Origin of the sequence: Streptomyces javensis, assembly GCF_039525925.1 — a bacterium.
Taxonomy (GTDB): Bacteria; Actinomycetota; Actinomycetes; order Streptomycetales; family Streptomycetaceae; genus Streptomyces; species Streptomyces asiaticus.
This window is the reverse complement of sequence record NZ_BAAAIF010000036.1, coordinates 56,201-102,235: the sequence shown is the minus strand read 5'-3', so window position 1 is coordinate 102,235 and position 46,035 is coordinate 56,201. Positions and strand designations below refer to the sequence as shown.

Here is a 46,035-nt window from a genome sequence, read left to right as displayed (position 1 = left end):
GCTTCTTCCTACCCTGAGGCCTCGTCCGGTCCTTACGAATCTCGAAGTCCATCGCATCCCCTGAACTGGGGTGTTGCAACGACTCCTAGAACCCAAGAACAATCCCCCGCCGCCCCCGCGCGCACGGCAAAGGGCCGGGTCCCAGGAGGAAGCTCCTGGGACCCGGCCCTTGTGATTGCCGAACGCTCCGCGCTTACGCGCCCCGCGTCAGTTGTCGTCCTCGTCGATGAGGAAGCCCCGCATCGGGCTCGGCGCCTGCTGCATCGGCTGCGGACTCTGCGGCCGCACCGGTGCCATCGGCTGGGTCATCGCGGGAGACATCTGCTGCTGGCCACCGTAGGACGGCGCGCCGCCGTTCTGGTTGTGGCCACCCATGGACTGGTTGCCGCCCATCGTGTGGCCACCCATCGCGCCGGCGCCGGCCGAGGCCATGGAGCCGCTCATCGAGGGGGACGGCGGCAGCGAGGCGGTCGCCGGGGTGCGCGGCGGGGCGAGCGAGTCGTCGGCCTGGTTCTCCAGCTGGCGCAGCTGGCTCTCCAGGTACGACTTCAGCCGCGTGCGGTACTCGCGCTCGAAGCCGCGCAGATCCTCGACCTTGCGCTCGAGCGTGGCACGAGCGGACTCCAGGGAGCCCATCGCGACACGGTGCTTCTCCTGCGCGTCCCGCTCCAGCGCGTCGGCCTTGGCGCGGGCGTCCCGCTCCAGGCCCTCGGCGCGGCTACGGGCCTCGCCGACGATCTTGTTGGCCTCGGAACGGGCCTCCGCGATCGCCTGGTCGGCGGTCTGCTGCGCGAGCGAGAGCACGCGCGCGGCGCTGTCGCCGCCCGGGCCCTGCCCCGGCTGCGGCAGCTGCGGGCCGCCAGGACCGCCGGGGCCACCCGGGCCACCGGGACCGCCCATCGGGCCACCCATGGGACCGCCGGGACCCATGGGACCGTTCTGGCCCATCGGGCCCGGTCCGCCCTGCTGCATCGGACCAGGGCCGCCCTGCTGCATCGGGCCGGGACCGCCCTGCTGCATCGGCCCGGGGCCGTTCTGGCCCATCGGACCGGCCGGCAGCTGCGGGGCTCCGCCCGGGAGTTGGGGCGGGCCACCCATCTGCTGCTGGCCGGGCGGCACCGGCTGCGGCGGTCCAGATATGGCGGCGGGCACAGGTGCGCCCGGCCGCTCCTGCTGTTCGGGTGGCTTGCGCATGCCTTGTTGCTGGCTCTGGGCCGCGGCACGTGTCGCGGCGGCCAGCTTGGCGCGCAGGTCCTCGTTCTCCCGCAACAGCCGAGTCAGTTCGGCTTCGACCTCGTCGAGGAAGGCATCGACCTCGTCCTCGTCATAGCCTTCTCGGAGGCGGACGGTCGTGAACTGCTTGTTCCGCACGTCCTCGGGGGTCAACGGCATCTCTACTTCACCTCAACGTAGTCGTCGGCAATCGGCAAGACCGTATCGTTCACACCCTGCTCGCAAAATTGCTCACGACGGTGATCAGGATCCAGACGATGATCATCAGCACGAAGAAGGACAGGTCGAGCGCCACACCCCCGAGACGCAACGGCGGAATGAACCGCCGCAGCAGCTTGAGTGGCGGATCGGTCACAGTGTAGGTGGCCTCGAGGATGACCACCATCGCCCTACCGGGTTGCCACGAGCGCGCGAACTGGAAGACGTAGTCCATCACGAGCCTGAAGATCAGCACGATCAGGTAGCAGTAGAGCGCGATGTAGATCACCTGTAGTGCGATGCCCATCCCGCGCGTCCCTCTCCCCTGGTTCGTACTCGGCCTTTCGGCCTCGGATGACTCGGTGTTGCCGGTTTGCCGTTTTTGCGTCTCAGCTCTGGTTGAAGAACCCGCCCTCTGCGATACGGGCCTTGTCCTCCGCCGTGACATCGACGTTAGCAGGAGACAACAGGAACACCTTCTGCGTCACCCGCTCAATGCTCCCATGGAGACCGAACACCAGACCGGCCGCAAAGTCGACAAGTCGCTTCGCATCCGTGTCGTCCATCTCCGTCAGATTCATGATCACGGGAGTGCCCTCACGGAAGTGTTCCCCGATAGTACGGGCCTCGTTGTAGGTCCGGGGGTGCAGTGTGGTGATGCGGTACGGCTCCCGCTCGGACACGACCTTGGGCATGATCACTGGCGCGTTCTTCTCCAAGTTCTGACGTTCAGGTGTGATGGACGCCACGGGGGCAATTCGCGCGGGTCGCCCGGTTTCCACCGCAAGTGGAGCCGGTTCGCGTTGTGCGGGAGGGTGGACGACTCGCACGGATTCGCCCCTTTCCGGCCGCGGTTCGGTCTCCACCACCTGATGCCGCCGGCGGTCCCGCTCCCGCTCGGGCTCCGGCTCGGGCTCGAACTCGTCGTCGGGGTCGAATCCCCGGCCGTCGTACCCATCGTCCTCCACGAGGCCGAGGTAGACCGCCATCTTGCGCATCGCGCCGGCCATTTTCTGCGTCCTCCGCTCTGTGGTGGATCGGCTCCGCCACCGGATGCCATGGATCCACGTGGCCCGCCCGCCTTTTGACGGGAATGACCATATTTTCTGCTGTGGTCCGACTTCTTCGCGACGTTACCGGAGCCCGGGTCGGACTCCGAGTACCGCAGTGCCGACGCGCACATGTGTCGCCCCCGCCGCCACCGCTTCCTCGAGGTCCGAGCTCATCCCCGCCGAGACCATGTTCGCAGCCGGATGGGCCACGCGCAGGCGGGATGAGATTTCCATCAGCCGGTCGAACGCCGCCCGCGGCCGCCCCTCGTAGGGGCCCGACAGCGGGGCGACGGTCATCAGACCGTCGAGCCGGAGTCCTTCGGCCTCGGCCACGGACTCGGCGAGCCGTTCCACTCCGTCCGGTCCCACCCCTCCGCGCTCTCCCCGGTCACTGGAGTCCACGTCGAGCGCGACCTGAATCAGGACGCCCAGCTCCCGCCCGGCCCCCACAGCCGCGCGGGAGAGTGCGTCGACCAATCGCTTGCGATCGACAGATTGCACCACATCGGCATAACTCGATACGGAACGCACCTTATTGGTCTGCAACTGCCCGACAAAGTGCCAGATCAATGGCAGATCCGCGCATTCCGCGGCTTTGGGGGCGGCCTCCTGGTCGCGGTTCTCGGCGACGTGCCGTACGCCGAGTTCCGCGAGCAAACGGACATCGCTCGCCGGATAGGTCTTGGTGACCACGATCAGGGTCACCTCTTCGCGCTTGCGACCGGCCCCGGCGCAGGCGGCAGAGATACGTTCCTCCACCCGGGCCAGATTCGCGGCCAGTTCCGCCTTGCGATCCGTCACAGCTCAGCCGCCCAACCAGACATAGCTCGCGAGCCGCCCCGTGGTGCGCTCGCGCCGGTACGAGAAGTGGTCCGCCGACTCCAGGGTGCAGATGTGAGATTGTCCATCCGTCTCGTCCATCCGCACACCCCCGCGCACCAGTTGGGCCCGCACACCGGCCGCCACATCCACGGCGGGGGTACCCCAGCTGGTCTCGGCCCACGCCTCCGGCACCGTCCCGGCGACATCGGCGCGCATGTCCGCGGGTACCTCGTAGCAGCGGCCGCAGACCGCGGGGCCGGTGCGGGCGACGATCCGGGCGGGCTCCGCGCCCTGTTCGGTCATCACCTTCAGCACCGCCGGCACCACTCCGGCGACCAGTCCCGGCCGCCCGGCGTGGGCGGCGCCGACGACCCCGGCCACCGGATCGGCCAGCAGCACCGGGGTGCAGTCGGCGGTGAGGACGGCCAGGGCGAGGCCCCGACGCCGCGTCACCACCGCGTCCACCGCCGGGATCTCGTCGTCCGACCACGGTCCGTCGACCACCGCGACGTCCCGGCCGTGCACCTGGTTCATCCAGACCACCGCCGCCGGGTCCAGGCCCACCGCCTTGGCGGCCAGCTCGCGGTTGGTCCGTACGGCCTGGGGGTCGTCGCCGACCGCCCCGCCGAGGTTCAGCTCCTCATACGGAGCGGCGCTCACCCCGCCCCACCGGTCGGTGAAGGCGAAGTGCGCGCCGCTCGCGTCGTGCTGTTGCGCTATCACGTCTGGTTCACTTCAAAGTCGCCGCCGAGCCATACCGGACGGCTCACTTCAGGAAGTCCGGGACGTCCAGCTCCTCGGCCTGGCTCTCCGGGTAGGGGCGAGCCGGGGGAACCTGGGGGTGCGGGGTGGGCACCGGGGGCGGCGGCACCTCTGCGACCGGGGCGGGGTCCGCCGGGGCGGGCTCCTCATCGCGCGGGGTGACGCTGCCGAGCCCGCCGAAGGACGGGCGGCTGCCGCTCTCCTGGCCGGCCGGGCGGTTCGAGGAGCCGCCGGACCCCTCTTCGCGGTTGCCGCCGCTGTAGGAGCCGAGCACCTTGTCGCGGTTCTTCGCGGGCGGCTGACCGCCGTCGAAGCCCGCCGCGATCACGGTGACCCGGACCTCGTCGCCGAGCGCGTCGTCGATCACCGCGCCGAAGATGATGTTGGCCTCGGGGTGGGCGGCCTCGCTCACCAGCTGGGCGGCCTCGTTGATCTCGAACAGACCGAGGTCCGAGCCGCCGGAGATGGAGAGCAGCACGCCCCGGGCGCCGTCGATGGACGCCTCCAGCAGCGGCGAGGAGATCGCCATCTCGGCCGCGGCCACCGCGCGGTCGTCGCCGCGGGCCGAGCCGATGCCCATCAGCGCCGATCCGGCCTCCGACATCACGGACTTGACGTCCGCGAAGTCGAGGTTGATCAGACCCGGGGTGGTGATCAGGTCGGTGATGCCCTGAACACCCGACAGCAGCACCTGGTCGGCCGACTTGAACGCGTCGAGCACGCTCACCTGACGGTCCGAAATGGACAGCAGCCGGTCGTTCGGGATCACGATGAGGGTGTCGACCTCGTCCCGCAGACCCGCGATGCCGTCCTCCGCCTGATTGGCGCGGCGGCGGCCCTCGAAGGTGAACGGACGGGTGACCACACCGATCGTCAGTGCGCCCAGCGAGCGGGCGATGTTCGCGACCACAGGGGCACCGCCGGTGCCCGTACCGCCGCCCTCACCCGCCGTCACGAAGACCATGTCGGCCCCCTTGAGGACCTCCTCGATCTCCTCGCGGTGGTCCTCGGCGGCCTTACGGCCGACATCGGGGTTGGCGCCGGCTCCCAGGCCCCGGGTGAGCTCACGGCCGACGTCCAGCTTGACGTCCGCGTCACTCATCAGCAGGGCCTGCGCATCGGTGTTGATCGCGATGAACTCGACGCCCTTGAGCCCGACCTCGATCATCCGGTTGATGGCATTCACGCCACCGCCGCCGATGCCGACGACCTTGATGACTGCGAGGTAGTTCTGCGGTGCTGCCACGTCGAAGGCCTCTCGCCTCGAGTTACGTGTCGCCACCCCGCCGTTGTGCGGTGCGCCGACTGATGCCGAATGGGACGGTTCCGATTGCCGACCCCAACCCTAACGCTGAAGTTTAGGGTTACCAGTGCCTCTGTTTCCCGGACTCTTCGGAACAGGACACTAAGTCGACAAGTGGCGCGCGTTCAATGAACACGCCGAACCTCCCGCTTTTCTTTTCACCCTATGTGATCACCCAGTGGGCTAGCCAACCAGGGTGCTGGCCTGCCGCTATCCACGTCAACTGCGAGACACCGCGGGGGCACTCGGCGCTTGGACGTCGAAGTGGCCGGCGTCCGGCCGCGCTTTCATCAGGGCGGTGAGCGCCTTGGCCTTCGCCTCGCCGCGCTCTCCGCTCCCCCACGCGATGGTACGGCCCCCGGTCAGCTCCAGGGTGATCGAATCGTACGAGCGGACCCGGAGGGAACGGGTGTCCTGGCGGACCTTCTCGGGGAGTTGGGTGACCACCCGGACCGCCTCGCGGCGCAGTGCGGTCGGGCCGAAATGGCGCGAACTCGGCGACCGGTCCGGCTCCATTTCCAGCAGCGGAACCCCCTTCGGACGCTTGCTCAGCGTGGAGAACCGCACTCCCGTGGCGTCCACTTCGTGGAACTTCCCGCCCTCTTCGACAATGGCTTCGGGCCTGCGTTCCGTCACTACCAGACTGATGGTGTGCGGCCATGACCGGGATACGTCCACTTTCGCAATCCGCTTCAGCCGCTCGCGCACACGGTGTTCGATCGCTCCGGTGTCCACCGCCACCAGAGGGGTGTTCAGGGATACGTCGGCCGCGTCGCGCACGTCCTCGGCGGTGAGGACGGTGGTGCCGGCGACCCGCACCCGCTCGGCCCGCAGCCAGCTCGAGCCGTAGAGCAGCCAGACGGCCCCGGCGCCGAGCAGGGTCACCGCCGCCGCCGTCACCAGCAGGGTGCGGCGGCGGGGCGGCCGGAGCCGGCGGCGCACCCGGAGGAGGCGTGGGGGCGGGCCGGACGGAGTCGTCCCTCGTGCACCGCGCTCGGCGGTCGACGGTCCGGCCACGCTCCCTGCCTCCTCACGCCTGGCGGCGTGCGCTGATCGCCTCGTACACCATGCCGACCAGCAGCTCGTCGGCGTCCCTGCGGCCGAACTCGGCGGCGCGCCGGGACATCTCGTACAGCCGGTGCGGGTCGCCGAGCACCGGCAGCACATTGCCCTGCACCCACTCGGGGCTCAGCTCGGCGTCGTCGACCAGCAGCCCGCCGCCCGCCTTGACCACCGGCTGGGCGTTGAGCCGCTGCTCGCCGTTGCCGATCGGCAGCGGGACGTAGGCGGCGGGGAGCCCGACGGCGGACAGTTCGGCGACGGTCATCGCGCCCGCGCGGCAGAGCATCATGTCGGCCGCGGCGTACGCGAGGTCCATCCGGTCCACATACGGTACCGGGATGTAGGGCGGCATTCCGGGCATGTTGTCCACATGAGGCAGTTCGTTTTTCGGACCGACCGCGTGGAGCACCTGGATCCCGGCGCGCTGGAGGAACGGCGCCACCGTCTGGACCACCTCGTTCAGCCGCCGCGCGCCCTGCGAGCCGCCGGAGACCAGCAGCGTCGGCAGGTTCTGGTCGAGCCCGAACGCCGCGCGGGCCTCGGGGCGGACCGCGGCCCGGTCGAGGGTGGCGATGGAGCGGCGCAGCGGGATGCCCACATAGCGGGAGTTGCGGAGCTTGCTGTCCGGGGTGGAGACCGCCACGAAGTGGGCGTAGCGGGAGCCGATCTTGTTGGCGAGGCCGGGGCGGGCGTTGGCCTCGTGGACGACGATCGGCACGCCGAGCCGCTTGGCGGCCAGATAGCCGGGCAGGGCCACATAGCCGCCGAAGCCGACGACACAGTCGGCCTTGGTGCGCTCCAGGATCTGCTCGGCGGCCTTGATGGTGCCGCGCAGCCGTCCGGGGACGGTGATCAGCTCGGGGGTGGGCTTGCGCGGCAGCGGTACGGCCGGGATGAGCCCGAGCTCATAGCCGCGCTCCGGTACGAGCCGGGTCTCGAGCCCGCGCTCCGTGCCGAGCGCCGTGATCCCCACGGTCGGGTCCTGCCTGCGCAGGGCGTCCGCGAGGGCGAGCGCGGGCTCGATGTGGCCGGCGGTCCCCCCACCGGCGAGTACGACATGCACCGAAATTCACCGCTCTCCGGACGGCCGCCTCTTGACGGGCCGTCTCATCGTCTTCCGTCTCACCCGAGCCAGCTTCTTCCGCAAAGCAGGCTGCCGCATGGCCAGGGCCGCCCGCGCACCGGGCTCAGCCCGGGCGAAGGCGATCAGCAGGCCGACGGCGAACATGGTCGGCAGCAGGGCGGACCCTCCGTAGGAGAACAGCGGGAGCGGAACACCCGCGATCGGCAGCAGACCGAGCACCGCGCCGATGTTGACCACGGCCTGGGCCGTGATCCAGGTGGTCACACCTCCCGCGGCGTACCTCACGAAGGGGTCCTCCGTGCGTCCGGCCACGCGGATACCCGCATAGCCTAGAGCCGCGAAGAGAACGAGAACCGACAGCGTCCCCGCCAGGCCGAGTTCCTCCCCGGTAATGGCGAAGATGAAGTCAGTATGCGGTTCGGGTAGTTCGCCCCATTTCTCCATACTCGCCCCGAGTCCCGAGCCGAACCATCCGCCGTTGGCGAGCGCGTAGATCCCGTGCACCGCCTGCCAGCACTGATCGTGCGCACCGGGCTCGGTGGCGCCGATACAGGCGAGCCGGGACATCCGGTTGGCGCTGGTCTTGATGAGCACCATGCCGATGATCCCGGCGAAGGCGAGGACGCCCGCGAAGAGCCGGGTGGGGGCGCCGGCCAGCCACAGCAGGCCGAAAAGGATCGCAGTGAGAATGATCGCGGTGCCCATGTCCCCGCCCAGCATGATCAGGCCGAGCAGCATGCCGGTCGCGGGCACCAGCGGGACCAGCAGGTGCTTCCACTGGGCCAGCAGCCGCTTGTCCTGTTTGCGGGCGAGAAGATCGGCACCCCACAGGACCAGCGCCAGCTTGCCGAACTCACTGGGCTGGAGCAGGAAGGGACCGCCGAAGGAGATCCAGTTCTGGTTGCCGTTGACCGCGATGCCCATGCCCGGGACCTGCACCAGACACATCAGGAAGACCGAGACCGCGAGCAGCGGATAGGCGAAGGCCCGGTGCAGTTTGATGGGCATCCGCACGGCGAGCAGCATCAGCGCACCGCCGAGGGCGGCGGCGAAGAGCTGTTTGCGGAAGAAGTACGACGGTGAGAGCCCGGACTGTAGCGCCTTGATCTGGGAGGCGGAGTAGACCATGACCAGCCCGAGCACCAGGATCAGCAGCGAGCCGCCGAGCAGCAGGTAGTACGCGGTCAGCGGCCGGTCCCAGGCCCGCCTGAGACGCTGCTGGAGCCCGCGCAGGGCCTCGAGGACATTCACCCTCGGCGGGCGGCGCGGAGGCCGCGAGGCGCCCGCCGTGGAGCGCGGGCGGGCCGGTGACGCCGCCCGGCCCTTGCCCCGTACGGCCTCGCGCAGCCGCAGGGTGCCGCCCGAGCGCGGCACCGGGCGGCCAGTGCCGGGGCGGGCCGTCCGGGAACGCGGGGCGGCGGGCTGGTCAGGCGTCATGTCGTATCCCCTCCGGTTTCCCCGCGCGGGCGGTCCTCGCGGGGGACCGGCGGGCTACTGATCGTCCGGGACCCGGCCGGAGGCCAGGTCATGAACCGCCGCGGCGAAGGCGTCGCCCCGCTTGTTGTAGTTGGTGAACATGTCCATCGAGGCACAGGCCGGGGCCATCAGGACGGTATCGCCCGGCCGGGCGAGCCGCGCCGATTCGCGCACAGCCGCGGCCATCGCCCCAGTGTCGGTCCGGTCGAGGTCCACGACCGGGACATCTGCTGCGTGTCGCGCGAGCGCTTCCCGGATCAGGGCACGGTCGGCGCCGATCAGCACCACGCCGCGCAGCCGCTCGGCCGCCGTGAGGACGAGCTCGTCGAAGGTGGCCCCCTTGGCGAGGCCGCCCGCGATCCACACGATGTGCTCATAGGCGCCCAACGACGCCTCCGCGGCATGGGTGTTGGTCGCCTTGGAGTCGTCGACGTAGGCCACGCCGTCGACGTCCGCCACATGCTCCACCCGGTGCGGGTCGGGCCGGAAGGCGCGCAGGCCGTCCCGTACGGCCTTCGGCGGGACGCCGTAGGCTCGCGCCAGGGCGGCCGCCGCGAGGGCGTTGGCGATGTTGTGCGGGGCCGGCGGGTTCACGTCGGAGACCTCGGCGAGCTCCTGCGCCTGCTTCTGGCGGTCCGCCACGAAGGCCCGGTCGACGAGGATGTCCTCCACGACGCCGAGCTGGGAGGGGCCGGGGGTGCCGAGGGTGAAGCCGATCGCCCGGCAGCCCTCCTCGACGTCGGCCGCGCGCACCAGGTCCTCGGTGGCGGGGTCGGCCACGTTGTAGACGCAGGCCACCTGGTTGCCCTCGTAGATCCGGCCCTTGTCGGCCGCGTAGGCCGCCATGGAGCCGTGCCAGTCGAGGTGGTCGGGGGCGAGGTTGAGCACCGCCCCGGAGTGGGCGCGCAGCGAGGGCGCCCAGTGCAGCTGGTAGCTGGAGAGCTCGACGGCCAGCACGTCGTACGGCTCGTCGCCCAGCACGATGTCCAGGAGCGAGACGCCGATGTTGCCGACGGCGGCGGTGCGCAGCCCGGCCGCCTCCAGGATGGCCGCCAGCATCCTTACGGTGGTCGTCTTGCCGTTGGTGCCGGTCACCGCGAGCCAGGGCGGGGCGTCCTTCCCGCGCAGCCGCCACGCCAGCTCCACATCGCCCCAGATGGGCACGTTCGCCTCGGCGGCGGCCAGGAAGAGCGGGCTGGTGGGCTTCCAGCCGGGGGTGGTCACGATCAGCTCGGTGCCCTCGGGGAGCCCCGCGGCGGAGCCGCTATTGGACGCGGCCCCGTCGCCGAGGCGGACCGTGATGCCCAGCGGCTCGAGCTCGGCCGCCTGGGCGCGCTGCGGTTCGCCGTCGCTGCCGTTGACCACGGTCACCGAGGCCCCGAGGCCCCGCAGCGCACGCGCCGCGGGGACCCCGGAGACGCCGAGTCCGGCGACGGTGACCTGCCGGCCGGCGAGGTCGGACACGTCGAGGGAGGCGGCGCCGGACGTCACGAGGCCCGCCACCCCGCGTAGAAGAGGCCGAGGCCGACGATCACACACATGCCCTGGATGATCCAGAACCGGACCACCACAAGGACTTCGCTCCACCCCTTGAGTTCGAAGTGGTGCTGGAGCGGTGCCATCCGGAAGACCCGTCGCCCGGTCGTCCGGAAGGAGCCGACCTGGATGACCACGGACATGGTGATCAGGACGAACAGACCGCCGAGGAGGGCCAGCAGCAGCTCCGTACGGGAGCAGATGGCGAGGCCGGCGAGCGCGCCGCCGAGCGCGAGCGAACCGGTGTCACCCATGAAGATCTTGGCGGGTGAGGTGTTCCACCACAGGAAGCCGAAGCACGCGCCCATCAGGGCGGAGGCGACGACGGCCAGATCGAGCGGGTCGCGGACCTCGAAACAGGACGCCGGGTTGGTGAGGGTCTGCGCGTTGGCGCAGGACTCCTGGTACTGCCAGACGCCGATGAAGGTGTAGGCGCCGAAGACCATCACGGAGGCGCCGGTGGCCAGACCGTCGAGACCGTCGGTGAGGTTCACGCCGTTCGACATCGCCAGGATCATGAACAGCGCCCAGATCGCGAAGATCACCGGGCCGAAGGACCAGCCGAAGTCCTGGACGAAGGAGAGCCGGTCGGAGGCGGGGGTCTGCTGGCGCGCGTCGGCGAAGTTCAGCGCGAGGATCGCGAAGGCGATACCGACGATCAGCTGACCGGCCATCTTGGCCTTGGCCCGCAGACCCAGGCTGCGCTGCTTGACGATCTTGATGTAGTCGTCGAGGAAGCCGACCAGGCCCATGCCCGCGAACAGGAAGAGCACCAGCACGCCCGAGAAGGTCGGCTGGCTGCCCGTGATCACCTTCGTCAGGGCGTAGGCGATCAGCGTGGCCAGGATGAAGGAGATACCGCCCATCGTGGGCGTGCCCTTCTTGCTGCCGTGCGTCCGCGGACCGTCGTCCCGGATGTACTGGCCATAGCCCTTGCGGGCCAGCAGCTTGATCAGCAGCGGTGTGCCGATCAGGGTCAGAAAGAGCCCGATGGCTCCCGAGAAGAGGATCTGCCTCATGCCCATCGGCCGGCGACCTCACCCTCACCGTCGAGCAATGCCTGAGCAAGCCGCTCCAGGCCGACCGACCTGGATGCCTTCACCAACACGACGTCCCCCGGTCGCAGCTCGCTGCGCAGCAGATCGACCGCTGCCCGCACGTCGGACACGTGCACCGACTCCTCACCCCACGAACCCTCGTTCTTGGCGCCCATGTCCAGCCAGGCGGCCTCCTGGCCGCCGACCGCCACGAGCTTGCTGACGTTGAGCCGGACGGCCAGCCGCCCGACCGCGTCGTGCTCGGCCAGTGACTCCTCGCCCAGCTCGGCCATCGGGCCGAGCACCGCCCACGTGCGACGCCCCGGTGTGGCAGCGCCCATGGCGACCAGCGCGCGCAGCGCTGCTCGCATGGACTCGGGGTTCGCGTTGTAGGCGTCGTTGACGACCGTCACGCCGTCCGAGCGCTCGGTGACCTCCATCCGCCAGCGGGAGAGCTGCCCCGCCTCGGAGAGCGCCACGGCGATCTCGTCGACGGACATGCCCAACTCATGGGCGACGGCGGCCGCGGCGAGCGCGTTCGACACGTGGTGCTCACCGTACAGGCGCATGGTCACTTCGCTGCACCCGGTAGGGGTGTGAAGCGTGAAGGCGGGACGGCCGCCGTCGGCGAGCCGGACATTCCCGGCACGCACATCGGCGTCCTCGGCCTCGCCGAACAGGACCGTACGGGCCTTGGTGCGCGACGCCATGGCGCGCACGAAGGGGTCGTCGGCGTTGAGCACCGCCACCCCGCCCTCCGCGGCGGGCGGCAGGGACTCCACGAGCTCGCCCTTGGCCTCGGCGATCTGCTCCCGGCCGCCGAACTCCCCGATATGGGCGGTGCCGACGTTGAGCACGAGTCCGATACGGGGCGGGGTGAGCTCCGTCAGATACCGGATGTGGCCCTTACCGCGGGCGCCCATCTCCAGCACCAGGTGCTGGGTGGCCTCGTCGGCGCTCATCGCGGTGAGCGGCAGGCCGATCTCGTTGTTGAGCGAGCCCGGCGTCCATACGGTGGGGCCGCGGCGCTGGAGCAGCTGGGCGATGAGGTCCTTGGTGCTCGTCTTGCCGGCGGAGCCGGTGAGGGCGACCACGGTGGTGCCCAGGCGCTCCACGACGGCGCGCGCGAGCGCTCCCATGGCGGCGATGACGTCGGGGACGACGATCGCCGGTACGGGTGCGTCCGGGGTGCCGATGGGGCGGGCGGCCAGGACCGCCACGGCGCCCGCCTCGACCGCGCCCCTGGCGAAGTCGTGGCCGTCCACGCGCTCCCCGGGGAGCGCGGCGAAGAGGCTGCCGGGCCGCACCTCACGGGAGTCGATCACGACGGGGCCCGTGACCTTCAGGTCCGGGTCCGGTATGTCGTGCGGCTGTCCACCGACTAGGCCGGCGATCTCGGTGAGGGACAGTGCGATCACTGATCACCTCCGGCCGTGCGGGAGAGCTGCCTGGAGGGGGCTGGTGCGCGCATGGCGGTCTGTCATCCCTGGTCGTCTAGGTGTTTGTCCCGGTGCTGTGGGCTCGCCTCGGGGCGCGTGGCATCGCGCCCGTGGGCTCGCTCACTGAGCTCGATGGCTTCGCGGAGTACCTGCCGGTCGTCGAAGGCCCGGATCACGCCCGCGATGTCCTGGCCCTGCTCATGGCCCTTGCCCGCCACGATGACGGTGTCACCCGGCTCGGCGCGGGCGACGGCGGCCGCGATGGCGTTGGCCCGGTCCTCCTCGACCAGCACATCACCGCGCTCGTGGGCGGGCACCTCGGCGGCGCCCGCGAGCATGGCGGCGAGGATCGCGAGCGGGTCCTCGGAGCGGGGGTTGTCGGAGGTGAGGACGGCCGTGTCGGAGTACCGCGCCACCGCGGCGCCCATGGGGCCGCGCTTGAGCCGGTCGCGGTCCCCGCCGCAGCCGAGGACGGCGTGCAGCTTGCCGTCGGTCACCTTGCGGAGGGCACGCAGCACCGACTCGACGGCGTCGGTCTTGTGGGCGTAGTCGACGACCGCGAGGTAGGGCTGGCCCACGTCGACCCGCTCCAGCCGGCCCGGTACGCCGGGGACGGCGGCGACGCCGTCGGCGGCCGTCTGCGGGTCGATCCCGGCGACGGCGAGCGCGACGACGGCGGCGAGCGCGTTGGCCACGTTGAAGGGGCCCGGGAGGGGCGCGGCGGCCCGTACGGACTCGCCGTTCGGGCCGACGGCGGTGAAGGTCGAGCCGAGCGGGCCGACCTCGACGTCCGCGGCGCGCCAGTGGGCGTCGGGGTGGCCCTCGGCGGAGAAGGTGGTGACGGGCACCTCGGACTGCTCGATCAGGCGGCGGCCGTACTCGTCGTCGTAGTTGATCACTCCGAGGCGGCTGCGGGCCTTGGTGAACAGCTGCGCCTTGGCCTGGAAGTAGTCCTCCATGCCGGAGTGGAACTCCATGTGCTCCGGGCTGAGGTTGTTGAAGACCGCGACGTCGAAGACGCAGCCGTCGACGCGGCCGAGGACCAGGGCGTGGCTGGAGACCTCCATGACGACCGAGCGGACGTCGCGCTCCCGCATCACGGCGAACAGCGCCTGGAGGTCGGTGGCCTCGGGGGTGGTGCGCTCGGACTTGATGCGCTCGTCGCCGATCCGCATCTCGACGGTGCCGATGAGACCCGTAAGGCCGCCGTCGTGCTTCGCGGCGGCCTTGAGGCCGCCCTCGATGAGATACGCGGTCGTGGTCTTGCCGGAGGTACCGGTGATGCCGATCTGGAGCAGGTCGTGTCCCGGTTCGCCGTAGATCGTGGCGGCCAGCGCGCCCATCCGGCCGCGCGGGTTGTCCACCGCGAGGACCGGCAGGCCGGTGGCGGCGGCGCGCTCGACACCGGCCGGGTCGGTCAGCACCGCGACCGCGCCGAGGTCGGCGGCCTGGGCGGCGAAGTCCGCGCCGTGGAGGCGGGCACCGGCCAGCGCGGCGTACACATCGCCGGGGCGTACGGCCCGCGAGTCATGGGTGATCCCGGTGACCGCGACCCCTTCCGAGGCTTCGGGGGCTTCGACGCCCAGCTGATCCGCCAGCTCCGCCAGCGGGATCGGGCGGACCTGGAGGGGACGGGGCGCTCCCGGGTATTCCACAGAAACGTCCTTCTGAGGGGTTTGGGACTGATCAGCGTGGGGCACGGCGGTGAGCGTACCCGGGACACCCGCTCCCCCGCGAAATGAGGCGGCGGTGCGGGGCCGTACCGGACCGTGGTTCCCGGGGTCCGGCGTGATCGTCATCACTGCTGGGTCCGCTCACTGGCCCGGGTTGTAGCTCACCGGGAGCCGTTTGGGCTGCTTCCCGGACGGCGGGACCTGGAGGGCCTTGAGGCCGAACTCCATGACCTTCTTGTAGACCGGTCCGCAGACCTGGCCGCCGAAGTAGCTGCCCTTGGTCGGGTTCTGGACGGCGCAGTAGACGGTCAGCCGAGGCTTGTCGGCCGGGGCGAAGCCGGCGAAGGACGCGGTGTAGCCGCGGTAGCGGCCGGTCTTGGGGTCCACCCGGTTGGAGGTGCCGGTCTTGCCCGCGACAAGATAGCCCGGGATCTTCGCCTTGGCACCGGTGCCCTCCTGATCGTCGACGACCGACTCCAGCATCTCGGCGAGCGTCTTCGCGGTCTCCTTACTGACGACACGGGTCTTCTTGGGGGCGGGCGCGGCGGTGAAGTCGCCGCCGGGCCCCCTGGTGCCGCGGACGAGGGTGGGCGCGATGCGCTCGCCCCCGTTGGCGATGGTGGAGTACACCGAGGCCGCCTGGACGGCGTTGAGCGACAGCCCCTGGCCGAAGGGGATGGTGTACTGCTGCGAGGCGCTCCAGTCCTGCGGCTTGGCCAGGATGCCCGGGGTCTCGCCGGGCAGACCGAGCCCGGTGGGCTGGCCGATCCCGAACTTGCGAAGGTAGGAGTAGAGGATCTGGTTCTTCTGCCGCTTGGTCTTGGCCAGCTGCTCGGTGGCGAGGATCGTGCCGATGTTGCTGGACTTGGCGAGCACGCCGTTGAGCGTGAGGTACCAGGTCGGATGGTCGATGTCGTCGGCGAAGGCCCGGTCGGCGCGCGGCAGCCGGTTGGGGACCACCACATGGGTGTCCCAGCGTGCCACGCCCTCCTGGAGGACGGCGGCCATGGACATCAGCTTGCTGACGCTGCCGGGCTCGTACGCGTCGGAGACCGCGGCGTTGCCCAGGGCGTCGGCGTCCGTGGTGGTGATGTCGTTGGGGTCGAAGCCCGGGGCGTTGGCCATGGCCAGGAGCTGGCCGGTGCGGGTGTCCTGGACGATGACGTAGCCGCGGTCGGCCCCGGACTTGCGCACCTGGTCGGCGATGGCGCTCTGGGCGGCCCACTGGATGTCGCGGTCGATGGTCAGCTCGTAGTCGCTGCCGGGGACCGCGGGCTGCTCCCTGACGTCGCCGGTGGGCACCTGGTGGCCGCCGGACTGGGCGTAGACGCGCTTGCCGTCCTTGCCCGCGAGCTTCTTGTTGAGCTGCTGCTCGAGCCCGGCGGAGCCGCGTCCGTCGGCGCCCACGAATCCCAGGAGCCCGGCGGCGAGGTCCCCGTTCGGATAGACCCGCTTGCTGTGCGCCTCGCGGTTGACCCCGGCCAGGACATTGGTGCCCTTGCCCTTGGCCGCCGCGTCGTCCAGGGCGCTCTTCAGGTCCTTGATCTGGTTCCAGACCTGCGGGGACTGCTGCCGGGCCAGCACGACGTACTGCGACCTGGGGTTGTCGGTGAGCTTCTGCTCCAGGTCCGCCTGGTCCTTGCCGAGGATCGGCGCGAGCAGGGCCGCGGCCTGGCGGGGCGCGTCATGGGTCTTGGCCGTCTTGGGCGTGAGGAGGTCGGGGGCGGCGGTGATGTCGTAGGCGTCCACCGTGGTCGCCAGGTCGACGCCGTTGCGGTCGGTGATGGAGCCGCGCTCGGCGGACAGCTTCACCGGGATGTAGCGGTTGAGGTTGGCCTTGGCCGCGTAGGCGCTGGCGTCGACGGCCTGCACCTGGAGCAGCCGTACGACGAAGACCAGCATGACGAGGGTGAGGCCGAGGCTGATCAGCCGGAGCCGGGGACGCGGGCTGCCCAGCCGCAGCTGCTGGGGAGCGCCGGGGCGGGGGCGCGGGGCCGGGCGGCCGGAAGATTTTCCGGCACGGTCACCGGGGCGCCGCGCCGCGTCCTGGCGCGGGCGGCGGTCGCCACGGGGGCCGGCCGGGCCGGGCACCCCACGGCGGCGGGGGTCCTGGGGCGCGCTCACGCGACGGCCGCCTTCGGCTCGACGGCCGCCTTCGGCTCGGTGGCCGTCCTCGGCTCGGCGGCCGTCCACCGCGCGCGGGCGGTCGTCGGCGCGGGCGGGGTGGGCTGGGCGCAGGCTGGGGGTCGCGTCACCGTGTCACCTACTGAGGGGCCGGGGTGGAGTTCGCGGAGGCGGAGGCGGAGGCGGAGGCAGCCGCGGAATGGCTGCTGGGCGGCACCCGCGGGGTCACCAAGGCCGTGGCGGACGGCGGCGCGGGCGGAGCGAGGGCGGACGGAGTGGGCGACACCCGGGCCGGGACGGGCGACACCCCGGACGGGACGGGCGACACCCCGGACGGGACGGGTGACGCCCCGGACGGCGTGGTGCCGAGCGAGGGCGACAGCATCCGGCCGGGGCCGCCGAGCACCGAGGGCTGCCCCGTGGCGGGGGCGGGCACCCCGCTGACCGAGCCGTCCGGGTTGAGGAAGGCGGGGGTGCCGCCGGGCACCATCCCCAGCTCCCGGGCGCGCCGCTCGAGCTCGGCGGGCGCGGAGAGCTTGTCCACGTCCTGCTGGAGGGCCTGGCGCTCGTCGGTGAGCTCCTTGGTCTGCTTCTCCAGCCTGGTGAGCTCGAACGACCCCTGGTTGAGGGAGGAGTTCAGCAGCAGCAGCGCGATCAGGCCGGAGCCGAGCAGGACCACGACGAGCAGCACGAAGGGCGTGCGCCTGGCCGTGGCGGCGCCCGGCGCCGGCCGCCCTTTCGGGCCCGTCCCCCGCGCGCTCACGGGGCGACCTCTTCCCGGATGCGCTCCGCTCCCCGGAACCGCGCCGGGGTGGCCCGGCGGTTCTCGGCGATCTCCTCCTCGGTGGGCAGCTCCGCGCCACGGGTGAGCAGCTTCAGCCGGGGCTGGTACTGCTCGGGGATGACCGGCAGCCCCGGGGGCGCCGTATTGCTGGCACCGGCCGCGAGCACCTGCTTGACCAGGCGGTCCTCCAGCGAGTGATACGACAGCACGGCGATGCGCCCGCCGACCGCGAGCGCCCTTACGGCCGCCGGGATGGCCCGCTCCAGGACCGCGAGCTCGCCGTTGACCTCGATCCGCAGCGCCTGGAAGGTGCGCTTGGCCGGATTGCCGCCGGTGCGCTTGGCGGCCTGTGGCAGCGCCTCGCGGATCAGCTCGACGAGCCGGGCGCTGTTGGTGAACGGCTCCTTGGCGCGCTCGCGCACCACCGCGTCCACGATCTTCTTGGCGAACTTCTCCTCGCCGTACGTCCGCAGGATGCGCACCAGGTCGCCCGGCGGATAGGTGTTGAGCACCTCGGCCGCGCTGACCCCGGTGGTCTGGTCCATCCGCATGTCCAGCGGGGCGTCCTGGGCGTAGGCGAAGCCGCGCCCGGCCTCGTCCAGCTGCATGGACGACACGCCGAGGTCGAAGAGGATCCCCTGGACGCGCGGGACGCCGAGCCGGTCGAGGACCTCGGGCAGCTCGTCGTAGACCGCATGGACCAGCGTCGCCCGATCGCCGTAAGGGGCGAGCCGCTCCCCGGCGAGCCGCAGCGCCGACGGGTCGCGGTCGAGGGCGATCAGCCGGGCCTCGGGGAAGTCGCGCAGCAGCGCCTCGCTGTGGCCGCCGAGGCCCAGGGTGCAGTCGACCACGACCGCGCCGGGCTGGGCGAGAGCGGGGGCCAGCATGTCCAGGCAGCGCTGGAGCATGACGGGAACGTGGAGAGCGTTGCTGCTCATTGCGCTGCTCGTGCGCCCTTCTGAGGATCGGGCGAGGATGATACGCACCGCCGGGTCCCCGCCCGCTCTGAAGGGGAAGTGGCCTACTGGCGCCGGGGAAGTGACGTCAGGCGACCGGAGCGGGAGGAGGCCGAGGGGTACGTACGCACCGCGCTCACGCGAAATTCCGGGATCCGAGGGGAGCGTCACGCCTCCCACTTCGCGCCACTTTAGTCCACTCGTCCCTTCGGTCAACCAACCGGCCTGCGCGTCCCGCCCCAGGGGTGGTATCCCCTCTCCGGGGCACCGGACCACGGGGCGCGAGGGGTTGTGGATTGCCTCACATCACCCCTTCGGACCACCCCGTTGCCCTCGTTTGCCCTACCTAAAGAGAAGACAAAATCCCCTGGTGAGAGGTAGCGTCGTCATCATGTCGATATCAGCGCCGCAGCCGAACCCGTCCACCGACCGCGACGCCCGTACGGGAGACACGGTCACCGACAGCCTCGTGGAGGCCAACCGCAAGTACGCCGAGAAGTTCACCGACCCCGGGATGGACGCGCGGCCGGTGCGGCGCGTCGCCATCGTCGCGTGCATGGACGCCCGTCTGGACCTGCACGAAGCACTCGGCCTGGAGCTGGGTGACTGCCACACCATCCGCAACGCGGGCGGTGTGGTCACCGACGACATCATCCGGTCCCTGACCATCAGCCAGCGGGCCCTCGGGACCCGCAGCGTCGTGCTCATCCACCACACCGGCTGCGGTCTGCTGAACCTCACCGAGGACTTCCGGCATGAGCTGGAGGAGGAGGTGGGACAGCGGCCGTCGTGGGCGGTCGAGGCGTTCAAGGACCTCGACGCCGACGTCCGCCAGTCGATGGAGCGGGTGCGCACCTCGCCGTTCCTGGTGCACACCGACGACGTCCGCGGCTTCGTCTTCGATGTGACGACCGGTCTGCTGCGGGAGGTCACGCCGCGGACGTGAGGGGTGCTGAGGATACGGAAGGGATTCAGCACTCGAACTCGTACAAGCGTGACAAATAACCCCGGGTTATCCACAGCCGAGTGACGCGAAGCCGCGGAGACCGCAAGAATGCATAGGTGACATCGTCCCCCGCAACCATGCGGGGGCCCGATGTCAGCGTTTGCGGTGGGCCGGTCCGTTCCGAGGGCAACGGCCCTGAGAACGGGCCGAGGAGGGCCGGGTGACGACCTATGACGAGCGAGCGAGCCTCAGCGATCTGACCACCACAGCGGAGCGGATCCGCAGGTCGGTGGAGGGTGTGATCGAGGGCAAGCCCGAGGTCGTACGGCTTTCGCTGACCGTGCTGCTCGCCGAGGGGCATCTGCTGATCGAGGACGTCCCGGGCGTGGGCAAGACGATGCTGGCCAAGGCGCTCGCCCGGTCCATCGACTGCTCCGTGCGGCGGATCCAGTTCACCCCGGACCTGCTGCCGTCCGACATCACCGGCGTGAGCATCTTCGATCAGCAGCGCAAGGAGTTCGAGTTCAAGCCGGGCGCCATCTTCGCCCAGATCGTGATCGGCGACGAGATCAACCGCGCCTCGCCCAAGACCCAGTCCGCGCTGCTGGAGTCGATGGAGGAGCGCCAGGTCACCATCGACGGGGAGAGCTATGAGCTGCCCAACCCCTTCATGGTGGTGGCCACGCAGAACCCGGTCGAGATGGAGGGCACCTATCCGCTGCCCGAGGCGCAGCGCGACCGCTTCATGGCCCGTGTCTCCATCGGGTACCCCAGCCCGCAGGCCGAGCTCCAGATGCTGGACGTCCACGGCGGGGTCTCCCCGCTGGACGACCTCCAGCCCGTCGCGCACGCCCATGAGATCGTCAAGCTGATCGAGGCGGTGCGCTCGGTGCATGTCGCCGAGGCCGTCCGGCGTTACGCGGTGGACCTGGTGGCCGCCACCCGCAACCACCCCGATCTGCGGCTGGGCGCCTCGCCGCGCGCCACGCTGCATCTGCTGCGGGCCGCCAAGGCGTCGGCCGCGCTGGCCGGGCGGGACTTCGCGCTGCCGGACGATGTGCAGGCCCTCGCCGTCGCGGTGCTGGCCCACCGGCTGCTGCCCACCGCGCAGGCCCAGCTGAACCGCCGCACCTCCGAGCAGGTCGTCGCGGACATCGTGCAGCGCGTTCCGGTGCCCACCTCCGCCCAGCGCGGCACGGGCGGGGTGCCGCCCGTGCCACCCATGCCCCCGGCCGACTTCGGGCGGCAGCAGCCGGGCGCGCGGAGGCTGTGATGGCCGCAGGGGGGACGGGCATGGGCCCCGAGGGGCCCGGCGCCGGCGAGCAGTCGGGCGGGCTGCGGGCCGCCCTCGCCGGTCTGACCACCCGCGGCCGTTCCTTCCTGGCCGCCGGGGTGGCCGCCGCGGTGTGCAGCTATGTCCTGGGCCAGGCGGATCTGCTGCGGGTCGGGCTGCTGCTGGCCGCGCTGCCGCTGGTCTGCGTGGCCGTGGTCTACCGCACCCGGTACCGGGTGGCGGGCAGCCGGCGGCTCGCGCCCGCGCGGGTGCCGGCCGGCTCCGAGGCCCGGGTTCACCTGCGGATGGACAATGTCTCGCGGCTGCCCACCGGGCTGCTGATGCTCCAGGACCGGGTGCCCTATGTGCTGGGGCCGCGCCCGAGGTTCGTGCTGGACCGGGTGGAGCCGGGCGGCCGCCGCGAGGTGTCCTACCGGGTCCGCTCGGATCTGCGCGGCCGCTATCCGCTGGGCCCGCTCCAGCTGCGGCTGAGCGATCCGTTCGGGATGTGCGAGCTCACCCGCGCCTTCAGCGCCTACGACACGCTCACGGTGGTGCCCCGGGTCGAGCCGCTGCCCCCGGTGCGCCTGACCGGCGAGGCCGCGGGGTACGGGGACGGGCGGCACCGCTCGCTGGCCCTGGCCGGTGAGGACGATGTCATCCCTCGCGGCTACCGCATAGGCGACGATCTGCGCCGGGTGCACTGGCGCTCCACAGCTCGCTACGGGGAGCTCATGGTCCGCCGGGAGGAGCAGCCGCAGCGGGCCCACTGCACGGTGCTGCTGGACACCCGGCGCACCGCCCACTACGGCTCCGGGCCGGACTCGGCCTTCGAATGGGCGGTCGCCGGGGCGGCCTCGGCCGCGGTGCACCTGCTGGAGCGGGGCTACGCGGTCCGGCTACTGACCGACACCGGAAGCTCGGTGCCGGGCCCGGACGGCGGAGGCGGCTTCACCGGTTCCACCCATGACTCGGCGGAGACGGCCGGGCTGATGCTGGACACCCTCGCCGTGGTGGACCACTCGGACGGCGGAGGGCTCTCGCCCGCCCATGAGGTGCTGCGCGGCGGCGGTGAGGGGCTGCTGGTGGCCTTCCTGGGCGAGCTGGACGAGGAGCAGGCGGCGATGGCCGCTCGGATGCGCCACCGCACCACGGCCGCGGTGGCCTTTGTGCTGGACGGCGCCGCCTGGTCGCGAGGGGCGGAGTCCGGGAGCACGCGGGAGCTGGAGGACCGGCTGCGGCGGCTGCGCGAGGCGGGGTGGACGGCGCTGCCGGTCGGCCCCGGCGCCTCGCTGGCGCAGCTGTGGCGGCAGGCCGACACCCAGGGCGCCACCCGGGCGGACGCCGGAAGCCGCGCGGTCGGCGGCATGACAGGGAGCTGGACATGAGTGGAAGCGTTCGGCTCGCGATATGTGCGGCGCTGGCCACGGTGGCGGCGGCCTGTGCGCTGCTGCCGCTGGTGGATCCGGCGAGCTGGCTGTTGCAGGCCGTCCTGTTGCTGACGGCGCAGAGCGCCGCGGGCGCGGCGGCCCGCCGGGTGCCGCTGGCCCGCCCGCTCACGGTGGCCGCGCAGGCCGTGGTGACGCTGCTGCTGCTCACCGTGGCCTTCGCGCACGACCAGGCGCTGGGCGGGCTGCTGCCGAGCCCGCAGGCGCTCCACGAGTTCGCGCTGCTGCTGCGCGACGGCGCCGACGACGTGGGGCAGTACGCGATCCCCGCGCCGCTCACCGATGGCATCCGGCTGATGCTGGTGGGCGGGGTGCTGGCGATCGGCCTGGTGGTCGACGCGCTCGCGGTGACGTACCGCAGCGCGGCCCCCGCCGGGCTTCCGCTGCTCGCGCTCTACTCTGTGGCGGCCGGTCTGTCCGACGACGGCAGCGACTGGCTGTGGTTCCTGCTGGCGGCGGCCGGCTATCTGCTGCTGCTCCTGGCCGAGGGCCGGGACCGGCTGTCCCAGTGGGGCCGGGTCTTCAGCGGCGGCGCCCCGCATCCGTCGGGCATGCCGCCCTCTGGCCTGGCCGGGGCCGGAGGCAGCCCGGCGCTCGCGCCGGTGCGCACCGGCCGCCGGATCGGCGTGCTGGCGCTCGGCATCGCGCTCGCGGTGCCCGCGGTGCTGCCGTCCCTGGACGGCGGGCTGCTGGACCGGCAGGGCGGCAACGGCGGGGCGGGCAGCGGCGGCGGCACGATCTCGGCGGTCAATCCGCTGGTGTCGCTCCAGGACAGCCTGAACCAGCCGGAGAACAAGGAGGTGCTGCGCTATCGCACCTCCTCGCAGACCACCCAGGACCTCTATCTGCGGATCGTGGCGCTGGACCGGTTCGACGGCACCTCGTGGAAGTCGTCCGAGCGGCATGTCACCGATGTGCCCAGCCAGCTTCCCTCGCCCGCCGGGCTCGGCCCCTCGGTCCGGGTCTCCTCGATCGACACCTCGATCTCGGCCGCCGACTGGTACGCGCAGAACTGGCTGCCCCTCCCCTACCCCGCGTCCAGGGTCGAGATCGACGGCCGCTGGCGCTATGAGCCGGAGGGCCGCACGCTGGTCGGCGACCGCGGCCAGACCACCCGGGGCGCCCGCTACCGGGTCACCAGCCTGCTGGTGGAGCCGACGGCCGACCAGCTGGCGGCCGCCCCGGCACCGCCCTCCCGGCTGCGGAACGAGTACACGGAGGTGCCGGACTCGCTGCCGTCCGTGGTGGCCCGTACGGCGCGGGAGGTGACCGCCGGTGCGTCGAACGCGTACGAGAAGGCGGTCAAGCTCCAGGACTGGTTCGCGGTGAACGGAGGATTCCGTTACGACACCCAGGTGCAGTCCGGCAGCGGCTCGGCCGCCATCGTCCGGTTCCTGAAGCAGAAGGAGGGCTTCTGCGTCCACTTCTCCTTCTCGATGGCGGCGATGGCCCGGACGCTGGGCATTCCGGCGCGGGTAGCGGTCGGGTTCACCCCCGGCACCGCCCAGGCGGACGGCTCGGTGTCGGTGGGCCTGAAGGACGCGCACGCCTGGCCGGAGCTGTACTTCGAGGGCGTGGGCTGGACCCGTTTCGAGCCCACCCCGAGCCGTGGCACCCAGCCCGACTACACGATGGAGCAGACGCCCTCGGGCACCCCGACCGACGACCCGACGACCGAGCCCACCGACACCTCGGAGCCGTCTGCCGCACCGACCGCCTCCGACAGCTGCTCCACGGACATGAAGAAGCTGGGCTCCTGTGGCGGCGCCGCGGCCCAGCAGCCGGACAACGGCGCCTCGGGCGGGGGCTGGTCGGCCACCAAGGTCACCAGCTGGAGTTCGCTGGCGGTGCTGCTGGCCATGGTTCCCCTGCTGCCCATGCTGTGGCGGCGGCGGATACGGACCCGCAGACTGAACGGCTCGGGCGGGCGCACCGAGCAGGACGCCACCGACCGGGTGCTCGCCGCATGGCGTGAACTCACCGACTCGGCCTGGGACTTCGGCGTACTGCCGGACGACTCGCTGACCTCGCGCAGAGCGGTGGCCCGCATGGTGCGGCTCGCCGAGCTCGACGACGAACCGGCCAGGGCGGCGCAGCGGGTGGCCGAGACGGTCGAGCAGGTGCTGTACGCACCGCGGCCGCGCCCGGTCACGGGCGTCGCGGACGACGTCCGGCTGGTGCTGGCCGGATTCCGGGCCAAGGCGGGGCGGCGGGAGCGGCTGCGGGCGCTGCTGGCCCCGCGGTCCGCGGCCCAGCTGGCGTGGGCGGCAGGACAGCGCTGGTCCGCGCTGGTCGAGCGGTGGGGAGCGCCCCGCTGGGCCCGCTGGGCCTCCCAGCTGCGGACCCCGCGCGGCCAGCAGGAGAACTGATCCCCGGGCGGCCCTGGCCGCCTGTGGCCGAGCCCCCGCGCATGGCGCGGGGCTCGGCCGTGTGCGGGGGCCTACGGCAGGCTCGTCCGCAGGCGGAAAGGGCCACGTACACGGCCGAGGGGAGCCGCACCGCGGCCGAAGGGCCACGGCACCGCCGAAGGTCCGCACCGCGACCGAAGGGCCACAGCCCGGAAACGCACCGCGGAAACGCACCGCGAACGCGGCACACCGCACGGTTGAGGGGCGGCCGCCAGTCGGCGACCGCCCCTCAACCGCTCATCCGTGAATTCTCAGTGGCCCTGCTCATCACGGCGCCGCTGCCACCGCTCCTCGATGCGTGTCATCATCGAGCGGCGCTGACGGCCCTGACGGCGGGGAGCCGCCCCGCCGCCACGCTGTGCCTCGCCGGGTTTGGGAGCCTTGCGCCACCCGGTCACCGCGAGCACCGCGCATCCCAGCATGATCAGGAAGCCCACCACGCTGATCCAGATCTGGGGAACGATCACCCCGACCATGAGGAGTGCGATGCCCACCAGAAAACCCGCGACCGCCTGGTAGACCCGTCGCCGGGTGTACGTTCGCAGGCCGCTTCCCTCAAGCGCTGTCGCGAACTTGGGATCTTCGGCGTACAGCGCTCGCTCCATTTGCTCGAGCATGCGCTGCTCGTGCTCCGAGAGCGGCACGGAGTCCTCCTACTCGTCGGTCGCGGGGGGCGACCGGGTGCGACCCTTTCAGGATAGGCAGGGAATCGCCCCCGTGAAACCCGCCCCTCAACGCCAATTCGCCCACCCCTTCGGGCGTGGCGAAAGTTGACGCTGAGACGTCCATTCCCCTCCCGCCGATTGGCCATGCCGGACGGTGTACCCCGATCATACGGCGCCGGGCGTTCGATCGGGCCTCCTGTGGCCGACTCCACCTGCGCCGCCCGTCATCGGGTGGGGCGGGAGGAGCGCGCTAGTCCCGCTCGGCGAGAACGTGCAGCTGAGTGGCGACGGAGCGGAAGGCGGGCAGCTCGGCGGCGGCCTCCTCCAGCTGCAACAGGGCGTCCAGCGCCCCGGGCTCGGTGTCCACGAGCACCCCGGGGACAAGATCGGCGAAGACCCGCACCCCGTGCACCGCGGCGATCTCCAGACCGGCCGCGCGCACCAGCCCGGACAGCTGGTCCTCGGTGAAGCGGCGCGGCATCGGGTCCCCGGAGCCCCAGCGGCCCTCCGGGTCGGTAAGCGCTTGCCGGGCCTCGGTGAAATGACCGGCCAGGGCGCGGGCCAGCACGGCGCCACCCAGGCCCGCGGCGAGCACGCTGAGGGTCCCGGCGGGGCGCAGGGCCGCCGCCGCGTTCCGCAGGCCCTCGGCGGGGTCGTCGACGTACTCCAGCACGCCATGGCAGAGCACCACGTCGTAGCCGCCCCGCTCGACCACGTCGAACAGCCCGTGGGCGTCTCCCTGGACCCCGCGCACCCGGTCGGCGACCCCGGCCTCGGCGGCCCGCCGCTCCAGCGCGAACAGCGCGTTCGGACTCGGGTCGACCACGGTGACGCGGTGGCCGAGGCGGGCCACGGGGACGGCGAAATTGCCGCTGCCGCCGCCGGTGTCCAGGACGTCCAGCGCGCCGTGCACGGCCTCGCCCCCGGCGGGCTCCCGGCCCGTGGCCTTGGCCCGCCGTTCCAGGGCGTCTTTCAGGACCTCCCAGACCACGGCGGTACGGAGGGACGCACGGGGGCGCTGCGGGTCTGACACGGCGGGTGGCTCCTCGGCGCGGTGCCGCCACCGCCCGGAGGCGGTGACGACGGCTTGCTGAACGTCGGCGCTCCCAGCCTATTGCCTCCGTGGGGCGGGCCGCGCCGAGGCGGCCGGCGGACCGGCACCACGCGACAGCGGGCCGCCGCTCAGGCCCCCGGCGGGCCCGGCTCGTCCTCCGGCCTCTGGTGGGGCAGGGCCGGCTGCAACATCAGCATGCGCTCCACCAGGCGCAGGAACATCGCGGTGGCGCGCAGCAGATCGTCCGCGTCCCGCGGGCTCGCGGCGCCCTGTATCCCCGCCTCGGCGCGGGCCCGGCGCTCGGCGCCGGAGGCGAACAGGGCGCACCACTCGGCCAGTTCGGGAGCGACCTCGGGCAGCACCTCCCAGGCGCTGCGGATCCGGGCGCGGCGGCGTGCGGTCGGCTCGGGGCGGCCGCGCACGGCGAGCACGGCGGCGGCCGTGCGCAGTGCGGCCAGATGTGCGGTCGCAAAGCGCTCGTTGGGGGTCTCGAGCGCGGCAGCCTCCTCCAGGCCCTCATGGGCCTGGGTGAGCAGGGCCGCGGCGGCGGGCGGGGCGGACGCGCGGCGCAGCACGGGGTGGACATCGCTCGCGGGACCGGTCAACGAGGGGGCAGGGGCGGCGGCACGGTGCCGGCGCGCTGCGGCGGTACTGGCCATGACGAACCTCCTGTCGTCGCGTGGCGGCCGCTCGTGTGGTAAAGCGACCGCCGTATGGGGCCATCGTGGGGCACACCACTGACAATCGGCCCTGACCAGCGCGAACGCCCCCGGTGCCACACCTCGCCCGGCCATGCCCCATACTGGTTTTTGCACTGACCAGTCAGTTCAAAAATCAAGGAAGTGATCTGTGTGGGGGGCACCCCAGAAGCGGGGACCGGGGCGGCGGTGACGGCCGAGGGGCTCGGCGTCAGGGGGTCGCACGGCTGGGCGTTCCGCGGTGCCGGCATCGCCGCCGAGCCGGGTGCGCTGATCGCCATCGAGGGCCCGTCCGGCTCGGGCCGCACCTCCCTGCTGCTCACGCTCACCGGCCGGATGCGCCCCACCGAGGGACACGGCCGCGTCGATGGCTTCCGGGTTCCCCAACAGATGGCGCGCATACGCCGGATCAGCGCGCTCGCGCATGTGCCGGGCGTCACCGAGCTCGACCCGGTGCTCACGGTCGCCGAGCATCTGCGCGAGCGTGCCCTGCTGCGGCGCCGGTTCGCCGACTCCCCGCGCGGGCTGCTGCGTCCGCGCCGGGATCGCGCCGCCGCGTCCCGGGCCGCGATCGACGCCGCCCTTACGGCCGCCGGGCTGGACCTCGACACGCTGCCCAAGGGGCCGCGTACGGCCGTGCGGGACCTGGAGCGGCTGGAGGCGCTGCGGCTGTCGATCGCGCTCGCGCTCATCGCCAGGCCGCGGCTGCTGGCCGTCGACGACGCCGATCTGAAGCTCTCGGACGCCGACCGCGACCGCGCGTGGGCGCTGTTGCGGCAGATCGCGCAGGACGGCACCACGGTCCTCGCGGTGTGCAGCCAGGCCCCGCCCGGCGCGGTCGTGGTCCGAACCGCGCGCACCGGCGCCGCCGAGAGCGACGACGAGACCGCCGCCGAGAGCGATGAGAAGGCCCGCGAGCCCCGGAAGGCCGACGCGCCCGCCGCCGACCGACACGAACACGACGAAAACGAGGAGGGGTCGGCGGATGCGCTCGCCGAAACTCGCCGCGCTTGAGCTGAAGCGGTTCGGAAGGGGCAAGCTGCCGCGCGCGGCGCTCGCCGCCCTGCTCCTGCTGCCGCTGCTCTACGGCGCCCTGTACCTGTGGTCCTTCTGGGATCCGTACGGCAAGCTGAACAAGATCCCGGTCGCCCTCGTCAACTCGGACACCGGCGCCACCGTGCAGGGCAAGCACCTCACCGCGGGCGACGACATCACCGACAAGCTGCTCGACAGCGAGACCTTCGACTGGCACCCCACAAGTGCCGCCGAGGCCCGTAAGGGCGTCGCGAACGGCACGTACTACCTCTCGCTGACCGTCCCCTCGGACTTCAGCCGGCAGATCGCCTCCAGTTCGGGGAAGTCCCCGGAGACCGGCGCGCTCAAGGTGCGCACCAACGACGCCAACAACTACATCGTCGGCCAGATCTCCCGCTCGGTCTTCTCCGAGGTGCGCGCCGCGGCCTCCACCAAGGCGTCCCGCGGCTTCTACGACAACATCTTCATCTCCTTCGCCGACATCCACGGCGAGACCGAGAAGGCCGCCAAGAGCGCCGACAAGCTCGGTAAGGGCATCGGCAAGGCCAAGAAGGGCGCGGATGACCTCGCCAAGGGCCTGGCCAAGGCCAAGGAGGGCAGCCGCGATCTGAAGTCCGGGCTCGGCACGCTCTACAAGGGCTCCGGGACGCTCGAGACCGGCGCGGGCGGGGTCGCCGACGGCACCCAGTCCCTGTCCGACAAGGTCAACGGCGTGGCGGCCAAGGTCCGCCCGTTCCTCAAGGAGCACGGCAAGGAGATCGGGGACATCTCCCAACTGGTCGCCGACGCCTCCCAGAAGGCGTCCGACAACCTCGACACCCTGCCCGAGAAGACCTCCACGGCGGCCACCAAGGCCCGTAAGGCGTCCGACGACCTCGCCGCCGACTACCGGACCCGCTGCGGGGGTGCGGTGCCCACCGACCCGGACTGCCCCGCGCTGAAGAAGTCGGTGGCGGCGGCCGACACCGCCGCCGATGTGGCCGAGGACGTCAACAAGTTGGTCCAGGACCACACCGGCCAACTCGACACGCTCGGCGGCCATCTGGACGATCTGCATGACCAGGCGCTCTGGCTCGCGCGGAAGGCCCCACACCTGGACACCGACCTCGACTCCGCCGTACGGAAGATCAACACCCTCAACTCCGGGGCGCAGAAGGTCGCCAAGGGCGCCGGAACCCTGCACACCGGGCTGAGCACGGCCAAGACCGGCGCGTCCGACCTCGACAGTGGCGTCGGTAAGGCGCGCGGCGGCGCGGACACCCTGGGCGGCGGGATGTACCGGCTCGTGGACGGCTCCGGGAAGCTCTCCGGCGGTCTGCACGACGGCGCGGGCAAGATCCCCGACTACGGCAAGCAGGACCGGGACGCCCGTACGGAGGTGATGTCGGATCCGGTGCGGCTGGTCAACCAGGCGCTGCACAAGGCGCCCAACTACGGCACGGGCTTCGCCCCGTACTTCATCCCGCTCTCCTTGTGGGTCGGCGCGATGGTGGCCTACATGCTGATCCAGCCGCTCAACGGGCGCGCGCTCGCGGCGGGCGCGTCCTCCTGGCGGACCGCGTTCGCGGGCTGGCTGCCGGTGGCCACGATCGGTGTCCTCCAAACGCTGGCGCTGATGGCGGTGTTGCACTGGGCGATCGGCCTCGAGATGGTGCGGACCGCGGGCACGCTCGGCTTCCTGATGCTGGTGACGGCCTGTTTCACGGCGATCGTGCAGTGGCTGAACGCCCGCTTCGGACCGGCCGGGCGGATCCTGGTGCTGGCCCTGCTGATGCTCCAGCTGACCTCGGCGGGCGGCACCTATCCGGTGCAGACCAGTCCGCGCTTCTTCAACGCCATCCACCCCTTCCTGCCGATGACCTACGTGGTGGACGGGTTGCGCCGGCTGATCACCGGCGGCGGGCTCGGCCCGGTGTGGCTGGCCTGCGGGGTGCTCCTCGGATTCACCGCGGCCGCCCTGGCGCTCACCGCGTGGTCGGCGCGGCGTCGGCAGGTGTGGACGGTGGACCGGCTGCACCCGGAGCTGAGCCTGTGAGCGGGATAACATCGACAACGGGCAGAATCGGCGCCATGGACAGCAGCAGCACGCGCCGCCAGGCCACCCGGCAGAAACTCTTCGAGGCAGCGGTCACCCTCATCGCCGAACAGGGCTTCTCCTCCACCACGGTGGACGAGATCGCCGAGCGGGCCGGGGTGGCCAAGGGCACGGTCTACTACAACTTCGCCAGCAAGACCGTGCTCTTCGAGGAGCTGCTCCAGCACGGCATCGAGCTGCTGACCGCCTCGCTCCAGAGCGCCGCCGACGAGAACGCCGAGCGCGGTGGCAGCCATGTGGACGCGCTGGACGCCATGGTCCGGGCCGGGCTCGACTTCATCTCCCGCTATCCGTCGCTGACCCAGCTGTACGTGGCCGAGCTGTGGCGCACCAACCGCGCCTGGCAGTCCACCCTGATGATGGTCCGGCAGCGGGCCATAGCGGTGATCGAGGCCGAGCTGCGGGCCGGGGTGGCCGCGCGTGAGCTCAGCGAGGACATCGACATCCCGCTGACGGCGTCGGCGCTGTTCGGGATGGTGCTGGTGGCCGCGCTTGACTGGCAGTCCTATCAGCCGGAGCGGTCGCTGGAGGATGTGCACGCGGCGCTGTCACGGCTGCTCCAGGGCCGCGTCGGCGGGACCGTCGCCTCGGGGTGAAAGCAGAAGGCGCTGTTCCGGCAGATCGACTTTCATCGACCTGACCGGAACAGCGCCTCCCCCCGTAACTCCCCCGTACTTCCCCCGTTGGAGGCTCCTGGTCCGGAGACTCCCGGTGACTCCCACCTTTCGTCCGGGCCCGCGCCGTTCCGCCGCCCCGTGCCGGCGGTGCGGCGCGCGCCCTTCCGTGTGCTCCACTCTCTCGTCCGCGCAGGTGGCGGCCCATCCGCGCGGCTACTCATCTCCCCCGCTGAGTACGCGTACTCAGCTCTGCGCGTTCGTCCCCAGGCACGGTGACCCGGCTGTCGGTGGGGGCGGATAAAGTCACGGTCATGGCACGGATTGTGGTGATCGGCTCCGGGATGGGCGCCATGGCGGCGGCCGCCCGGCTGGCCGTGGCGGGCCACCGGGTGGTGGTGTACGAGCGCGGGCGCACCCACGGCGGCGGGGTCGGCCGCTTCGAGCGGGACGGCTTCCGCTTCGACACCGGCCCGGGGCTGCTGCATCTGCCCGCCGTCCACCGGGATCTGTTCGTGAAGACCGGCAAGCAGACCTTGGAGCAGAGCGTCGAGCTCGTCCAGGTCGACCCGGCGAGCCGGCACCTCTTCGCCGACGGCACGGACGTCCGGCTGCCCAACGCCTCGCGGGCCGGGGTGCTCCAGGCGCTGGACGGCGCCTTCGGCGCGGGTGCGGGCGAGCGCTGGAGCGATCTGGTCAACCGGGCGCGCGAGGTGTGGGACGCCACCCGCAGACCGCTCCTGGAGGAGCCGCTGCGCGCCGACTGGCGGGTCCTGGGCCGCGACCCCTATCCGGCCGCCCCCGTGCGGCGCGGGCGGCTCGGCGGCCTGTTCCGCCGGGGTGGCGCCGCCGGGCCGCCCACGCTCGCCGAGGTGGCCCGCCGCGAGCTGGGGGATCCGCGCGCCGTGGCCCTCCTGGAGAGCCATGCGCTGGCGCACGGCCTGGACCCGCGCTCCGCCCCCGCCGCGGCCACCGTGCTGCCCTATATCGAGCAGACGTTCGGCACCTGGTATGTGCGCGGGGGGATGCGGGCGCTCGCCGATGCCCTCCATGAGCGCTGCCGTCAGCGGAAGGTGGAGTTCCACTTCCGTGCCGAGGTCACCGGCATCGTGGAGAAGGACGGCCGTGCGGCGGGTGTGGAGCTGGCCGACGGCAGCGTCACGGAGGCCGACGCGGTGGTCTCGGGCATCGACCCCGCGCTGCTGCCCCCGCTGCTCGGCGGGCAGCGACCCTGGCGGGAGGGGGATGTGCGGCCGGAGTCCGGCGCGGGCGGCGGCACACCGGGGCGGCTGACCGTCTTTCTGGCGCTGCGCGGCGCCCGCCCCGAGTCCACCGCGCACCGCACCGTGGTCCACGCCCCGGACCGCGACGCGGAGTTGACCGCCGTCTTCGGCGACGGCCAGGGGCTCCGCGAGCCCTGCCCCCGCCCCACGGTGACCGTGCTGCGCCCGGACGACCTCGGGGTGCGCCCGGACGCGGAGCACGAGGCCGTCACCCTTACCGCCGTCGTCGCCCCGCACGGCCCGGTGGACTGGACGGACGGCGCGGCGGCGGAGCAGGACGCCCAGCGGCTGATCACGGCCGCCGAGACCGCGATACCGGATCTGCGGGGGCGGCTGCTGTGGCATGAGGTCCGTACCCCGGCCGACACCGCCGCGGAGACGGGCGCCCGGGGCGGCGGCGTTCCGGGCCCGGTGCTCGCCGGGGCGGACGGCGCGTTCCTGCGGCCCGCCAACGCCACCCGGATACCGGGTCTGTATCTGGCGGGCGGCTGGGCCCATCCGGGCGGCGGGCTCGCCCACGCCGGGATGTCGGGCGCGCTGGTGGCCGGGCTGATCGTCGAGGGCGGGGACTGGCGCGGCTCCCAGTAGCGCGCCCGAGCGACGCGTCCCGGCCGTGGCGCGGGACCCGGGAGACCGGTGGCGCGGGCCCCCGGAAACGCGCGGGTGGGTGCCGCTCCCGGGAGCGGCACCCACCCGTCGGCGGCGGTCAGCAGTGGTGGTGCTCAGTAGCGGCGGGGCTCAGTAGCGGTATTGCTCGTCGAAGCCCTGGGGGTAGCCCTGGTTCTGGCCCTGCTGCTGGTACGGGTACGCCTGCTGGTCCGCCTGGGGCGCGGCGTCGCCCTCGCGCTGCTGCGGCACCCAGGGCCCGCCGGACTGCATCACGTCGTACGCCGGGTCAGGCGAGGCGTAACCGGCCTCGGCCGCCCAGTGGTCGCCGCCGCCGTAGGTCGCGGCGTACGGATCCTGCTGGCCGTAGGCCGCGTACTGGTCGGCGTACTGCTGCTGGCCGTACGCCTGCTGGTCGTAACCCTGCTGGTCGTAGGGCTGGGCCTGGGGCTGGGCGCCACCGTAGGGGTCCTGGCCGTAGGCCGCGTACGCCTCGTTCCCATAGCCGTACTGCCCGGCCTGGCCCATCTGGTCCGCGTAGACGTCCTGGCCGTAGCTGTGGCCCTGCCCCTGGCTGTGGCCCTGCCCCTGGCTGTGGTCCTGCTGCGCGCCGTAGCCGCCGTACGTCTCGTACGCGCTGTAGCCGTCCGCCGCCGCCTCGCTGTACGCGCCCGAGGCCGGGGTGAAGGGCGACGGCTCCTCGTAGACGCCGTATTCACCGGTGTCGTCGGGCATCGGCTGCGGCTGGTAGGTGGGCGGCTCCGGCTGGTACCCGGGCGGCTCCGGCTGCGCGGCCGGGACCGCCTCCAGGTCGGACACCTCGAGGATCGGCTCCTTGTCCGCGTCGTCCCGCCGGACGCTCCCCTCGCGCCCCAGCAGCCCGGACAGCCCGCCGCGCAGCGCCCAGCCCGCCGCGAAACCGCGGCGGAAGGAGAGGGTCACATACGTCTGGCCGATGGCGAAGGCGATCGCGCCCACCCCGATCACCGGAACGGACGGGATCAGCACACCGACGACCACGCCCAGGAAGCCGACGAATGCCAGCAGCCGCCAGCGGAGCCGCGCCTTGTACTGGAGGAGGACCTCTCCCAGCAGCCATAGCGCGACGACGCCAAAAGCGATGTAGAGGACCGTCCAGCCCATGCCCGCCCCTCTCAATGCGGCCGCCCGTCGGCTGCCGTCATGAGGACCGCTGATGCAGTCCCAGATTCTCGTAGATTTCCAGCGTCGCCGTGGAGTGGTTCAGGGTAATGAAGTGCAGCCCGGGGATCTCCTCGGCCATCAACCGCGCGCACAGGTTCGTGGCGTAGTCGATCCCGATCGAGCGTACAGCCGCCGGGTCGTCCTTCACCGCCAGGATCCGCTCAGCCAGTTCGGGCGGGAACGCCGCATTGCTGAGCTGCGCGAACCGCTCGATCTGCTTGACGTTCGTGACCGGCATGATCTCAGGGATGATGGGTGTCGTACAGCCCGCTGCCGCGACCCGGTCGCGCAGCCGCAGATAGTCCTCGGCGTAGAAGAACATCTGCGTGATGGCGAAGTCGGCACCCGCGCGGCACTTGTCGATGAAGTGACGGATGTCGGTGTCCCAGTCCGTCGAGCGGGGGTGCATCTCGGGGAACGCGGCCACGCCGACGCAGAAGTCGCCGGACTCCTTGATCAGCCGGACCAGATCGGCGGCGTAGGTGAGGCCGTCGGGGTGCTGGACCCACTCCCCCATGGGATCGCCCGGCGGGTCGCCGCGCAGGGCGAGCATGTTCCGGATCCCGGCACCGGCGTACTGCCCGATGATGTTGCGCAGCTCGGCCCGGGAGTGGTTCACGGCGGTCAGATGGGCGACGGGGGTGAGCGTGGTGTCCGTCGCGATGCGCTCGGTGGCACGCACGGTGCCCTCGCGGGAGGAACCGCCGGCTCCGTAGGTCACGGAGACGAAGGTGGGCGAGACGGCTTCCAGCCTGCGGATGGAGTTCCACAGCGTCTGCTCGCCCTTCGCCGTTTTGGGGGCGAAGAATTCGAAGGAATACGACTGCTCGCCCGACGCGAGCAGATCGCGCACGGTCCGGGCGCGATCGGTCCTGGTGGAAGCGGTGCCTAGGGCCATATGTGCAGGCTATCCACCCGGCCCGGCTACGCCCACCCGGCCTCGGAGATATGGGGGTTTTGCCAGGTTCCCGTCCGCAGTGCGGACAGATCCGTACGCCTTCGACCGGCGGGCTGGCCGGGTCGGATGAAAGGTGGGTGAAACCCAGGTGAAGAGCGGGGCCGGGCCGCGCGCCAAGCGGCTCGGAGAAAGTTCGCCACGGTTCGGGCAGCGCCCCGAAGGGGCGCGGGGCCGTGTCGATGTGCGGCTCCGCCGCGTGGGCGCGACCAGCCACGACGGCGCCGCAGTCGGCCGACGGCGCATCCCGACACTTCCGGCGGAGCGCTTGGTCAGTCCGCCGCGCGGACCCGCTTCGCCAGCTCCGCCGTGGCCCCCGCCGGGTCGTCGGCGGCCGTGATGGCCCGGACCACGACGATACGGCGGGCGCCCGCCGCCAGGACCTGGTCCAGGTTGGAGGCGTCGATTCCGCCGATGGCGAACCACGGCCGCTCCGTGCCCAGCGCGGCGGCGTGGCGCACCAGGGACAGCCCCGGGGCGTGGCGGCCCGGCTTGGTGGGGGTGGGCCAGCAGGGACCGGTGCAGAAATAGTCCACACCGGGCTGGACGGCCGCCGCGTCCACCTCCGCCTCCGCATGGGTGGAGCGCCCGATCAGCACGTCCTCGCCGAGGATCGCGCGCGCCGCGGGCACCGGCAGATCGCCCTGGCCCAGATGGAGCACGTCCGGGCCGATGGCGTGCGCGACATCGGCCCGGTCGTTGACGGCCAGCAGCTTGCCGTGCCGGCGGCAGGCGTCCGCGAAGACCTGGAGGTGCTCCAGCTCCTCGGCCGCCTCCATCTCCTTCTCCCGCAGCTGGACGATGTCCACCCCGGCCCCCAGGACGGCGTCCAGGAACTCCGGCAGATCGCCCTGGCCCTTCCGTGCGTCGGTGCACAGATAGAGGCGGGCGTCGGCCAGCCGCTCGCGAGCGGTGGCGGCAGCGGTGGTGGACATGGGTTCCCCCGGAGGGTCGGGCGGCGTACGGGCCGTGAACGGAGCCCGGCCCGTACGCCAGATGTGATCAGGTGCGATCAGGAGCGATGGTGACGGCGTCGGATGGTGACGGCGTCAGACGGCGAGGGCGTCAGACGGCGAGGGCCTGAGCGCGCCGCTTCACTTCCGTGCCGCGATTCTCGCTCAGCGCCCGCGCCGGGGTGCCGGGCAGGCTCGGGTCGGGGGTGAAGAGCCACTCCAGCATCTCTTCGTCACTGAAGCCGTCGTCCTTCAGAAGCGTCAAGGTCCCCACGAGGCCCTTGACGACCTTTCCGTCACCGATGAACTCCTCGGGGACCTGAAGGACCCTGTTCTCGCCACGGCGCACGGCGATCAGCTGGCCCTCCTTGACCAGCTGCCTGACACGCGTCACCTCGACCCCCAGCCGTTCGGCGACATCGGGGAGGGTGAGCCAGGCGGGGACGAGAGCATCGATCTTTGCGTCAATCTCGGTCACGGAACAAGCCTGCCATCTGGGACTGACAGTGGGTAGCCGGGCGTCCGCCGCGCGGGCCGCCCGCCCCGCCCCGGGCGCGTCGGCCCACGGCCGGCCGGCGGTCGGCCCGCCGCTCAGAGGACGGCCGACTTCAGTGGCACCGAGGGGTCCTCGGCCCGCGTCCGGTCCAGCCGGGCGCCGCGCTCGATCAGCTTGCGCCCCTGGGCCAGATCGCGCGGACGGCCGACGGCCAGCAGGGCGACCAGGGCGCCCTCGCGCAGCCAGCACACCGACCAGGCGGCACCGGCCGGATCACCGCGCCAGACCAGCTCGTCAGCCGCCGAGTGGTGCCCGGCGTACTGCACGAAGCGTCCGAACTGCTCGGACCAGAAGTACGGCACCGGGTCGTAGACCACACCGGGGAAGTGGGCGGCCGTCCGGCTCCCCACCACGTTGGCGGCGACGGTGCGCGGCCCCTGGAGCGCGTTGTCCCAGTGGTGCACCAGCAGTCGCGTTCCGTAGCGGGCGGACGGGAAGGAGGCGCAGTCGCCGACCGCGTAGACGTCCGGCACGGAGGTGCGCAGCCGGTCGTCGGCGGCGACGGACCGGTCCTCGGCCAGCTCCACGCCCGAGCCCGCGAGCCAGTCCGTGGCGGGCCGGGCCCCGATCCCGACGACCACCGCGCCCGCGCGCAGCCTGGTGCCGTCACCGAGCAGCAGCCCGCTCTCGTCGACCGAGGCCACCCGGGCGCCCGTGACCAGCCGGGCGCCGTAGTCCTCGTACCAGGCCGCCATGGGGGCCGCGACCTCGGCCGGGAGCGCGCCCGCCAGCGGCCGGTCGGCGGCCTCGACCACGGTCACGGCGCAGCCCGCCTCGCGCGCCGCGGTGGCGAACTCCGCGCCGATCCAGCCCGCCCCGACGACCGCGATCTCGCGCTGCCGGGCGAGCACCGGGCGCAGCCGCTCGGCGTCGTCCAGCGTGCGCAGCAGATGGACGCCGGGCTCTCCTTCGCTGCCCGGCAGCGGGATCGGCTCGGCGCCGGTGGCGATCACCAGGACGTCGTACGGGAACTGGCCGGTCGCGGTCTCGACCAGCCGCTTGTCCGGGCGCGCGCCGGTGACCTGGACGCCGAGCCGCAGGCCGATGCCGAGCCCGGCGAAGTCCACGTCGAGCGTCGAGCCCTCGGCCTTCCCCAGCAGTACGGCCTTGGACAGCGGGGGCCGGTCGTAGGGCTGGTGGGGCTCCGCGCCCAGCAGGACGATCTCCCCGGTCCAGCCGTGTTCGCGCAGCGCGACGGCGGTCTGCACCCCCGCCATGCCCGCGCCGACGATCACCACGCGCTGCCCGGGGCCGTTCGAGGACGGCTTCGTCGTCGTCTCATCGCTCACACGATCACTGTATTGCGGCTGGTGGGGCGGACTGGAGAGCGGCTTGCGAGAGGTCGGACACAGAGTGGGGGGTGCGGAGCTGGGCGGGGTGCGGGTTGTGGGCGCCTCCGGCGGTGAGCCCCCACCCCGCCCCTCCCCGAAACGACGGGGCTCCGCCCCCTCGCCCCCCACCGGGGCTCCGCCCCGGGCCCCGCTCCTCAAACGCCGGAGGGGCTGGGGTTACGGGGCGCTGGGAGGTGCCCGCTGGAGGGGGTGGGGGCGGCTGGTCTTTCGGGTGATTCGGGGCGCGTACTAGGGTGGCGGGACAGAGCACTCGCGGGAGCCCGGACGGACCGGGCTGAGAGGGAGGCTGGAACCGCCTCCGACCGTACGAACCTGATCCGGGTCATGCCGGCGAAGGGAGGGGCAGCGTGTCCACGCACGCACCAGATCACCACGACGGACCTCATACATCGGGCGGGCCGTCACCCGGCGGACGCTACGACGCCCTGGTCGTCGGGGGCGGCGTCATCGGGCTGGTCACGGCCTGGCGGGCGGCCCAGCGGGGGTTGCGCACCGCGCTGGTCGACCCGGCGCCCGGCGGCGGAGCCGCCTGGGTCGCGGCCGGGATGCTGGCGGCCGTCACCGAGCTGCACTACGGCGAGCAGACCCTGCTCGGCCTCAACATGGCCTCCGCCCGCCGCTATCCGGACTTCGTGGCCGAGCTGGAGGAGGCCGTCGGCCAGGACGTGGGCCACCGCGTGTGCGGCACGCTCGCCGTCGCGTTCGACGCCGACGACCGCGCCCATCTGCGCGAGCTCCACACCTTCCAGCAGGGGCTCGGGCTGGAGTCCGAGTGGCTGACGGGGCGTGAATGCCGCCGTCTGGAACCGATGCTGTCGCCGGGCGTGCACGGCGGGCTGCGGGTCGCCGGTGACCACCAAGTGGATCCGCGGCGGCTGTCGGCGGCGCTGCTCACCGCGTGCGAGCGGGCCGGGGTCGACTTCCACCGCCACCGCGCGGAGCGGCTGCTGCTGGACGGCGACCGCGCCACCGGGGTCGAGCTGACCGGGGGTACGCGCCTGGCCGCCGAGCGGACCGTACTGGCCGCGGGCAGCCTCAGCGGACGGCTCGCGGGCGTTCCCGAGGACGTCCTGCCGCCCGTACGGCCCATCAAGGGGCAGGTGGTGCGGCTTTCGGTGCCCGAGCGGTACGCGCCGTTCCTCTCCCGGACCGTACGGGCCGTGGTGCGCGGCGGGCCGGTCTACCTGGTGCCGCGCGAGAACGGCGAGCTGGTCATCGGCGCGACCAGCGAGGAGCTGGGCTGGGACACCACGGTCACCGCGGGCGGGGTGTACGAACTGCTGCGGGACGCCCATGAGGTGGTGCCCGGCATCACCGAACTGCCGCTGGTGGAGACGTCCGCCGGGCTGCGCCCCGGCTCCCCCGACAACGCCCCGATGCTCGGCCCGACCGCGCTGCCGGGGCTGTTGCTGGCCACCGGCCACTTCCGCAACGGCGTGCTTCTCACCCCGATCACCGGCGACGTCATGGCCGAGGCCCTCACCAGCGGTGAACTTCCCCCGGAGGCCCAGCCGTTCACCCCCCGGCGCTTCGCGGCCTCCCCCGGCGCCGCGCACCCCCCAGCACAGGAGCAGCACACATGACCGTCTCCGTCAACGGCGAGCCTCGCGAGGTGCCCGAGGGCACCACGCTCGACCGGCTCGTCGCGACCCTCACCCAGGCGCCCTCGGGTGTCGCCGCCGCCGTCAACGAGACGGTCGTCCCGCGCACCCAGTGGTCCGCGACCTCGCTCGGCGACGGTGATCGCGTCGAGGTCCTCACCGCGGTCCAAGGAGGCTGAACCCACCCAATGGCTCCCATCACGGCCACCACAACCACCACGGTCACCCCGACCACCACAGCCGTCACCACCGCGCCCGACCCGCTCACCATCGCCGGGACCGACTTCGGCTCCCGGCTGATCATGGGCACGGGCGGCGCGCCCAGTCTGGAGATCCTGGAGCGTTCGCTGCTGGCTTCCGGCACCGAGCTGACGACCGTCGCGATGCGGCGGCTCGACCCCACGGTGCAGGGCTCGGTGCTCTCCGTGCTCAACCGGCACGGGATCCGCCCGCTGCCCAACACCGCCGGGTGTTTCACCGCGGGTGAGGCCGTGCTCACCGCGCGCCTCGCCCGGGAGGCGCTGGGCACGGACTGGGTGAAGCTGGAGGTGGTCGCCGACGAGCGCACCCTGCTCCCCGATCCGATCGAGCTGCTGGACGCCGCCGAGACCCTGGTGGACGACGGGTTCACGGTCCTGCCGTACACCAACGACGATCCGATCCTGGCCCGGAAGCTGGAGGAGGTCGGCTGCGCCGCGATCATGCCGCTCGGCTCCCCGATCGGCTCCGGGCTCGGCATCCGCAATCCGCACAACTTCCAGCTGATCACCGAGCGCGCCACCGTGCCGGTGATCCTGGACGCGGGCGCGGGCACGGCGTCGGACGCCGCGCTGGCCATGGAGCTGGGGTGCGCGGCGGTGATGCTGGCCTCGGCCGTCACCCGGGCCCAGGAGCCGGAGCTGATGGCGGGGGCGATGCGGTACGCGGTGGAGGCGGGCCGGCTGGCCCATCGGGCGGGCCGGATCCCGCGCCGCCACTTCGCCGAGGCGTCGAGCCCGGCCGAGGGCCTGGCCGCCCTGGACCCCGAGCGCCCGGCCTTCGGCTGAGCGCTCCGCGCCCCCAGGGTCGATGTGCGGCTCCGCCGCGGCGGTGTCGATATGCGGCTCCGCCGCGGCGGTGTCGATATGCGGCTCCGCCGCGCGGGCGACCAGCCACGGCGGCGCCGCGGTCGGCCGACGACGCATCGCGACACTTCCAGCGGCCAGGTCCCGCGCGTGCGGCCGGGGCCCCTGGCTTCGGCCGGGGCCCCTGGCTTCGGCCAGCCGGTGTCCGGGCCCCATCGGGGCCCTACCGTGGAGGGAGGGAGCAGCCCACAGCCCGGAGGTGGTCGCCGTGACCGTGACCGTGGACGACCGGATCGAGCGCGAGGTGTACGTACCGGCGCCGATCGACCGGGTGTGGCGGGTGCTGACCACGCCCGAACACATCCGCGCCTGGTACGCCCCCGGCGGCTGCGAGATCGATCCGCACCCCGGCGGGCGGCTCCGGTTCCGCTGGGACGAGCACGGAGAGTTCCACGGCATGGTCGAGCGGGCGGTTCCGGACGCCCTCTTCCGCTTCCGGCTGGCCCTGGAGCCCGATCACGCCCCCTCGGACCCCGGCGAAGCCACCCTCGTGGAGTTCGCGCTCTCGCCCGAGGGGCCGGGCACCCGGCTGCGGTTCGCGGAGAGCGGTATCCGCGCCCTGACCGTGCCCGACGACGCCAAGGCCAAGCACGCCGAGTACGCCACGCTGTCCTGGACCTCCGCCCTGGAGGAGCTGGCCGCGATCGCCGCCGCGTCGCACAACTGACCCGCCGATGTCACCGTTCCGCTGCAAGTACCCGCCCCACCTGGGGCGGCCGGTTCTGGCCGATATCGGCGCCTCGTAGACTTCCCCCGTGGATACGACCCTCCAGGACCCCCTCGTCGGGCAGGAGCTCGACGGCCGCTACCGCATCGAGGCGCGCATCGCCGTGGGCGGGATGGCAACGGTCTACCGGGCCGTCGACACCCGGCTGGACCGTGTGCTCGCGCTGAAGGTGATGCATCAGAGCCTCGCCTCCGACGCCGCCTTCGTCGAGCGCTTCATCCGGGAGGCGAAGTCCGTCGCGAGACTCGCGCACGCCAATGTGGTCGCCGTCTACGACCAGGGAGCGGACGGCGCCCATGTCTATCTGGCCATGGAGTACGTCTCCGGCTGCACCCTGCGCGATGTGCTCCGCGGGCGCGGGGCGCTGCATCCGCGCGCCGCGCTGGACATCCTGGAGCCGGTGCTGGCCGCGCTCGGCGCGGCCCACCGCGCCGGTTTCGTCCACCGCGACATGAAGCCCGAGAACGTGCTGATCGGGGACGACGGCCGGGTCAAGGTCGCCGACTTCGGCCTGGTCCGGGCGGTGGACACCAACACCAGCGCCTCCACCGGCAGCGTCCTCGGCACCGTCTCGTATCTCGCGCCCGAGCAGATCGAGCACGGCACGGCCGACACCCGCGCCGATGTCTACGCCTGCGGTGTGGTGCTGTACGAGATGCTGACCGGCGCCAAGCCGCACGGCGGCAGTACCCCGGCGCAGGTCCTCTACCAGCACCTGAACGAGGACGTCCCGCCGCCCTCCGCCCTCGCGCCCGGGGTCGCCCCGGAGCTGGACGCTCTGGTGGCCTCCGCCACCGCGCGCGCGGTCGAGGCGCGCCCCGCCGACGCCGTCGCGCTGCTGAGCACGACGCGCGCGGTGCGGGCCGCGCTGACCGACGACCAGCTGGACGCGGTGCCGCCGCAGGCCAAGGAGGACCACTCGGCGGGGTCGGAGAACCGTACGGCGGTGATTCCGCGCCCGGCGGGGGCCGTCGGCGACCAGGACCAGCTCAACCACACCAGCCGTCTGGAGCTGCCCCCGGAACCGCCCCGGCGGGACGGGCACCACCGGGGCGGCCGCGGCGGCCGGGGCCGGTTGCCGCGCCGCGGGATCGTGACGATCGCCGCCGCTGTGGTGCTGGCGATCGCCCTCGGCCTCGGGGTCTGGTACATCAGCGTCGGCCAGTTCACCGAGGTCCCGCCGGTGCTGCGGAAGACCCAGGCGGAGGCCGAGAAGAAGCTGCACGGCGCGGGTCTCGATGTGAAGGTCGTCAACGAGTTCAGCGATGTCATCCCCAAGGGGAAGGTCATCGGCTCCAAGCCCGGACCGGGCGAGCGCGTCCGGGACACCGGCACCGTGACCATCCGGGTCTCCCAGGGGCGCCCGCGGGCCGAGGTGCCCAATGTGGTGGGCATGCCGCTCGCCGAGGCCAAGCGGAAGATCGCGGACCAGGGGCTCACGGTCGGCAAGGTCACCGGCCGCTTCAGCAGTGAGACGGCCCAGGGCTCGGTCCTCTCCACCAGCCCGGGCCCCGACTCGGTGCGCCGCCCCGAGACGCCGGTGTCGATCGTGGTCAGCAAGGGCGAGCCGGTCGACGTCCCGGATGTGGTGGGCGATTCGGCCGACGACGCCCGGTCCACGCTGGAGGACGGGGGCTTCAAGGTGAAGATCGCCGAGCGGCAGGTGTTCTCGGAGGAGGACAAGGGCTCGGTCGCCGAGCAGTCCCCGTCGACGGACGACGAGGCCGCCAAGGGCGACACGGTGACGCTGACCATCTCCAAGGGCGTGCAGATGGTCGAGGTGCCGGACGTCACGGGGATGAACGTGGACGACGCCAAGGCGGAGCTGGAGGACGCCGGGTTCGAGGTGGACGTCGAGAAGGCGCTGCTGTTCCCCGGGGACAAGGTGCGGGACCAGTCGGTGGAGGGCGGCGACAAGGCGCCCAAGGGCAGCACGATCACGATCAGGACCAAGGGCGGCGTGTTCTGAGGGGTGGATGAGGGGGCCCTTCGCACCTGGGACCCTTGATGACGTGAGTACGCATCGCATCCGCAACCCCATCGGTGGCCATATCCGTGTGGCCGGTGGCCTGGCCACCGTCGGTCTGGCGCACGCCGCCGACATCGGCGCCGAGACCGTCCAGGTCTTCGTCGCCAATCCGCGCGGCTGGGCCACCCCGGCCGGTACGCCCGCCCAGGACGAGGCGTTCCGGGCCGGCTGCGCCGAGCGGTCGATACCGGTGTACGTCCACGCCCCCTACTTGATCAACTTCGGTTCGCACACCGAGGCCACGGCCGAACGCTCCGTCGCGTCCCTGCGCCATTCGCTCCGGCGCGGCCGGGAGATCGGCGCGCTCGGCGTGGTCGTCCACACCGGCTCGGCGACCGGGGGACGTCCGCGTGCCACCGCGATCGCGCAGGTACGGGAGCGGGTGCTGCCGCTGCTGGACGAGCTGACCCGGGACGACGACCCCTGGCTGCTGCTGGAGCCCACCGCGGGGCAGGGCACCTCGCTGTGCGCGCTGGTGGAGGATCTGGGGCCGTACTTCGAGGCGCTGGACCGGCATCCCCGGCTGGGGGTCTGCCTGGACACCTGCCATGTGTTCGCGGCGGGGCATGACCTCGCCGCCCCGGGCGGTGTGAAGCAGACGCTGGACGAGCTGGTGGCCGTCGCCGGTGAGGGGCGGCTCAGACTGATCCACGCCAATGACTCCAAGGACGTGGTCGGCGCCCACAAGGACCGGCACGCGAACATCGGCGCCGGGCATATCGGGGCCGAGCCGTTCCGCGAGCTGTTCGCCCACCCCGCGACCGACGGGGTGCCGCTGGTGATCGAGACGCCGGGCGGTACGGAGGGGCATGCGGCGGACGTGGCCCGGCTGAAGGAACTGCGCTCCGGGGTGGCCTGAGAACGCGCCCGGCGCATTGAGGAATACCCCTAGGGGGTATAACGTTGACATGGTCGACGAATCCGCGATCACCGCTGGGGGTACGGACATGCCACAGCATGAGCACACGCAGAGCGGACCTCATGAGCACCATGGCCAACGCGAACACCACGGGGGCGCGACCAGCTGGTCGATGGCCGCGCAGGCCACCCTGCACTGCCTCACCGGCTGCGCCATCGGCGAGATCGTGGGCATGGCCATCGGCACGGCCCTGGCCTGGCACAACGTCCCGACGATGATCCTGGCGATCGTGCTCGCCTTCGTCTTCGGCTACTCCCTGACGATGCGGGGCGTGCTGCGGGCGGGGCTCGATGTGCGCAGCGCGCTACGGGTGGCGCTGGCGGCCGACACCGTATCGATCACGATCATGGAGCTGGCCGACAACGCGACGATCGTCGTCTTCCCGGGCGCGATGGACGCGACGCTGTCGGACGTTCTCTTCTGGCTCAGCCTGGCCCTGTCGTTCGCGGTGGCGTTCCTGGTCACCACGCCGGTCAACAGGTGGATGATCGGGCGGGGCAAGGGGCATGCGGTGGTCCACCAGTACCACTGACCGCGCCCCGGCGGCCCGGCCCGGAGCTCAGAGCTCCGGGCCGTCGCCCGGCTCCTCCTGGTAGGAGTAGCGCTTCTCCGTCCAGGGGTCGCCGATGTTGTGATAGCCGCGCTCCTCCCAGAAGCCACGGCGGTCGGCGGTCATGTACTCCACCCCGCGCACCCATTTCGGGCCCTTCCAGGCATACAGATGGGGCACCACCAGCCGCACCGGAAAGCCGTGCTCGGCGGTGAGCGGCTCGCCGTCCTTGTGGGTGGCGAAAATCGTGGTCTCCGCCATGAAGTCGGAGAGCCGCAGATTCGAGCTGAACCCGTATTCGGCCCACACCATCACATGGGTGACATCGGGCGCCGGCGGTGCGAGCTTCGCGATCTCCAGCGAGGAAACCCCGCCCCATTCGGCGTCGAGCATGCTGAATTTGGTGACGCAGTGCAGATCGGCCACGACCGTCGAGTACGGCAGGGCCGAGAACTCCTCATGCGTCCAGCAGTGCTTTTCGCCGTCCGCCGTGGCGCCGAAGACCCGGAACTCCCATCGGTCCGGCTTGAACTTGGGGACCGGCCCATAGTGCGTAACCGGCCAACCGCGTTGCAGTCGCTGCCCAGGAGGCAGCTTCGCAAGCTCCCCCTCGCGGCTTTCCGACTGACCCATGGGCTCCATGGTCTCAGACCGCCGGGGGTGGTCGTGACCAGGGCATCAGGGACGGGTACAACTCGCACTAAGCGTGCACTTACTGGACGCCCCAACAGACGCGGTGCGACGATGCGCGGAACCTGCCGTTCCCGATCGGATTGGAAGGAGCCCCTCCGATGCAGGGTGACCCCGAGGTCCTCGAGTTCCTCAACGAGCAGCTGACCGGCGAGCTGACCGCGATCAATCAGTACTTTCTGCACTCAAAGATGCAGGACCACTTTGGCTGGACTCGGCTTGCCAAATACACCCGGTCGGAGTCTTTCGACGAGATGAAGCATGCGGAGATCCTCACCGACCGCATCCTTCTTCTGGATGGGCTGCCCAATTATCAGCGGCTCTTCCATGTCCGGGTGGGCCAGACGCTGACCGAGATGTTCCAGGCCGACCGGCAGGTGGAGATCGAGGCGATCGACCGCCTCAAGCGGGGCATCGAGCTGATGCGGTCCAAGGCGGACATCACCTCGGCGAATCTCTTCGAGTACATCCTCGCCGACGAGGAACTCCACATCGACTATCTCGACACCCAGCTGGAGCTGATCGAGAAGCTCGGCGAGCCGCTCTACATCGCCCAGCAGATCGAGCAGCCCAGCGACAACGGCGACAACTACTCCGGGAACGGCAAGGGCCACTGAGCCCGCGGCCACCGAGCCCACGGCGGCGGAACTCGCGGCGGCAGAGCTCGCGGCGACCGGACCGGTCCCGCCGGTCAGGCCGCCTCGGCCGCC

At 72.0% G+C, this 46,035-nt stretch carries 43 protein-coding genes and 1 riboswitch (1 of these 44 running past the window's edge); of the genes, 16 read left to right on the top strand and 27 right to left on the bottom strand.

Annotated elements, in window-relative coordinates:
* Nucleotides 1-207: 207 nt before the first annotated feature.
* The 17 genes from ABD329_RS28150 to rsmH all read right to left on the bottom strand — a co-directional run bounded on the left by ABD329_RS28150 (nt 208) and on the right by rsmH (nt 18,523).
* Nucleotides 208-1,392 (bottom strand): DivIVA domain-containing protein, encoded by a 1,185-nt coding sequence (locus ABD329_RS28150; RefSeq protein ID WP_198281644.1) that lies wholly within the window; start codon nt 1,390-1,392, stop codon nt 208-210.
* A 49-nt stretch (nt 1,393-1,441) separates the two neighbouring features.
* Nucleotides 1,442-1,738 carry a YggT family protein gene (locus ABD329_RS28145; RefSeq protein ID WP_014060001.1) on the bottom strand — a complete coding sequence of 99 codons (297 nt, stop codon included), beginning with the start codon at nt 1,736-1,738 and terminating at the stop codon, nt 1,442-1,444.
* A gap of 82 nt (nt 1,739-1,820) precedes the next feature.
* Nucleotides 1,821-2,441, bottom strand: coding sequence for a cell division protein SepF (locus ABD329_RS28140; protein ID WP_030831675.1), 621 nt, complete (start codon nt 2,439-2,441; stop codon nt 1,821-1,823).
* A gap of 123 nt (nt 2,442-2,564) precedes the next feature.
* Nucleotides 2,565-3,284, bottom strand: a complete 720-nt coding sequence (locus ABD329_RS28135) for a YggS family pyridoxal phosphate-dependent enzyme (protein WP_198281643.1) — start codon at nt 3,282-3,284, stop codon at nt 2,565-2,567.
* Between the two features lie 3 nt (nt 3,285-3,287).
* The gene (pgeF, locus tag ABD329_RS28130) at nt 3,288-4,028 is read right to left on the bottom strand and encodes a peptidoglycan editing factor PgeF (RefSeq protein WP_198281642.1); all 741 of its coding nucleotides are present in this window, start codon (nt 4,026-4,028) and stop codon (nt 3,288-3,290) included.
* A 43-nt stretch (nt 4,029-4,071) separates the two neighbouring features.
* Nucleotides 4,072-5,313: a cell division protein FtsZ gene (gene ftsZ, locus ABD329_RS28125; RefSeq protein ID WP_344317090.1), complete on the bottom strand. Its 1,242-nt coding sequence runs from the start codon at nt 5,311-5,313 to the stop codon at nt 4,072-4,074.
* A gap of 276 nt (nt 5,314-5,589) precedes the next feature.
* A complete protein-coding gene (locus tag ABD329_RS28120) occupies nt 5,590-6,387 on the bottom strand; it encodes a cell division protein FtsQ/DivIB (protein WP_198278910.1) in 798 nt (265 codons plus the stop codon).
* A gap of 13 nt (nt 6,388-6,400) precedes the next feature.
* The gene (gene murG, locus ABD329_RS28115) at nt 6,401-7,495 is read right to left on the bottom strand and encodes an undecaprenyldiphospho-muramoylpentapeptide beta-N-acetylglucosaminyltransferase (protein WP_198278911.1); all 1,095 of its coding nucleotides are present in this window, start codon (nt 7,493-7,495) and stop codon (nt 6,401-6,403) included.
* A 6-nt stretch (nt 7,496-7,501) separates the two neighbouring features.
* Entirely contained in the window at nt 7,502-8,953 is a 1,452-nt protein-coding gene (gene ftsW / locus ABD329_RS28110) for a putative lipid II flippase FtsW (RefSeq protein ID WP_198278912.1), read from the bottom strand.
* A gap of 54 nt (nt 8,954-9,007) precedes the next feature.
* Nucleotides 9,008-10,483, bottom strand: a complete 1,476-nt coding sequence (gene murD, locus ABD329_RS28105; RefSeq protein ID WP_198278913.1) for a UDP-N-acetylmuramoyl-L-alanine--D-glutamate ligase — start codon at nt 10,481-10,483, stop codon at nt 9,008-9,010.
* Entirely contained in the window at nt 10,480-11,547 is a 1,068-nt protein-coding gene (gene mraY, locus ABD329_RS28100; protein WP_086884991.1) for a phospho-N-acetylmuramoyl-pentapeptide-transferase, read from the bottom strand. The genes murD and mraY overlap by 4 nt, the downstream gene beginning before the upstream one ends.
* Entirely contained in the window at nt 11,544-12,983 is a 1,440-nt protein-coding gene (locus ABD329_RS28095; protein WP_198278914.1) for a UDP-N-acetylmuramoyl-tripeptide--D-alanyl-D-alanine ligase, read from the bottom strand. The genes mraY and ABD329_RS28095 overlap by 4 nt, the downstream gene beginning before the upstream one ends.
* A 62-nt stretch (nt 12,984-13,045) precedes the next feature.
* Nucleotides 13,046-14,806, bottom strand: a complete 1,761-nt coding sequence (locus ABD329_RS28090; RefSeq protein WP_425574390.1) for a UDP-N-acetylmuramoyl-L-alanyl-D-glutamate--2,6-diaminopimelate ligase — start codon at nt 14,804-14,806, stop codon at nt 13,046-13,048.
* A gap of 12 nt (nt 14,807-14,818) precedes the next feature.
* On the bottom strand, nt 14,819-16,801 hold the full coding sequence (locus tag ABD329_RS28085) for a peptidoglycan D,D-transpeptidase FtsI family protein (protein ID WP_344317089.1): 1,983 nt from the start codon (nt 16,799-16,801) through the stop codon (nt 14,819-14,821).
* Complete coding sequence (locus ABD329_RS28080) at nt 16,798-16,932, bottom strand: hypothetical protein (RefSeq protein WP_344317088.1); 135 nt, start codon at nt 16,930-16,932, stop codon at nt 16,798-16,800. The genes ABD329_RS28085 and ABD329_RS28080 overlap by 4 nt, the downstream gene beginning before the upstream one ends.
* Nucleotides 16,933-16,940: 8 nt before the next feature.
* On the bottom strand, nt 16,941-17,492 hold the full coding sequence (gene ftsL, locus ABD329_RS28075; protein ID WP_425574389.1) for a cell division protein FtsL: 552 nt from the start codon (nt 17,490-17,492) through the stop codon (nt 16,941-16,943).
* Between the two features lie 68 nt (nt 17,493-17,560).
* A complete protein-coding gene (rsmH, locus tag ABD329_RS28070; protein ID WP_198277197.1) occupies nt 17,561-18,523 on the bottom strand; it encodes a 16S rRNA (cytosine(1402)-N(4))-methyltransferase RsmH in 963 nt (320 codons plus the stop codon).
* Between the two features lie 409 nt (nt 18,524-18,932).
* Between rsmH and ABD329_RS28065 the strand changes: the two genes are divergently transcribed.
* The 4 genes from ABD329_RS28065 (at nt 18,933) to ABD329_RS28050 (ending at nt 24,577) form a co-directional block, all read left to right on the top strand.
* Complete coding sequence (locus ABD329_RS28065) at nt 18,933-19,487, top strand: beta-class carbonic anhydrase (protein WP_198277196.1); 555 nt, start codon at nt 18,933-18,935, stop codon at nt 19,485-19,487.
* Nucleotides 19,488-19,707: 220 nt separating this feature from the next.
* A complete protein-coding gene (locus ABD329_RS28060; protein ID WP_198277195.1) occupies nt 19,708-20,760 on the top strand; it encodes an AAA family ATPase in 1,053 nt (350 codons plus the stop codon).
* Complete coding sequence (locus ABD329_RS28055) at nt 20,760-22,148, top strand: DUF58 domain-containing protein (RefSeq protein WP_198277194.1); 1,389 nt, start codon at nt 20,760-20,762, stop codon at nt 22,146-22,148. Before ABD329_RS28060 ends, ABD329_RS28055 begins: the two co-directional genes overlap by 1 nt.
* Nucleotides 22,145-24,577, top strand: a complete 2,433-nt coding sequence (locus tag ABD329_RS28050; protein ID WP_198277193.1) for a transglutaminase TgpA family protein — start codon at nt 22,145-22,147, stop codon at nt 24,575-24,577. Before ABD329_RS28055 ends, ABD329_RS28050 begins: the two co-directional genes overlap by 4 nt.
* Before the next feature lie 290 nt (nt 24,578-24,867).
* On the opposite strand, the gene ABD329_RS28045 is transcribed toward ABD329_RS28050, so the two are convergent.
* The 3 genes from ABD329_RS28045 to ABD329_RS28035 all read right to left on the bottom strand — a co-directional run bounded on the left by ABD329_RS28045 (nt 24,868) and on the right by ABD329_RS28035 (nt 26,994).
* Nucleotides 24,868-25,260: a DUF3040 domain-containing protein gene (locus ABD329_RS28045; RefSeq protein ID WP_030831620.1), complete on the bottom strand. Its 393-nt coding sequence runs from the start codon at nt 25,258-25,260 to the stop codon at nt 24,868-24,870.
* A 271-nt stretch (nt 25,261-25,531) separates the two neighbouring features.
* A complete protein-coding gene (locus tag ABD329_RS28040; RefSeq protein ID WP_198277192.1) occupies nt 25,532-26,314 on the bottom strand; it encodes a methyltransferase in 783 nt (260 codons plus the stop codon).
* Nucleotides 26,315-26,463: 149 nt separating this feature from the next.
* Nucleotides 26,464-26,994 carry an SAV_6107 family HEPN domain-containing protein gene (locus ABD329_RS28035; RefSeq protein ID WP_198277191.1) on the bottom strand — a complete coding sequence of 177 codons (531 nt, stop codon included), beginning with the start codon at nt 26,992-26,994 and terminating at the stop codon, nt 26,464-26,466.
* A gap of 192 nt (nt 26,995-27,186) precedes the next feature.
* On the opposite strand from ABD329_RS28035, the gene ABD329_RS28030 reads away from it, so the two are divergent.
* The 4 genes from ABD329_RS28030 to ABD329_RS28015 all read left to right on the top strand — a co-directional run bounded on the left by ABD329_RS28030 (nt 27,187) and on the right by ABD329_RS28015 (nt 32,648).
* The gene (locus ABD329_RS28030) at nt 27,187-28,047 is read left to right on the top strand and encodes an ATP-binding cassette domain-containing protein (RefSeq protein ID WP_198277190.1); all 861 of its coding nucleotides are present in this window, start codon (nt 27,187-27,189) and stop codon (nt 28,045-28,047) included.
* Nucleotides 28,019-30,103 carry a YhgE/Pip family protein gene (locus ABD329_RS28025; protein ID WP_198277189.1) on the top strand — a complete coding sequence of 695 codons (2,085 nt, stop codon included), beginning with the start codon at nt 28,019-28,021 and terminating at the stop codon, nt 30,101-30,103. The genes ABD329_RS28030 and ABD329_RS28025 overlap by 29 nt, the downstream gene beginning before the upstream one ends.
* Before the next feature lie 35 nt (nt 30,104-30,138).
* Nucleotides 30,139-30,759, top strand: a complete 621-nt coding sequence (locus ABD329_RS28020; protein WP_198277188.1) for a TetR/AcrR family transcriptional regulator — start codon at nt 30,139-30,141, stop codon at nt 30,757-30,759.
* Nucleotides 30,760-31,091: 332 nt separating this feature from the next.
* A complete protein-coding gene (locus tag ABD329_RS28015; protein WP_198277187.1) occupies nt 31,092-32,648 on the top strand; it encodes a phytoene desaturase family protein in 1,557 nt (518 codons plus the stop codon).
* Between the two features lie 150 nt (nt 32,649-32,798).
* On the opposite strand, the gene ABD329_RS28010 is transcribed toward ABD329_RS28015, so the two are convergent.
* The 5 genes from ABD329_RS28010 to ABD329_RS27990 all read right to left on the bottom strand — a co-directional run bounded on the left by ABD329_RS28010 (nt 32,799) and on the right by ABD329_RS27990 (nt 37,550).
* On the bottom strand, nt 32,799-33,809 hold the full coding sequence (locus ABD329_RS28010; RefSeq protein WP_198277186.1) for a hypothetical protein: 1,011 nt from the start codon (nt 33,807-33,809) through the stop codon (nt 32,799-32,801).
* 37 nt (nt 33,810-33,846) lie between these two features.
* Nucleotides 33,847-34,767, bottom strand: coding sequence for a methylenetetrahydrofolate reductase [NAD(P)H] (gene metF / locus ABD329_RS28005; RefSeq protein WP_198277185.1), 921 nt, complete (start codon nt 34,765-34,767; stop codon nt 33,847-33,849).
* Nucleotides 34,768-35,096: 329 nt separating this feature from the next.
* Nucleotides 35,097-35,759, bottom strand: coding sequence for a thiamine phosphate synthase (thiE, locus tag ABD329_RS28000; protein ID WP_198277184.1), 663 nt, complete (start codon nt 35,757-35,759; stop codon nt 35,097-35,099).
* 130 nt (nt 35,760-35,889) lie between these two features.
* Nucleotides 35,890-36,255: an Rv2175c family DNA-binding protein gene (locus ABD329_RS27995; protein ID WP_037949046.1), complete on the bottom strand. Its 366-nt coding sequence runs from the start codon at nt 36,253-36,255 to the stop codon at nt 35,890-35,892.
* Between the two features lie 113 nt (nt 36,256-36,368).
* A complete protein-coding gene (locus ABD329_RS27990; protein ID WP_246618456.1) occupies nt 36,369-37,550 on the bottom strand; it encodes an NAD(P)/FAD-dependent oxidoreductase in 1,182 nt (393 codons plus the stop codon).
* Nucleotides 37,551-37,927: 377 nt separating this feature from the next.
* A riboswitch (TPP riboswitch) is annotated at nt 37,928-38,041 on the top strand.
* Here ABD329_RS27990 and thiO point away from each other — a divergent pair.
* From thiO to ABD329_RS27955, 7 genes are all read left to right on the top strand, one after another.
* Nucleotides 38,033-39,268 (top strand): glycine oxidase ThiO, encoded by a 1,236-nt coding sequence (gene thiO, locus ABD329_RS27985; protein WP_425574388.1) that lies wholly within the window; start codon nt 38,033-38,035, stop codon nt 39,266-39,268. Its footprint overlaps the riboswitch before it by 9 nt.
* Entirely contained in the window at nt 39,265-39,465 is a 201-nt protein-coding gene (gene thiS / locus ABD329_RS27980; protein WP_020872049.1) for a sulfur carrier protein ThiS, read from the top strand. The genes thiO and thiS overlap by 4 nt, the downstream gene beginning before the upstream one ends.
* 9 nt (nt 39,466-39,474) lie before the next feature.
* Complete coding sequence (locus ABD329_RS27975) at nt 39,475-40,332, top strand: thiazole synthase (protein ID WP_281404669.1); 858 nt, start codon at nt 39,475-39,477, stop codon at nt 40,330-40,332.
* A 286-nt stretch (nt 40,333-40,618) separates the two neighbouring features.
* Nucleotides 40,619-41,077 carry an SRPBCC domain-containing protein gene (locus ABD329_RS27970; protein ID WP_164431929.1) on the top strand — a complete coding sequence of 153 codons (459 nt, stop codon included), beginning with the start codon at nt 40,619-40,621 and terminating at the stop codon, nt 41,075-41,077.
* A gap of 88 nt (nt 41,078-41,165) precedes the next feature.
* Nucleotides 41,166-43,106: a Stk1 family PASTA domain-containing Ser/Thr kinase gene (gene pknB, locus ABD329_RS27965; RefSeq protein ID WP_198278593.1), complete on the top strand. Its 1,941-nt coding sequence runs from the start codon at nt 41,166-41,168 to the stop codon at nt 43,104-43,106.
* Between the two features lie 7 nt (nt 43,107-43,113).
* Entirely contained in the window at nt 43,114-44,025 is a 912-nt protein-coding gene (locus ABD329_RS27960) for a deoxyribonuclease IV (protein WP_198278594.1), read from the top strand.
* 49 nt (nt 44,026-44,074) lie between these two features.
* Nucleotides 44,075-44,617 carry a DUF4396 domain-containing protein gene (locus ABD329_RS27955; protein ID WP_425574387.1) on the top strand — a complete coding sequence of 181 codons (543 nt, stop codon included), beginning with the start codon at nt 44,075-44,077 and terminating at the stop codon, nt 44,615-44,617.
* 27 nt (nt 44,618-44,644) lie between these two features.
* Here the strand turns inward: ABD329_RS27955 and ABD329_RS27950 are convergent, their stop codons facing one another.
* Complete coding sequence (locus ABD329_RS27950; protein ID WP_198278595.1) at nt 44,645-45,268, bottom strand: sulfite oxidase-like oxidoreductase; 624 nt, start codon at nt 45,266-45,268, stop codon at nt 44,645-44,647.
* A 158-nt stretch (nt 45,269-45,426) separates the two neighbouring features.
* Here ABD329_RS27950 and bfr point away from each other — a divergent pair, with 158 nt between their 5' ends.
* Complete coding sequence (gene bfr / locus ABD329_RS27945) at nt 45,427-45,942, top strand: bacterioferritin (protein ID WP_198278596.1); 516 nt, start codon at nt 45,427-45,429, stop codon at nt 45,940-45,942.
* Between the two features lie 74 nt (nt 45,943-46,016).
* Here bfr and ABD329_RS27940 read toward each other — a convergent pair whose 3' ends face one another.
* On the bottom strand, nt 46,017-46,035 hold the final stretch of the coding sequence (locus ABD329_RS27940) for a (2Fe-2S)-binding protein (protein WP_198278597.1). Its footprint extends 245 nt past the window's final position; the window shows 19 of its 264 coding nt (coding positions 246-264); its start codon lies off the right edge, out of view — the gene reads right to left on this strand; the stop codon is at nt 46,017-46,019.

Coding starts and splice junctions, on each gene's coding strand:
- ABD329_RS28150 (WP_198281644.1), bottom strand. CDS start 1,392: ATGCCGTTGACCCCCGAGGACGTGCGGAACAAGCAGTTCACGACCGTC.
- ABD329_RS28145 (WP_014060001.1), bottom strand. CDS start 1,738: ATGGGCATCGCACTACAGGTGATCTACATCGCGCTCTACTGCTACCTG.
- ABD329_RS28140 (WP_030831675.1), bottom strand. CDS start 2,441: ATGGCCGGCGCGATGCGCAAGATGGCGGTCTACCTCGGCCTCGTGGAG.
- ftsW (WP_198278912.1), bottom strand. CDS start 8,953: ATGACGCCTGACCAGCCCGCCGCCCCGCGTTCCCGGACGGCCCGCCCC.
- mraY (WP_086884991.1), bottom strand. CDS start 11,547: ATGAGGCAGATCCTCTTCTCGGGAGCCATCGGGCTCTTTCTGACCCTG.
- rsmH (WP_198277197.1), bottom strand. CDS start 18,523: ATGAGCAGCAACGCTCTCCACGTTCCCGTCATGCTCCAGCGCTGCCTG.
- ABD329_RS28065 (WP_198277196.1), top strand. CDS start 18,933: ATGTCGATATCAGCGCCGCAGCCGAACCCGTCCACCGACCGCGACGCC.
- ABD329_RS28055 (WP_198277194.1), top strand. CDS start 20,760: ATGGCCGCAGGGGGGACGGGCATGGGCCCCGAGGGGCCCGGCGCCGGC.
- ABD329_RS28050 (WP_198277193.1), top strand. CDS start 22,145: ATGAGTGGAAGCGTTCGGCTCGCGATATGTGCGGCGCTGGCCACGGTG.
- ABD329_RS28035 (WP_198277191.1), bottom strand. CDS start 26,994: ATGGCCAGTACCGCCGCAGCGCGCCGGCACCGTGCCGCCGCCCCTGCC.
- ABD329_RS28025 (WP_198277189.1), top strand. CDS start 28,019: ATGCGCTCGCCGAAACTCGCCGCGCTTGAGCTGAAGCGGTTCGGAAGG.
- ABD329_RS28020 (WP_198277188.1), top strand. CDS start 30,139: ATGGACAGCAGCAGCACGCGCCGCCAGGCCACCCGGCAGAAACTCTTC.
- ABD329_RS28015 (WP_198277187.1), top strand. CDS start 31,092: ATGGCACGGATTGTGGTGATCGGCTCCGGGATGGGCGCCATGGCGGCG.
- ABD329_RS28010 (WP_198277186.1), bottom strand. CDS start 33,809: ATGGGCTGGACGGTCCTCTACATCGCTTTTGGCGTCGTCGCGCTATGG.
- metF (WP_198277185.1), bottom strand. CDS start 34,767: ATGGCCCTAGGCACCGCTTCCACCAGGACCGATCGCGCCCGGACCGTG.
- thiE (WP_198277184.1), bottom strand. CDS start 35,759: ATGTCCACCACCGCTGCCGCCACCGCTCGCGAGCGGCTGGCCGACGCC.
- ABD329_RS27990 (WP_246618456.1), bottom strand. CDS start 37,550: ATGGCGGGGGTGCAGACCGCCGTCGCGCTGCGCGAACACGGCTGGACC.
- thiS (WP_020872049.1), top strand. CDS start 39,265: ATGACCGTCTCCGTCAACGGCGAGCCTCGCGAGGTGCCCGAGGGCACC.
- ABD329_RS27975 (WP_281404669.1), top strand. CDS start 39,475: ATGGCTCCCATCACGGCCACCACAACCACCACGGTCACCCCGACCACC.
- ABD329_RS27960 (WP_198278594.1), top strand. CDS start 43,114: ATGAGGGGGCCCTTCGCACCTGGGACCCTTGATGACGTGAGTACGCAT.
- ABD329_RS27955 (WP_425574387.1), top strand. CDS start 44,075: ATGGTCGACGAATCCGCGATCACCGCTGGGGGTACGGACATGCCACAG.
- ABD329_RS27950 (WP_198278595.1), bottom strand. CDS start 45,268: ATGGGTCAGTCGGAAAGCCGCGAGGGGGAGCTTGCGAAGCTGCCTCCT.
- bfr (WP_198278596.1), top strand. CDS start 45,427: ATGCAGGGTGACCCCGAGGTCCTCGAGTTCCTCAACGAGCAGCTGACC.